Consider the following 57,671-nt stretch of genomic DNA (forward strand, 5'->3'; position numbering starts at 1 on the left):
GCGGATATAACCCTACTGATACAGTCGGGGCTTTGGCTTATCGTTGTGCTGAAGGTATTTTAAAATACCACCAAATAGGCAGACAATTAGTGTAAAAACAAGTGAAGCATTTTTGGCTTCACTTGTTTTCGCTGTTATCTTTTTCTTTTTTCTTCTTCCATAAATGAAGTGCAACTCCACATGCACCACCAACGATAGCAGCAATGATAAGATTTGTAATGAAATCCATTTACTTCCTTTTTTTGTTTTATTAACTAATAATTTTGTATTATAACTTATAAAGACATAATTTGAGTTAACTAAGGAAAATATTTTATGAAAGAAAAATGCAACTTTACAGAATGCGGATTTAATTATACTTTATCTTTGATTTCAGGAAAGTATAAAATGAGTGTTTTGTATTGTTTATTTCGTTATGAAGTAGTAAGATATAATGAGTTAAAAAGATATCTTGGGAGTATTTCTTTTAAGACCTTAACGCATACCCTAAGAGAGCTTGAAAGTGATGATTTGATCATTCGTAAAGAATACCCACAAATTCCACCAAAAGTAGAATACAGACTTTCTAAAAAAGGTCAAAGTTTGATCCCTATCTTACAAGCGATGTGTAGTTGGGGCGAAGTGAATCAAAAGGAAGAAAAATGATAGAATTATTAGATGGTATTGATTTAGAAAAATACATGGGTACATGGCTAGAAATGGCTAGAAAGCCTGCTTTTTTTCAAAAAACTTGTAAAAGCGCTAAAGCAGAATACGAGCTAGAGTATCAAGGTACTACGCCTATAATAAAAGTTAAAAATATATGCACCAAAGAAAATGGTGAAATTTCACAAGCAAATGGCAAAGCAAGGGTAAAATCTCCAAGAGCTTTAGCGGTTAAGTTTAGTATATTTATGAATATCTTCAACAAGCCAAATTATGAGATTGTTTACATTGATACAAATTATCAAGTTTCTATCGTAGGTAGTCCTGATAAAAAATACCTTTGGATTTTATCAAGAAAAATTTTAGAAAAAGAGCAGATAAACTCTTTGCTTGAAATAGCCAAGCAAAGAGGTTTTGACACTAGTGATGTGATTTTTGATAAGCACTAAAGTGCTTCATTCATATCGATTACATAACGGAATTTAGCTTTTCCTGAAGTGAGGTTTTCATAAGCTTTGTCAATCTCACTTGGTTTGATGAGTTCAATCTCAGGGTAAATTCCATGCTCCAAAGAAAAATCAAGCATTTCTTGAGTTTCTTTAATGCCCCCAATCAACGAACCATATACTTTTTTACCTGCTTTGTGTACAAAATGAACAATGTTGATACTAGGGCTTACTTCATGCGGAGGTAGTCCTACAATAGCCATCTCACCGCCAAATTTTAACAAGTCCATATAAGCTAGTGGATCATAAGGAGTTGGTATGGTAGAGATGATGAGGTCAAATCTTTCTTTTACTACGCTTTTATCGGTACTAGTATAAAAATTACTCACTCCCATAGCTAGAGCTTCTGTTTTTTTGTTTTCATTTCTTGCAAAAACACTTACTTTTGCTCCCATTTTCACAGCGTATTTAACTGCCATCATACCAAGTCCACCAAAACCTGCTATGGCTACACTTGAGCCTTCTTTGATATTTGAAAATTTAAGCGGTGAGTAGGTAGTAATACCCGCACAAAGCAAAGGCGCTACTTTTTCAAGTGGTGCATTTTGTGGCACATTGATAGCAAATTTTTCACTTACTACGATGTTGTTTGAGTAGCCTCCATAGGTGTTTTCATTATCATGAAATACATCTTTGCAGTTATAAGTGTAGATGGTTTTACCATTTTCACAAAATTGCTCTTGAGATTTTTTGCATGCTTCACACTCCCCGCATGAGTTGACCATACACCCAACCCCAGCAAAATCGCCTACTTTAAATTTACTTACATTTTCCCCTACTGCGATGACTTCTCCTGCTATTTCATGTCCAGGTACACAAGGGTAGGTTGCCTCGCCCCATTCGCTTCTTGCGGTGTGAATGTCACTATGGCAAATTCCTGCGTATTTGATAGCGATTAAGATGTCGTTTTTACCTACTTTGTGGCGTGTAAATTCAAAAGGCGTGAATTTAGAATCTTTGCTAAGCATAGCATAGCCTTTACTTTTAACACGACCATTTTCTAAAAAGATTTTTGAATCCATTTTTCTTTCTCCTTTGCGTTTTTTTAATTATAATAAAGCTAGGTTTTTATTGCAATAGGGAAAATAAAGTAAGATACTATACTCAAGGTGTGTTTGTGGGTTTTGGTTTGATTTTTATGGTATAATTATTTAAATTTTTTACCCATAAGGAAGCCATGGAACTTAAGCATTTTTCAGAAGATGATACTAGAGTTAAACTCATAGATGTAAAACTTCACGCTAGCTCTTGGAGTGAAGAAAATATCATAAGAAATTATTATTTTACTGATGGGCGTAAGCTTATAGGAAATAAAAGAGGCGAAAGAAAATTTGCAGATTATTTGTTGAAATTTCAAAACAATAATCTTGCTATCATAGAAGCTAAAAAACAAAGCAAAGATCCTTTAGATGGCTTGTCTCAAGGCATAGAATATGCTAGAATTTTAAACGTAGCATTTGTATATAGTACTAATGGCGATAAAATTTATGAATACAACTTAAAAACTTCAAGCGGTGAGTACATAGAAAATTTTCCAACCCCAAGTGAGCTTTTTGCTAGGATTTATGGAAATTTAAAAGAATGGCAACACAAGCTTTTATCGCAGCGAGAATTATACATACCCCAAAAAGAATTAAGATATTATCAAAAGATCGCAGTTGATAAAGTCATAGAAGCTTTGATCAACGGTAAAAATAGAATTTTACTCACTCTTGCTACAGGTACAGGTAAAACCACCATAGCTTTTGCTTTGTGTTATCGTTTACTTGAAGCTAGGTGGAATAAAACAAATCAAGACAAAAAACCTAAGATATTATTTTTATGTGATAGGGTGAGTTTAAGAGATCAAGCTTTAGGAGAGTTTAATCCTATAGAGGGCGATTGCGTGGCAGTGAGTGCGCAAGAGTTGAGAAAAAATAATGGCAGAGTGCCTACAAGTGCAAATGTGTTTTTTGGAATTTATCAAAGTCTAGCTTCAAATTCAAAAGAACAAGAAAATGCTAATGAAGAACAAGAAAGCAAATTCTACTTACAATACCCCAAAGACTTTTTTGATCTTATCATCATCGATGAATGCCACAGAGGTGGAGCGAATGAAGAAGGTAGTTGGGCAGGGGTGCTAGAGTACTTTTCATCGGCTACGCATTTAGGGCTTACTGCTACACCTAAAAAAAGCGATAATGTAGATACTTATAGGTATTTTGGTGAGAGTATATATGAGTATAGTCTTAAAGATGGCATAGAAGATGGCTTTTTAACTCCTTATAAAGTTAAGCGTGTTACGACTACGCTTAGTGAAGGCTATGTGTATAACCCTGATGATATCATAGAAGGTGAGTTAGAAAAAGGCTTTTATAAGATCAATGAATTTGAAAGAAATATTCACTTACCTCAATACAACGACTTTCTAGCTAAAGAAATTTTAAAGCTCATCAACCCTATGGATAAAACCATCATCTTTTGTGCTAACCAAGCCCATGCAAGTGAAGTAAAAAGAGCCATTGATAAATTTAAAAGTGTAAAAAGAGATGACTACTGCGTGAGGGTTACAAGTGATGAGGGTAAAATAGGGCTTGAGTACTTAAAGCAGTTTCAAGATAATGACAAAAGCTATCCTGTGATACTCACTAGTTCTAAAATGCTAACCACAGGAGTAGATGCTAGAAATGTCCGCAACATAGTGCTTTTGGCAAATATAGGTTCTATCATAGAATTTAAGCAAATCATCGGAAGAGGCACTAGGGTGTATGAGGGAAAAGACTTTTTTACTATACTAGATTTTACCGGAGTAACAAGACTTTTTTATGATCCTAAATGGGATGGCGAGCAGATCGAAGATGAGGAAAAAACTGAAGTAAAAACTATACAAAACAAAAGAGAGCAAAGCAACCCTAAAGAAACAACCAAGCAAAAAGAAGTCACTGTGCATTTAAAAGGCACAAAACTAAAAGTGCTTGATATAACGACAAGCTACATAGGAGATAGCGACAAGCCACTTAGCACAAAAGAATTTTTGGAATTTTTAGTAGGAAAGCTAGCAGAATTTTATGATGATGAGACAAGGTTACGCGAGATTTGGAGTAACCAAGCAAGCAGGAAAGAATTTTTACAAAAACTTGAAAAAGACCGCATAAGCGAGCAGGTTTTGGAAGAATTGACAGTGATCTTTGAGCAAAAAGACTGCGATGTGTATGATGTGCTAGCACATTTAAGCTTTAACAGCGAGATAAAAACACGCCATGAACGCGTACTAAATGTAAAAAATAGTACATTTTTAAAACGCTTCCAAAAAGAAAAAGCCTTAAAGCTTGTGGAATTTTTACTAGATAGGTATCAAGAGTATGGTATAAAAGACTTTGATAGTGGGTTAAAAACACTTATAGATCTTAGCTCTTTAGGTAGCGTAAAAGAGCTAGTGAGTGAATTTGAAGGTATGGAGAATTTAAAACAATGCATTGATGATTTACAAAGGGAGATTTATGCAGGATAAAGAAATAGAAAATACAACAGCAATAAACACTTATGTGAAAAATAAAGATAATAATAACTTTACAATAATTTTAAATGAAACACTATGTTGTCAATATCATCATTTTTTACTATCTATTTCAAATCAATTTGAAAGCAAAAAGTGGAAAATGAAAAATTTTAAAAATTTTATTATTACTAATTTAAAAGAATGTGCTCTAACAGAACAAGAAAGGCAAAGTTTAGCAGGCAATGAAGGCGAAATTTTAGATAAAGCTATCTCAAAACTAAGAATAAATAACAAAAGCGGAGAGATAGGAGAAATTTTTCTTCATGGTATCATGAGGGAATATTATAATGCTCTACCTATTGTACCTAAGATTTTTCATAAACAAAATCGCAATATGGAAGCATTCGGATTTGATAGCGTTCATCTAACTATAGAAAACCAAGAATACCATTTGTGGTTAGGCGAATCAAAACTATATAAAAACTTAAATGAAGCTATAAGAAAAGCTATAAAATCTCTAAAAGATAATCTAAATGACGAAACTATTCTTGATGAAGCTAGAATAATTGCAAATTCAAATGAATTAGATAATTTAGCAAAACATCATAACATTCAAACAAGCACATTGACAAATTTCAAGCAAATTATTAATGGGAATATTAATCTTGATAGATTAAAAGGCATTTTACATGTGCCAATATCTATTATTTATGATTGTGATTATACAAAAAGCATTGAAGAAATTACCAACGATTATAAAGCAACGATAAAAAATTTTCATAAGAAAAAGGGGGATAAAATATCACAAGAAATTAAAAAATTTTCGGATAAAATTGCATATATTGATAGAATAAAATTTCATATAATTTTTTTTCCTATCCCAAATAAAAGAGAAATTATTAGCAAAATAAATGAAATTTTTAAGAGTTATAGAAATGCTGACTAACGAACAAATTTTTGACGAATGTGTAAAGATATATGAAAATCTAAATGATAACAACAAAGAAGCAGAAGCTAAAGAAAAGCTTTTTTATTTGCTTGATAAAATTCAAGATAAAGCTTTATATCCGCCTATATTAAATCATCTAATCAGACAATTTGGATTATATCCTTATATGAATCAAGATACTTCAATTTTAGCAGATAGATTTTTGCTAGAATGTTTTAAAGCAAATATCGGAGAAGACGAACCAAAAGTTTTGCATAGAGAACAATCAAGAGTTTTAAAAAGACTTTTAAGTAATGAAAGTCTTATTCTTTCTGCTCCAACAAGTTTTGGCAAAAGCTTTATTATTGATGCTCTAATAGCTATGAAAAAACCAAAAAATATATTAATCATTGTCCCTACAATTTCTTTATTGGATGAAGCTAGAAGAAGACTTATAAAGAAATTTTATAATTATAATATAACCACAACCACTCAACAAACCAATTTAGAAAATAACAATATCTTTATTTTTTCTCCAGAAAGAGCAGTTGAATATTTTTCATTTATTAATAAAGAAAATATCAAGCTTGATTTTTTTATTGTTGATGAGTTTTATAAAATATCGAAGGATTATGAAAATGAAAGATTTGCTCCACTGCAAAATGCTATTTTGAAATACACAAATATTTCTAATCAAAGATATTATATTTGTCCAAATATAGATAAGATAAAAAATGAAAATAGTATTCTTTGCAAAGGAATGGAATTTGAATGCCTTGACTTCAATACTGTTTTTATTCATATTAATAAATGCTATAAGGATGAGGATTTTAAAAAAGAAGAAAAAATTCTAGAAATAGTAAAAAAAGATGAAAAAACTCTAGTTTATACCCAAAGTCAAAGCAATATAAAAAAAGTTTGTGAAATCTTGGTGGAAAATACCATCATAGAAAATTCAAATGCTTTATTGGAAAATTTTGCAAAATGGTTATCAAAATATTACGGAGAACACTACCTTAATGATACATTAAAAATTGGCGTGGGAATACATCATGGAAGACTCCATAGATGTCTATCGCAATTGCAAGTAAGATTATTTGAAGGAAAAGATTTACTAAAAACCATTGTTTCTACATCTTCTTTAATAGAAGGGGTTAATATTCCAGCAAAAAATCTTATTCTATGGGACAAAAAAAATGGAACAAAAAATATAAATCATTTTACTTATAAAAACATTATAGGTAGAAGCGGAAGAATGTTTAAATATTTTATAGGTGAAGTATATTTATTTGAATCTCCAAACGAAGATGATAATCAAGAAAAGATATTAGATGTAGAAATCAAATCAGAATCTTTATCTATTAATGATGAGATAAATAATGAAATTCCCGATAATATACAAGCAGAAGTTAAAAACAATCAACTAGAAATAATAAAATTAATAGGAAGAGATAAATTCAATTTGCTTAAAAAAGAAACATTGTTAAAAAATGATTTAGAAGTTATTATAAAAATAATTCAAATATTGCAAAGTGAAGATTTTAATAGTGAAATTTTTACATATTTATTTAATGATGAACCTGATAAATGGTATATCTTATCTAAAATTGCACTTATAAGAGAATTTCATTGCAATAATATTAATAATACTAGTAATATAAATAATGTTGAATTGGTAAAAAAATTATCACAAAATTGGACTAAACCACTACCAAAACTTATTAAAGATATGGGAATTGATTTGGATGATTTTTTTAAATTTGAGAATCATGTAGCTTTTAAAATTGCATCACTATTTTCCGATATTAACACTTTACAAAAAATACTCTATCCTGAAAAAGAGATAGATATTTCAGGTTTTGTTACAAAACTTTCAAATGCTTTTTTACCATCAGTGGTATATACTCTTGAAGAATTTGGACTACCTAGAATCATTTCTAAAAAACTTCATCAATGTGGATTTATTGATTTTGAAAATAATGATTTAACAATAGAGCAAGCGTTAAGCAAATTTAAAGAACATACAGCTGATGATATAATCAATATATTAAAAGAAAAAAATCTTTACGATAATTTTGAAGATTATATATTAAATTATTTTTATGAAGGTTTGGGATAATAAAATGACAAATTTACCACAAGGTTGGGAGAAATTTAATTTCGATAATATTTTTTACAGCCCAAGTTCTAAAAATTATCAATTAAATACTAAGGATTATTTAGACAAAGGTTGCATACCTATAATAGATCAATCTAAAAAATTTATTATCGGATATTCAAATAATTATGAAAAAATATTTAAAATAAATAATTGCAATAACTCATGTATAATTTTTGGCGATCACACCAGGGTTTTAAAATTTATAGATTTTGATTTTATTGTTGGTGCAGATGGGGTAAAAATATTATTAAATAAAGACATAGAAAGATTTAATACAAAATTTTTATTTTTTCAACTATTATACAAAGATATTCCATTATTAGGATATCGAAGGCATTTTAGCGTGCTTAAACAAAATACTTTCATTATTCCACCACTCAAAGAGCAAGAAAGGATAGTGGGGATTTTAGATGAGAGTTTTGCAAAGATAGATGAGAGTATAAAAATTTTAGAGCAAGATTTGCTCAATTTAGATGAGTTAATGCAAAGTGCCTTGCAAAAAGCTTTTAACCCCTTAAAAGATAATGCTAAGGAAAACTACAAACTCCCACAAGGTTGGGAATGGAAAAGCTTAGGGGAAATATGTTTTATTACAGATGGAACACACAAAACACCTAACTATATAAAAACAGGGATTCCTTTTTTATCTGTTAAAAATATTTCTAAAGGTTTTTTTGATTTAAGTGATATCAAATACATTTCACTAGAAGAGCATAACAAACTTATAAAAAGAGCTAAGCCTGAATTTGGAGATATTTTAATTTGTCGTATTGGAACTTTGGGAAAAGCTATAAAAATTTCTTTAGAATTTGAATTTAGTATTTTCGTTAGCTTAGGGCTTTTAAAACCAAAAGTTAAAATTATAAGTGATTATTTGGTTTATTTTTTGAATTCTTATTTTATTGAAGGGTGGATTGATAATAATAAAGTTGGTGGTGGAACACATGCTGCAAAATTAAATTTAAATATTTTAGAAAAATGTCCTATTGCGCTACCCCCACTCAAAGAGCAAGAGCAAATCGCTTCGCATTTAGATGAGCTTTCTTCTCATGTAAAAAATTTAAAGCAAAACTATCAAATGCAGATAAAAAATCTACAAGAGCTTAAAAAGTCCTTGCTAGATAAAGCTTTTCAGGGAAGATTATAAATGTTAAAATTTTTATCAATTTTTAACATATGGTCTAGATATGTTAAAAATTTTTGATTTTTTTAACATATTTTTTTATAATGTTAAAAATTTTAAAAAATTTTAACATATGGAAAAATTATGAAAGAATTCATACCACCAAAACTTCCTTTAGATATAGAATTAAATGCAAATATTTATGGTCTCATCATTAGGGCTTCGAGAAAATTAGCGGAGTTAAATGGACTTAGCAAAAGCATGCCTAATCCAAATATATTAATCAATGCTTTGATCTTGCAAGAAGCTAAAGATTCTAGCGAGATAGAAAATATTATTACCACTCACGATGAACTTTTTTTATCTCAAATCGATGAAAGTAAACTTACAAGAGCGGCAAAAGAAGTGAAAGACTATGAAAATGCTTTAAAAAAAGGATATGAGCTTTTAAAAAAAGAGCAATTATTAAGAAATGCACATATTTTAGAAATTCAAAAAAGACTAGAAAGAAATAATGCAGGTTTTAGAAAACAAAGCGGAACTACACTGATAAATCCTACCACAGGAGAAATCAAACACACACCCCCGCAAAATCCTAGTGACATACAAGAACTTATGGGAAATTTGGAGCGATACATCAACGATGATACTTTAGATGAACTTGATTTTTTGGTAAAAATGGCAATCATTCATTATCAGTTTGAAAGCATACATCCATTTTACGATGGTAATGGTAGAACAGGTAGGATTATCAATATACTTTATTTAGTTTATAAAGGCTTGCTTGAATTGCCTATCTTGTATTTAAGCGCTTATATAGTAAATAACAAAGAAGAGTATTATAATCTTTTGCAAAAAGTACGTGATGAAGGTGCAATTTTAGAATGGATAGAATACATACTCAAAGGTGTAGAGCAAACTGCTATAAAAACGATAAAAACCATTACTATAATAGAAAAAATGATGTCTGATGTAGGTGAAATTTTGCAAAATAAAACGAATTTTTACAGCAAAGACTTTGTGGAGCTTTTGTTTTCTCATCCTTATACAAAGATAGACTTTTTGATAAATAAATTAGATATTTCTAGGCAAAGTGCCTCAAAATATCTTAAAATTTGTGAAAATTTAGGGGTGCTAGAGTGCATTAAAATGGGTAGAAATAATTATTATATTAATATAGAACTTTTAAAACTTTTTAGAAAGGGAATTTTTTAAATGCAAAGTAAAATCGATAAAATCACAGATATTCTAAGACGCGATGATGGCATAAGCGGTGCTATGCATTATAGTGAGCAGATTAGTTGGGTGCTTTTTTTGAAATTTTTAGATGATTATGAAGAAGAGTTAAAGCTAGAAGCTGAGTTAGATGAAAAGCCTTATAAGGCTATTTTGCAAGAAAAATTCAGTTGGAGAGCTTGGGCAGCACCTAAAACAAGCGAAGGAAAGCTTGATGTAAAAAATGCTTTAAGTGGAAGCGATTTGCTAAGCTTTGTGAATGATGAGCTTTTTCCATATCTAAAAAGTTTTAAAGATAATGAAAATTTCAAAAGCATAGAGTATAAGATAGGCGGAATTTTTGAATTTATAGACAACCGCATAGCTAATGGCCATACTTTAAGAGAAGTTATAAATTTAGTCGATGAGTTAAGTTTTAGCAAAGAAAGTGATGTATTTGCTTTAGGTGAGGTTTATGAGAAGCTTTTAAAAGACATGGGAAGCGATGGGGGAAATAGTGGGGAGTTTTATACCCCAAGACCTTTGGTTAGAGCCATGGTGGAGGTGCTAGACCCTAAAGCAAAAGAGAGAATTTATGATCCTGCGTGTGGGAGTTGTGGGTTTTTAGTAGAGAGTTTTTTGCATATTCTTTATGAAGATAGGGCAAAAAAGAAAAAAGCAAATTTGAGTGTGGAAGAACTTGAATTTTTACAAAATGATGCCTTGTTTGGTAAAGAAAAAACTCCGCTAAGTTATGCAATGGGTGTGATGAATATGATCTTACATGAGGTTAAGTCCCCAAATATCATCAAAACCAATACTCTAAATAAAAAAATCACAGACATAACTGAAAATGAAAAATACGAAGTGATTTTAGCAAATCCTCCTTTTGGTGGTAAAGAAAAAGATCAAATTCAAAATAACTTTCCTGTAAAATCAAATGCTACCGAGCTTTTGTTTTTACAGCATATTTTAAAGTCTTTGAAAAACAACGGAAGATGTGCCATAGTAGTGCCTGAAGGAGTGCTTTTTCAAAATTCAAATGCCTTTGTGAGTGTAAAAAAAGACTTGCTAGAAAATTTTAATCTTGAATGTGTTTTAAGCTTGCCAAGTGGGGTGTTTTTGCCTTATAGTGCGGTAAAAACTAATGTGCTTTTTTTCTCTAAAGGACAAAGAAGCATTTGTGGTGAAAATGATGAAAGTGTATATTACTATGAGCTTGTGCCTCCTTTTAAATTGACCAAAAACAAACCTTTAGAATACACACATTTGCAAGAATTTTTAAAATGTTATAAAGAAAGAAAAATCACGGCTAATTCTTATTTAGTAAGTAAAAAAGAACTTGAAGAAAGAAATTATGATTTAAGTGCTAAAAACCCAAACGTAAAAGAAGAAAAAACTTTGCGTGAAGTAGAGGAAATTTTAAGCGAGTTAGAGCAAAATCAAAAACAAGCAAAAATGCTTTTTGAGAAAATTCAAAAAGCACTTGTTTAAGGCATAAAAATTATATCAACTAAATCATTTTCTTTTATATCATCATGTGCTATCATAAGTGCAGCTTTATGGTTAAGGTTGTTGATGATGGCACTTGAGCCTTGTTTTTTGCCTTTTAAATTGGCATAAATTTTTCCATCTTTAAATTCTACATTACAAGCTACAAATTCTAAATGCGAACTTTTTTTCTTATAGTCAGTATTTGCAAATGCTTTAAATATATAGTCTTTTTCTTGTAAAAGCCAAGCATTTAAAAGTTCTCTTACATATAAGTTAAACATCACCATAGCCGAGTATGGAAAACCCGGTAGAGCAAAGATGAATTTATCTTCAAATTTGGCTATTTTGATGTGTTTGCCAGGTTTTACATCGACTTTGTCTATGATGACTTCATACTCTTTAACAGCTTGTTTTAAAAAGTCAAAATCCCCCATGGAAACCCCACCGGTGGTAACTAAAATATCACATGCATTAAGTGCTTGTTTTAAAACACTTGGGGTTTTTTGCATATCATCTTTTAAAAGTGGAAAAATTCTAGCTTCAGCACCAAGCTTTTTCGCCATATTAGCTATGGCTATATGGTTTGATGAGCGAATTTGTGCAGGGTGTTCTAAGCTTTCGCCTAAGTCTTTGATCTCACTTCCACTGCTTAACACGCCTATGATAGGTTTAGCAAAAACGCAAATATGAAAGTATCCAAGCTCGGCTAAAAGTGCTATCTCGCTATAGCCTAGTTTTGTGCCTTTAGTGAGTAAAATTTCACCCTCGGTGTAACTCTCACCCACCTTTCTCACAGCAAAGCCTTGAGGGACTTTTTCTTTGATGTAAACCACACCGTTGTTAACTTCTACTTTTTCCACGGGTACTAAGGTATCACAACCCTCACTCATTAAAGAACCTGTAAAGGTTTTAACACATTCTTTGCTTTGTATTTTAAAGCTTGGAAAAACTCCCGCAGGTACTTCGCCTATGATAGACAAAGCCTCATCTTGCTCGCTAAATTTGATCGCATAGCCATCCATAGAAGCTGTGGGAAATTGAGGGTTATTGGTAGAAGCTTTGATGTCTATGGCTAAAATTCTATCTAAGCACTGTGTTAAGGCGATGTTTTCTATCTTTTCGTATGCTTTTATATGCGAATGAAGTATATTTAAACTTTGATTATAAGAAGTTAGCATTTTTAGTCCTTAGTGCTTAAAATTCCTGCTCCTTGAAGTTTCAAAGAGCGTTCTTTAGCATAAATTTTTTCACCATTGATGATATCATATTTCCATATAGGTGCACTTGCTTTAAAATCTTCTACAAAATCGTTAATCAGCTTAAGTCCTAGTTTTCTTTGTTTGCTTAAAACCCCAGCAAAATAAGAACTCTCATGTACTTTTACCTCGCCGATAGAGTGAGCAAACATCAAGCTTACGTTTTCATTGGCAAGTTTTTGACACCATTTTTCAAACCAAGTTTTCAATAAAGGCTCATATATATCAAAGCTTAAAGCTTCGATTCCATCTTCAGCTCTCACTATACCGCAAAATGTGATCAAAGCTCCGCAGTTTTTGTCTTTAGCGTATTCATACCATCTAGCGTAAATGCTAGGAATTTCCAAAGATCCTTGATGTAATTCAAACATAACTTATCCTCCACAAACCGGCGGAAGTAAGCAGATTTTATCCCCATCTTTTAGGGTGGTTTCATCATCAAAAACCATTTCATCGTTTAAAGCAACTGCGCAAAGCTCAAGCCATTCTTTTAAGCTTTCATCTTGCCCTAAAATCACTTTTAATTCTTTTAAGCTTTTTACTTCTAGTTCTAAACTTTCTTTGTTGATTGGTCCTAGAAATTCAACTTTTACCATTTTTTTTACCTTTATTCTTTGATTTTTAAAATTCCCATCATTCCAAGATCTTCGTGTTCTAAAATGTGGCAGTGAAACATTCTAATGCCGGTGAAATTTTGGCTCATTCTTAGTCTTAGTTCTTCACCAGGTCTTACATTGATCGTATCTTGCAATGCTCTGAATTTTGCTTTTGTTATTTTACCTTTAAATTGAGAAGAAATGAGTTCAAATTGTGTTCCATGTATATGAAAAGGATGATCCATGTGAGAAGAGTTTTTTACCACCCATTCTTCTACCTCGTTTAATTTTGAAGTCAAATCCGTTCTATTCATATCAAATGTTTTACCATTGATCAAAAACATAGAGGCAAGACTTTGTTTGATTTCTTCTTCGCTTTTGTTGCTAATGCCATGCATTTGCATATGGTCTTCACTCATGATTACTTCTTTAAAGCTTGTAGCTTCTTTTAAAGGTGGAAATTCGCGTAGTTTTTCAGGTATGTTTTCTAAAGTTTTTTCCACTTTAAGATCAGCTAGTGTGAGTGTGTAAGGTTTTTCTTCGACAAGCATTTTGTCGCGGTTATAGTAGGTGCTTTCAAGTTTAAAATCACCCTTGCTTGCTTGGATTAGCACTTCTACTCTTGAAGCAGGACTTAAAAACAACTCATCTAATTCAATACCTTTTTCTATAAGTCCCCCATCAGTTCCCACTAAAATAAATTTAGCACCTTGAATGCGTAAATTTAAATACCTTGCCGCACATAGATTGTATATGCGAATTCTTTGCGCATCATCGATGGTGATTTTTGGTTTTAATTGCCCATTGATTAAGACTAAATTTCCTTCTCTACCATTAAGCCAGTCAAATAAATTATTATCAGGAATTTGTGCGTTTTTATCCAAGCGTAGGTCGCTAATCACCCAGTCTTGCTCTTGTAAATGCGACAATGCATCTTTTCTAGCTTTTACCACGAAAACTCCTGCTAAGCCTTTATAAACTTGCTTTGCTGTGGTGTAGTGTGGATGAGGATGGTACCAGTATGTTCCTGCTGAATTTTCTCCAAGTTTGAAACGGTAAATCTTTTCTCGACCAGGCATGATGGGATCATGTGGGTTGCCATCTTGTTCAGGTGGTATGTCAAGTCCATGCCAGTGAATGGTTGTTGGCTCTTTTAGATTGTTTTTTACTAAAATTTCAACTGTATCACCTTCGTAAACTTCGATTTTAGGTCCTGGTATGGAGCCATTATAGGTAAAACATTGGGTTTTTTTACCTTTGACAAGTTCTATTTGGCTTTCTTTGATTTCTATGCTAGATCTAAAGAAATTTTTCTTTGTGCTTGTGTTTTTTAAAAGTTTTAATTTTGCCAATGCTTCTTCGCTAGGAAAGTCTTTTGCATCGAGTAGTTGAATGTTTGGATCTTCTAGCTTGATAAAAGAAGTATCGACCTTGTGAGTTTTTTTTGCTGTATGATGTGAATGCATATTATGGTGAGAGTGATCACCCATTGCATAGGCACTGCTAATACTTGCTAAACCTAAAGCATTCCATTTTAAAAATAATCTTCTATTCATTAAATTTTGCCTTAAATAATTTTTGGGTTTAGATTTTGATTATAGCTATTGTTTGATTAATGATTGTAAATTGTAAAAACTAGATATAATTTTATATAAAATTGATGTGTAAATTTAATTATATTAAGGAAAAACAATGTTAATCCAAAATCATCTAGATAAAAATTTTCAAACTCCTGCTTATATTTTAGAAGAAGACAAACTTAGAAAAAATTGTGAACTTTTGGCTAAAGTGAGTGAAGAAAGTGGTGCAAAAGTTTTACTTGCTCTCAAAGGATTTGCGTTTTCAGGTGCTATGGATATAGTGGGCGAGTACTTATCAGGCTGTACTTGTAGCGGGCTTTGGGAGGCTAAATTTGCTAAAGAATACATGGATAAAGAAATTCATACTTTCTCTCCTGCTTTTAAAGATGATGAAATAGATGAAATCATCAACCTTTCACACCATATTGTATTTAATTCTTTTAATCAGTTTAAAAAATTTAAAGATAAAGCAAGTAAAAAGTCTCTTGGTTTGCGTTGTAATCCAGAGCTTTCAGTGGCTCCAAAAGAACTTTATAATCCTTGTGGTAGATTTTCAAGGTTAGGAATTCGCGCAGTTGATTTTGAAAATGAAGACTTAAGTGCTTTAAGTGGGCTTCATTTTCATGCTTTGTGTGAAGAAAGTGCGCATTCTTTAGAGCTCGTGTTAAATGCTTTTGAAGCTAAATTTTCACAATTTATTAAAAATATGAAATGGATTAACTTTGGCGGGGGACATCACATCACAAAAGCGGGTTATGATGTGCAAAAGCTGATTGATCTTTGTAAAAAATTTAGCGATAAATACGGAGTGCAAGTGTATCTTGAGCCAGGTGAAGCTATAGGTTGGCAGTGTGGGACTTTAGTTGCAAGTGTTGTTGATATCGTGGAAAATGAGAAAAAAATAGCTATTTTAGATACTTCAAGTGAAGCTCATATGCCAGATACTATCATCATGCCTTATACTAGTGAAGTTTTAAATGCTAGAATTTTATCAAGTCGCGATGGGGAAAAATATAGCGAGTTAAAAGAAAATGAATTTGCTTATTTGCTTGGTGGCAATACTTGCTTAGCAGGAGATATCATGGGCGAATACGCTTTTGATCAAGAGTTAAAAATAGGGCAAAAAATTGTATTTTTGGATCAAATTCATTATTCTATAGTGAAAAATACTACATTTAATGGAGTAAGACTTCCAAATTTAATGCTTTTGGATAAAAATGAAAAATTATCCATGGTGAGAGAATTTGGCTATGAGAATTATTCAAAAAGAAACTAAAAAATGAGTTTTTTTGTAGTTTTTTAGAAATTTATGTTTTTTAAATAAAACTTTTTTTAAAATAAAAACGGAAACTGAAATTTAACAAAACTACAACGATAATGTTTGTAATATTTAGGAGTATTTATGCATAGAGTTATACTAGCTCTTTTGGCCTGTTTTAGCTTTCTATTTGCTCAAGAAAATTTTGAAGTTAAAAACACTCAAATTTGGGATGTGCAAAGAGTGATGAATATAGAAAGTTATCAAAATTTTGGTGCTTTGTGGACTAAGCTACAAGGTGAATACATCGCAAGTGCTGTTTTGATCATACTCATTGCTGTGATCTCGGCTTTTGCATTGCATTATATGGTAATTGGTCCTAAGAAATTCTCTCATGATGGTAAGAAAATTTATGCTTTTTCGGTCTTTGAAAGATTGTTTCACTTTGTAGCAGCGATCTCTTGGATCATTCTTGTGCCAACGGGTCTTATTATGATTTTTGGATCGTACTTTGGCGGAGGATTTTTTGTAAGATTATGTAAAAATTTACATGGTATCGCAACGATTTTATTTATCATTTCTATCATTCCTATGTTTTTATGCTGGATCAAAAGAATGCTTCCTGCAAGTTATGATTTAAAATGGATGATGATAGTTGGAGGGTATTTAAGCAAAGAGAAAAAACCTGTACCTGCGGGTAAATTTAACTTTGGTCAAAAGTCATGGTATTATATCGCTGTATTTGGTGGCTTTTTGATGATCACTACGGGTGCTTTTATGTTTTTCCTTGATTTTAATTCTACTTCGTTGCAGTCTATTTTTGGAATTTCTCATATAGATATTTTAAGAGCTTCTGCTATCATTCATAATATTTTGGGAATTTTATGTGCAGTGTTTTTTGCTATTCATATTTATATGGCTGTATTTGCGATCAAAGGAAGTATTCACTCGATGATTAGCGGATATAAAGAAGAAGAAGAAGTTTATATTTTGCATTCTTATTGGTATAAAGAGTTAAGCGATAAAAAACAAATCAATCCTTCTTTTACTTATGATTCTAAAACAAAAATTTAAAATCTCTTGATTTTTTTAAATTTTCCTTGTTATAATCAGATAAAAATAACAAGGAAAATTATATGATACAAGATATCGATCTTTCTCGTAAGTATTTTTACGAATTTTTCTCCAAAGCATTTAATTTTATCGATGAAGAAGAATTTGAAATTTGGCATAAGCAAGTTTTAGCCTTAGCCCAAAGTCCTTTAGATGAAAGTTTAAAGCCTGATTTTGAAAAGTTGTGTGTGTGTAATTTTGCAAGCTTTAAAGAAGAGCAAAACAGCGTGTTTTTTGATTTTTCTTATGTAAATGTACCTATTAGTGCTTCCTTTTATGATGAAGGTAGAGATGATGGTAAAATGAAGCTTCAAGCCTGTGAGATCATTAGAAAAACAAAATTTAGAAAAAAAGAAGAATGCAGACAAAGCGAAGATGAATTTGGATTTTTATTCGCTTTTATGGCAAGTATTATTGAACATGACTTAAAAGTTGCACAACAATTGTTTCGTTTTGTGATCAACCCTGTGGTAGATGAATTTATAGAAAAACTACAAATTCATAAAAATTCAAATTTTTATATTGCTATTGCCAATATTATGAAAGTATTTTTTGTGAGTGAAAGGGCTTACTTAGAAGTACAAGCACCTGTAAAAAAAGAAGGTAAAAGTATCGCAGATGAAGCACTACAAAGACTTCCTTATGAACCAAGGCTTCCGACTAAATTTAGCAAAACTAATATCGAGGAATTAAGCAAGCTATAATTTTAATATGTATTTTGTTACCAAAATACATATTATCAAAATCATCTTTTTATGAAAACGGAAATTAAATAAAATCTTAAGTGAAAATATGCAAAAGTTATGATGTTTAAGTGTGTAAATACTTTAAAAATAAGTATTTATAGTTATTCTTTACTTTTATTTCAAAGGAGAGAACATGGAAGCTAACCAAAGAAGAGATTTTCTTAAAAAATCTTTGAAAATTGGTGCTTTAGGGGTAGTTGCCGGAGCGAGCGTAAATGCTTTAGCTAAGGATGATTACCAAGAGCAAAATACAGTAGTTTTGGGAAAAAGCACTAAAAAAGAAGTGCTTTATAAAAAAACTATGCATTGGGAAAAATACTACAAAATAGCTTATTAATAAGAAAGGAAGAAGATGGCATTAGCAAGAAGAAATTTTCTTAAGCTTGCTGGTATTGCTGGTCTTGGAAGTGCAGCTTTTGGTAGTGATAACAAAGCTATTAGAAATGCGAGCGAACAAGAAGTAGCAAATCCTTATCCAGATTCAAAGATTGTAAGAACAATCTGTAGTATCTGTAGTGCAGGCTGCGGGATTAAGGCTGAAGTTCAAGATGGGGTTTGGGTGCGTCAAGAAAACGCTATAGAACATCCTATTTCTCAAGGATCACACTGCTGTAAAGGGATAGATCAAATCGATCTTACCAAATCAAAACAGCGTATAAAATATCCTATGAAAAAAGAAAACGGCAAATGGGTACGTTTAACTTGGGAGCAAGCGATCAACGAAATCGGTGATAAAATGCTTGAAATCCGTAAAGAAAATGGACCTGATAGCGTTATGTTCTTAGGTTCGGCAAAGTTTAACAATCAACAAGCTTATTATTTTAGAAAATTTGCAGCATTTTGGGGTACTAATAATATAGACCACGTTGCTAGAATTTGACACAGCGCAACAGTCGCCGGTGTGGCGAATACATGGGGTTATGGCGCTATGACAAATCATTTTGGTGATGTGACTAAACACTCAAAAATGATGATTATTTTTGGTGCAAATACCGCAGTGGCAAATCCTATCGGGTTTAAACACTTATTGCAAGCTAAAGATCGCAATAATGCTAAATTAGTAGTTGTAGATCCTGTATTTACAAAAACAGCAGTGCATGCTGATGAATACGTGAGAATTCGTCCAGGTACAGATATAGCTTTAGTTTATGGTATGCTTCATTTGATCTTTAAAAATGGTTGGGAAGATAAAGAATTAATCAAAACTAGAACTTATGGTGTTGAAGAAATTAAAGCAGAAGCTGCTAAGTGGACACCAGATGTGGTTGAAGATGTAACAGGTGTTCCAGCGGCTCAACTTGAAAAAATCACAAAAATGCTAGCTACAATCAAACCGGCTACATTATTTTGGGCTTTGGGCATTACTCAACACTCAGTAGGTAGTTCTAATACAAGAATTTTGGCTATTTTACAACTTGTTCTTGGTAATATAGGTAAGCCTGGTGCAGGTACTAACATCATTAGAGGGCATGATAATGTTCAAGGTGCTACTGATATGGGGTGTTTGGCAGATACTTTACCAGCTTATTATGGTTTAGGTGATGATGCGTGGAATCACTTTTCAAATTTTTGGAATGTAGATAGAGAATACTTAAATTCAAGATTTTATTCCAAAGAATGGATGCATGAAAAAGGTTTCTCACTTGCAAAATGGTGGCAAGGTGTTTTACACGAAGAAAAAACCTACTCAAATTCTCCAATCCGTGTGCTTTGGGTACAAGGAACAGGTATCACTTCTATGGCGCATACCGTAAAAATTCAAGAAGCGCTTAAAAAGCTTGACATGATCGTAATCGCTGAACCTTTTGTTAATGAGGTTGCAGTTTTAGCAGATCGTCCAGATGGTATTTATATCATTCCTGCTTCAACTCAGTTTGAAACAGAAGGTTATGTAACAGCAACTAACCGTGCTATGCAGTGGCGTTCTCAAGTAGTAAAACCAATCTATGAAAGCAAAGAAGATCAAGAGATCATGTTTGCATTTGCGAAGAAATTTGGCTTCTATAAAGAATACACTCGTGGTATGAAAATGGAATTAAAAGATCATAAGCTTGTACAAACAAGAGATGATAATGATGATAATTTTGTATGGCCTGATGATGCTACAAGAGAGATGAGTAATGGTCTTTTGAGCATAGGTTTAAGAGGTATTTCTGCTGAACGTTTAAGAAAACATCAGCAAAATTGGGAGCATTTTGATCCTGATACGCAAAGAGGTCTTGGCGGTGATGTTAAAGGTGAATACTATGGTTTACCTTGGCCTTGTTGGGATAAACAACACCCAGGAACTTCTATCATGTGGAATACTGACATTCCTTACGAAGAAGGTGGTATGGGCTTTAGAAATCGTTTTGGTTTGGAGCATGATGGGCATTCTCAGCTTGCAGATGATAGCTTTACACCAAAAGGTTGTAAGGTAAAAGGTGGATATCCACAAATTACTAAAGAAAATATCGAAAAAGTATTCAATATCAAATTAAGTGATAGTGAAAAAGAATTAATGGGTGCTAGCTGGAGTACAGACATTTCAGGTATCATCTTAGAAAAATGTAGAGAAAAAAGTGCTTGTTGTTTAGGTAATGCAAGAGCTAGAATGAAGGTTTGGGAATTTGCCGATCCAATCCCACTACATAGAGAACCTTTACATTCACCACGCTGGGATTTGGTTAAAAAATATCCTACTTGGGGTGATCAAGCGAAAAACTTTAGGGTTGAAAGTAAATTTATTAGCGAACAACAAAAGAAAGACTGGAGTAAAGAATTCCCAACCATTATCTCAAGTATGCGTTTGGTGAATTTAAGTGGTGCGGGTATGCTTGAAAGAACAAGTAAATATCTTGCAGCAATTACTCCTGAAATGTTTGCAAATGTACACCCAGAACTTGCTTTAAAATACGGCATAAATGATGGAGATATGATGTGGATCCATTCACCACAAGGTACTAAGATCAAAGTTAAATGTGTGCATAATCACTCTGTAACACCGGATAGAATTTGCTTACCTTATAACTTTGCAGGTATTATGCAAGGTGTGGATTTAAGTTATAACTATCCAGAAGGTACTAAACCTTATACCATAGGTGAAAGTTCTAATACAGTTACAAACTATGGTTTTGATATTAACACGCAAATTTCTGAATTTAACGCAGGACTTTGCAGACTTGAGAAAGCGTAAGGGGTAAGTCATGGCTAGAATGAAATTTTATGTAGATAATAATCGTTGTATTTCTTGCTTTGCTTGCCAAGTAGCTTGCTCAAGTGCGCATGAAGTACCAGTGGGGATCAACAGAAGAAAGGTTATCACTTTAAATGAGGGTATAGAAGGCAAAGAGTTTTCGACAACTCTTGCTTGTCAGCACTGTACTGATGCACCATGTGAACAAGTTTGTCCTGTTAAATGCTTTTATATTAGAGCTGATGGTATTGTTTTACATGATAAAAAAACCTGCATAGGTTGTGGGTATTGTCTTTATGCTTGTCCTTTTGGTGCGCCACAGTTCCCAAGAGATGGTGCATTTGGTATTAAAGGAGAGATGGATAAATGTACGATGTGTGCAGGTGGTCCAGAGCCTACAAACTCTCATGAAGAAAGAGAACTCTATGGACAAAACCGTATAGCAGAAGGTAAAGTACCTATGTGTGCTGCGGTTTGTTCTACCAATGCACTTTTAGTTGGTGATGCAGCTGAAGTAAGTGCAATGTATAGAAAAAGAGTAATGCTTAAAGGACAAAATTTAGGACTTGATGCAAAATAATAAAAAGGGTGTATAATCACCCTTTTTTACTACTTCTTATTCAAGGTTAATTCATGGAAGAACTCACTTTGCAAATTCAAAAAAATCTTGATAACAATAAACTTTCTTGCAAAAAAGCATTAGAGCTTTTAAAGTGCTATCCTAAAGAAGATTTTCAAAATACGATTAAAGATTTAAATGTAAAAATTTCAGATTGTGAGCTAGGGCAGTTTGGAAAGCTTGATAAAAATATCGCTAAGAGTGAAATTTTAGAATGCTTAGAAGCAAAACTAGACCAAAAACGCAAAATATCTTGCAAAGATGCTTTAGAGTGTGCTAGAAATTTCAATATAGCTGATGTTAGAGCCACACTAAAAACATATAAAATTGATGTAAAATACTGCGAACTTGGGTGTTTTGAAGAAAAAAAAGGAAAAAAATTTCATATCAAAAGTAAAATATGGATAGAAAATCCAGATGGAGAATTGCTCTTTGGTAAAGGCAAAACAGATATTTTGGAGCTAGTGGGAGAGTGTGGGAGTATTTCTCAAGCAGCTAAACAATTAGGGATTAACTATAAAAAAGCATGGCTTTATATACAGGATTTAGAAAAAAATATGAAAGAGGAATTACTCATTGCAAAAAAAGGAAGAGGAAGTGAGGCTGGTAGTAGACTTACTCCAAGGGCATATGAGTTGATCCAAAATTTTAAGATTTTACAACAAGATGTAGAAGAATATACCAATAAAAGATTTAAAGAGCTATTTTTTAAGAAAAATCAAGAAAAAGACAAAACTTAATTTGAATACAAGTTATAAAAATATATTATTAGTAAAAAAGGTAAAAAAATGAAAATTGATTGTAGAGATTTAGCGTGCCCACGCCCTGTAATAGAAACAAAAAAAGCCTTAGAAGAGCTAAAAGAAAATGAAAATTTAGAAATTCTTTTAAATTCGCAAGCTTCTAAAGAAAATGTAATGAGATTTTTAAAATCTTTAAATTTGGATTTTGATGTTAAAGATTTAAATGATGAGAGTATTATTTGCGTTGCGAATGGTTTTGAGCTAACACAAGGACAAGATGAGAGTATTCAAGAATATAATGTTTTATTTTTAAAAAGTGATAAAGTAGGCGAGGGAGAGTTGGGTAAAAATTTAATGCAAGGCTTTTTAAAAACGCTAAAAGATTTACCCAATAGACCTCAAAAAATTTTATGTGTAAATGAAAGTGTTTTGATTAATGTAGATAGTTCGCATTTGGCATTTGAAGCGATGAGAGAACTTGAGAATTTAGGGGTTGAAATTTATAGCTGTGGAGCATGTTTAGAATTTTTTGGTAAAAGCAATGCACTAAAAATAGGGAAAATAGGTAATGCCTATGAAATTTTAAATGAACTTTTTGGAAAGGCAAAGATTATATCTTTATGATATATAAAAATCAAAAACTAACACAATATGTAAAAGCTGCAGGTTGAGCTGCTAAAATAGACTCGTTGGGTCTTGACAAAATTCTTAGCATACTAAAACCGCATGAAAATGTTTTAAGTGGTATTGTTAATAACGAAGATGCAAGTATTTATAAACTAAATGATGAGCTTGCATTAGTTCAAACACTTGATTTTATCACGCCTGTGGTAGATAGTGCATATCATTTTGGCGCAATTGCTGCTGCAAATGCTTTAAGCGATGTATTTGCCATGGGTGCAGAAGTGATTAATGCTTTAAATATTGTAGGTTTTGATACTTGTCATTTTAGCAATGATGTATTGTTGGAAGTGTTAGAAGGTGCAAGAGCTAAGGTTGAAGAAGCTGGTGCGGTATTAGTAGGTGGACACACCATAGAAAATCATGAATTCATTTTTGGCTTAAGTGTAACAGGGGTAGTGCATCCGAAAAAATTTATAGCCAATAACGGTGCAAAAGATGGCGATGTGATCTTGTTAACTAAGCCTTTGGGCAGTGGTATCATTAGCACTGCTATAAAGGCTGGTTTATTGGAAGATGAGAAGATTTTAAAAGCAGTAGAGCATATGAGTTTTTTAAATGTATATGCAAGTCGTATTTTAAAAGAATTTAAAAGCCTTAGTGCTTTGAGCGATGTGACAGGTTTTGGGCTTTTAGGGCATTTAAAAGAAATGCTTAATAAAACCATTATGATAAAAATATACAAAAGCGAAATTCCACTTATGGAAGGAGTTTTGCCAATGGCAAATATGGGTATTATCCCAGAAGGTGCTTATAAAAACAAAGAGAGTTTAAAAACCTGGGTAGATAATTCACAAGAAAAAGATGAGGATATCGTTTACTTTGATCCTCAAACTTCAGGAGGACTTTTGGCTGCTATGAGTGAAAAAGACGCCAATGAAGCTTTAAAAATCTTGAAAGACCACGGTATAACAGCAAAAATTATCGCACAGTGTGTAAAAAATACCCATAATTATTTATTATTACGCTAATATTTTATTTTAAAAATCATTTTTTTGTTTATAATTGTTACTTTTTTACACTTATAATTAAATTATTTATAAATAAGCGAAAGATTTTTTGAGTATTTTTGTATCATAGAATTATGTTAACTAACAAATGGAGGAAAGAATGGTACAAAAATCTTTGCAATTAGCTGAAGAATTACAAAGAAAGATAGAAAGTAATATCTCTCAAAGTGAAAAAGAATTTCACGCAAAAATGCAAAAACTTTTAAATAACCCTAAAAACAAAGTAATGTTGATCGAACTTTTAGATCGTTCTTTTAGATGTAAAGACAAAAGTGCTAGTTTTGAGCTGATAGAACACACTTTAAATAAATATGGTATAGCAGATTTTTTCAGTGCTTTTGAAAAATTTTTACTTTTTTCATTTTTAAATTTTGGAAAATTTGCCCCAACACTTAGTGTGCCATTTTTCATCAAGCATTTAAGAGAAGATACTAAAGCGATGGTTTTAGATGCAAATCCTAGCGTTTTAGAACCTCATATGCGTAAAAGAAAAGATGAAGATAAAATTACTTTAAATGTTAATTTAATCGGCGAAGAAGTTTTAGGTGAAGCCGAGAGTGCTTTTAGAATGAAAAAATACGAAGAAGCTTTAAAAACTAGTTATATTACCTATATATCTATTAAGATTACTACTATTTTTTCTCAAATCAATATCATTGACTTTGAATACTCTAAAGATGAGATTGTAAAAAGATTAGACAAATTATACGCATTAGCTTTAGAAGAAGAAAAAAAGCAAGGTGTATCTAAATTTATCAACCTTGATATGGAAGAATTTAGAGATTTAGAGCTAACAGTAGAAGCTTTCATGGAAAGTGTTTCAAAATACGATATTAAAGCTGGGATTGTTTTGCAAGCTTATTTGCCTGATTCTTATGAGTATTTGAAAAAACTTTTTGCTTTTTCAAAAGAGAGGGTTTTAAAGGGTATGAAGCCTATAAAAATCCGCTTTGTAAAAGGAGCAAATATGGAAAGTGAAGAAACCATAGCTTCGCAAAGAGGTTGGGCACTTCCTACTTTTTATAAAAAAATCGACACTGATAGTAACTATAAAAAAATACTTGATTTTGTACTAGATGGCGATAATTATAAATACATTAATATAGGTATAGCAAGTCACAATTTATTTGAAATAGCTTATGCTTATACTCGAATTTCACAAGCTGGAGCTTTATCATCGTTTACTTTTGAAATGCTAGAAGGTATGAGCTTACAATGCTCTTATGAGCTTTCTAAAATGCATGATCTTATACTTTATGCGCCAGTTTGTGATGAAGCGCATTTTAATAATGCTATTGCATATTTGGTAAGAAGACTTGATGAAAATACTAGTGAAGATAACTTCATGCGATATTTTTTCAATCTTAAGATTAATGATACAAATTGGCACAAACAAAAAGAATTATTTATCAAGTCTTTAGAGGGTGTTGCTAGTTTAGATAATTCTACTCATAGAACTCAAGATAGAAACAACGAGGTTAAGGCTATAAGTTCTTATGAGAGCAAAGAATTTAAAAATGAAGCTGACACTGATTTTATCTTAAAAGCTAATAGAGAATGGGCTAAAGCAATACGCACTCGATATGAAAATTTAGAAAATTATGATGTTTATCCAGTTGCTAAAGATGAAATTAAAAATGAAACACTACAAGTGATAGAAGTAAAAGATAAAATCAATAATCGCACCATAGGTAAAGCACATCTTGCAGGCCAAGCAGAGATTAAATACGCTTTAGATGTAGCTAAGAGTTCAAATTTTAGCGAATTAAGTCATGATGAAATTTATAAAATTCTAGCAAAAACTGCCCAACTTGTTAGAGACCGTAGGGGTGATTTGATAGGCATAGCAGCTTTAGAAGTAGGAAAAACTTTCTTAGAAATTGATCCTGAAGTGAGTGAGGCTATAGACTTTTTAGAGTTTTATCCACACTCTTTGGAAAAACTAAAAGAGCAAAACCCTAATACAACTTTTAAAGCAAAAGGCATAGGTGTGGTGATTGCGCCATGGAATTTTCCGGTGGGTATTTCAGTAGGAACTATAGCAGCGCCTTTGGCTGCAGGAAATAGAGTGATTTATAAACCATCATCTTTATCAATGCTAACAGGTTATATGCTTTGTAAGTGTTTTTGGGATGCAGGAATTCCAAAAGATGCTTTGATTTTCTTGCCTGCTAAAGGAAGTGATATATCAAAATACTTGCTTATTGATCAAAGCGTGAAATTTTCAGTATTAACCGGTGGAGAAGAAACCGCTTATGCAATGCTTAAGGCAAATCCAACTTTACTTTTAAGCGCTGAAACAGGTGGTAAAAATGCAACTATTGTTTCTAAATTTGCTGATCGTGATAGCGCGATTAAAAACATCATTCATTCAGCATTTTCAAATTCGGGTCAAAAATGTTCTGCAACTTCACTGCTTGTTTTAGAAGAAGAAGTTTATAATGATGAAGAGTTTAAAAAGACTTTAGTCGATGCTGCTAGATCTATGGCAGTAGGGAATCCTTTTGTATTTAAAAATAAACTCGGTGCTTTAGCAGATAAACCAGATGTGAAACTACAAAAAGCGTTAGATGAGTTAGCTCCATATGAAAGTTGGGCTTTAAAACCTAAATTTATAGATGATAATCCTTGTCTTTTAACTCCGGGGATTAAATATGGAACCAAAAAAGGTGATTTCACACATATGAATGAACTTTTTGCGCCAATTTTAACTGTAATGAAAGCAAAAGATTTAAAAGAAGCTATTGAGATAGTTAATTCAACTGGTTATGGCCTTACGGCGGGATTTGAGAGTTTGGATGAGAGAGAATGGGAGTATTTTCACACTCATATAGAAGCGGGAAATATTTATATTAACAAACCAACAACAGGTGCTATAGTTCTTAGACAACCTTTTGGTGGTATAAAAAAATCAGCTATTGGTTTTGGTAGAAAGGTTGGAATTTACAACTATATTACGCAGTTTATGGATATAGAGCAAAGTCAAGCTGATCAAAATGTGTTAGAAAATGAGTTGGTTTCAAAGATAAACGCATTAAGTCTTGATTTAAATGAAAAAGACAAAGCAGATTTTGAAATCATCAAAGCTATGGCTAAAAGTTATGTTTATCATGCAAAACATGAATTTGCAAGCGTAAAAGACTATGTGAATATAAGAGGAGAGGATAATCTTTTCTCATATACAAAAGTAAAAAATATTGCCTATAGGGTGTATAAAGATGACAGTTTAAAAGATATGCTAGGGGTGATTTTAGCAGCAAGTGTGTTAAATATTGATCTTATTTTTAGTTATGATGAACATGAAAAAATAGATCTTGTGCAAAAGATTAATCAAAAAATCAGCTCAAAAACTTTATTTCTTAAAGAAAGTAGAGAAAATTTCATTAGTAAAATGGCTAATTATGAAAGAATTCGTTATTTTGGGCCTCAAGATGTAAATGATGCAATTTTCATAAAAGCTGCTAGTTGTGCAAAAATCATCGCTAATGCTAAACCTTTGATAAATGGTCGTTTTGAGTTGCTTTTATATCACAATGAAAAAGCTCTAAGTATATCTTTCCACCGCTATGGAAATTTAGGCATTCGTGCTTTAAAATAAAAAGGAGAAAAAATGGAGGTTGTACACATTAATACGCAAATTGCGATTATGTTTGTCGCGTATTCAGCATTAATGCTTTTTATTGGATTTTATTTTTATAAGCAAAATAAAAATTCAGAAGATTATTTCTTAGGTGGTCGTTCCATGGGGCCGGTAGTTTCAGCACTGAGTGCTGGAGCTTCTGATATGAGTGGTTGGCTTTTAATGGGTTTGCCAGGGGCTTTATATGTAAGTGGATTGGCAGATAGTTATGTGGCAATAGGACTTAGCATAGGGGCTTTTTTAAATTGGGCTTTTGTGGCAAAAAGACTTAGAATTTATACAAGTGTGATTGCAAATTCTATTACAATTCCTGATTATTTTGAAACAAGATTTGATGATGATAAGCATATATTAAGGGTGGTTTGTGCGATTGTTATTTTGGTGTTTTTTACCTTTTATGTTTCTTCAGGACTTGTAGGAGGAGCAAAGCTTTTTGAAGCAACCTTTGGAATTCAGTATGATTACGCACTTACTACAGGAACTGTGATTATAGTAGCATATACATTTTTAGGTGGATATAAAGCAGTTTGCTGGACGGATTTGATTCAAGGTTTGTTGATGATGGGTGCTTTGATTGTGGTGCCTATTGTGATGGTTTATCATTTAGGTGGTATTGAAGAAGCTATGAATATAGTAAGACAAATCAAACCAAACACCTTTTCTATGGGTGAGGGGTTAAGCTTTTTAGGAATTATATCAGCACTTTCATGGGGGCTTGGATATTTTGGTCAACCTCATATTTTAGTACGCTTTATGTCGATAAGATCAACTAAAGATATTCCGACTGCAACTTTTGTGGGAATTTCTTGGATGGTTATTTCTTTGCTTGGGGCTTGTTTTATAGGTATTTTAGGCATAGCTTATGTAAGTAAGTTTGAACTTAGTTTGCAAGACCCTGAAAAGATTTTCATAGTGATGTCACAATTGCTTTTTAATCCTTGGATAGCAGGTATTTTACTTAGTGCTATTTTAGCAGCTATTATGAGTACAGCAAGTTCGCAATTACTTGTTTCAAGTTCAACCATAGCAGAGGATTTTTATAAAAGAATTTTCAATAAAGAAGCATCAAATAAAACTGTAATGAATCTAGGTAGATTTGGGGTTTTGGCTGTTGCTGTGATAGCTTTTATCATCTCTACAGATAAAAATTCAAGTGTATTGAGTATAGTAGCTTATGCTTGGGCGGGTTTTGGTGCAAGCTTTGGTTCTGTTATGGTCTTTTCTTTGTTTTGGTCAAGAATGACTAGATATGCTGCGATTGCAGGTATGATTACCGGTGCAGTTGTGGTAGTGGTATATAAAAATTTCTTAGCAGAGTGGCTTGATTTTCCTATTTATGAAATTATCCCAGGATTTTTAGCTGCTTCTATTGTGATTATCTTAGTGAGTTTATTCACAAAGGTACGCCCAGGAACTAAAGCAGCTTATGAAACAATGTTAAAACATCTTTAATGGTATTCTCGCATTTTGCGAGAATACTTTATGAAAAAAGATTAATCAAATAAGTATTTAAAGGTATCGCAACGATGTCAATTAAAACCGCACCACATAATGGAACAATCAAAAAAGCTTGTCTAGAAACTAGATTGTATCTAGAGCAAACAGCATTCATATTTGCTACCGCATTTGGTGTAGCACCTAAACCATGCCCCATCAATCCTGCACACATAATTGCACTGTCGTAATTTTTCCCGCATAATCTAAAAACTACAAAAACCGCAAAAAGCAATAAAGCTAAAACCTGTACAAGTAAAGTGATAAAAAGAGGCATAGCAACGGTACTAAGTTCGTTTATTTTTAAACTCATCATAGCCATAGTTAAAAAGATACCAAGGCTAAGTTCACTTATAGTGTCTATGGTGTATTGATTTAGCTTGAAAAGATTAAAAACATCATTGATATTTCTGATGATAATTGCAATAAGCATAGCACCAACATAACTTGGTAAAGAATAGCCGCTATATTGTGTAAATTTTGAGCTTAAGAAAAACCCAACGCACATAATACATAAGATCAAAAATAATGATTTTAAAAAATCTTTATAACTAGCAATACGAAATTCATGTTTTAAAGGATCAACATCTTTGATATCTTGATTGGTTGTGATGGTTAGTTGGTGTTTACTGATGAGGTATTTTGCCACAGGGCCTCCAAGTAAGGAGCCAGAAATCAAGCCAAAAGTAGCTGCTGCTATTGCTAAAACCTTGGCATTATTAAGATCGCTTATTTCTTCAACCATACTTCCAAAAGCTATGGCATTTCCATGACCTCCTTCTAAAGAAACAGCACCGCATAAAATTCCATATAATTTGTTTAAATCAAACAAACTCATCATAGAAATACCAATAAAATTTTGCATTAAAGCCATAAACCAACAACACCCAAGATAGATCAAGAGAATTTTTCCACCTATTTTTAAAAGCTTAAAACTACCGCTTAGTCCTATCACGGTAAAAAAAGCTACCATTAATGGTATTTGTAAACTTGTATCAAATTTAACTTCTATGTTAGCAAAACTCAAAAACCAAATAAGCAAACTTACTAAAAAGCCACCTATAACCGGCGCAGGAATGCAAAATTTTTCTAAAATTAAAAGATGTTTTTTTAGATACATTCCAAACAATAAAACCCCAATGCTAATAGCCAATACACTTAAACTATCAAAACTCATACAACATCCTTTCTTAGTAGTAAATATGCCAAATACGCAGCAACTTTTGCTGTGTGGTTGTCTATATCAAAGTGAGGGTTAAATTCACAAATATCTGCTAGAAAAACTTTTTTACTTTCAAAAATTACTTTCAGTGGTTGTAAAATTTCTTTTAAACTTATACCAAAAACAGCAGGAGCACTTACTGCAGGTGCTATACTTTGTGAAAATACATCCATGTCTATTGTGAGATAAATCACTTCATTTTGTTTTAAGAACTCTTTTATAGCTTTTATAGAATTTTCAAATTCATGATCTAGTATATAATCTGCTTGCATATTTTTCATGGTTTGAAAAAGTGCTTTTGTATTGGATAGCTGACTTGCACCCAAACAAAGATAGGAAAAATGATAATTATTTTCTTTTGCATATTCATAGGCTTTATAAAAAGAATTTCCTGAAGTGTGTAAATTTTGTTTTCTTACATCAAAATGTGCATCAAAGTTGATAACTCCTACTTGCTTTTTATAATCTAAAAGTGCTTTTATAGGCGCTAAAGAAGTTTCATGTCCACCGCCTAAAATCACGCCATAATGTTGGTTGTGTAAAATTTCTAAACACTTATTATAAAGCATATCATCGCCTAGTTCAAGACAGTCAAAACCTTCAATATCCCCCAAATCATCAAAGTTAAAATCATCATGAACGGCAAAATTTGCCATATTTTTTCTTATGATTTTTGGAGCTAATTCACTTCCAATCCTGCCATGATTTCTTTCTACACCTAGCGAGGAGCAAAAACCTAGCAATTTGTTGTTAGATTGAGAGTTTAAACACTTAAATAATCTTTGATGTATTAACTCATTGCCATCATTTCTACCTTTCCACATATATCCTCCTTTCTTGCTTGTTTATTTTAATATAGGACTAATTTTTAAATATATTTGTTTTTTAAAAAACTTGTATGTATTTTTGTGTATTTTGGTAGCATTGATTTTTTTATTAAATATTCTTTTGGTAACAATAAATGTTTGGTAGGCCTTTAAAATCAGCTTTTGTTTTACATAGAGTCAAAAAAAGTTTTAAGTTTGCTTTTAAGATAAGGAATTACCATATATATAATTTACAACCAAAAGGAGAATCATGCAAAAAAATAATCAAAGAACTTATGATTTATTTTTAATCATCACATCTATTTTGGCCGTGTTTTTAGTGATCGCTATATTGCTTGCAAATCCTAGTAAAGCTTTAGAAGTAGCAAATTTTCTTTTTAGTAAACTAACTCATACTTTTGGATCTTTTGTGCAGCTTTTTGAGTTTATTTGTGTGGTATTTGTAATTTACTTGGCTTTTTCTAAAATAGGTAATATTAAGTTAGGCGATGGGAAAAATCCTTACTCCAATACAGCTTGGATTTTTATGTTTATTTGTGCAGGTCTTGGTTCTGCTACTATGTATTGGGCATTTATGGAGTGGGCGTATTATTATTTAGCACCTGGTTTAAACATTACACCACAATCAGCAGAAGCTTTAAGAAGTGCAACCTCTTTTGTTTATTTGCATTGGGGGATTACTCCTTGGTCTGTGTATGCTTTAAGTTCTATAGCAATGTGTTTTCATTTTTATATTTTAAAAAATAAAAATCTTAAAATTTCAAGCTTGATAGCAAATATTTTACATATTAAGCAAAGTGCAGTACTTGATAAAATCATTGATGTTGTGTTTTTATTTAGCACTTTTGGTGGGCTTGTGCTTACTACTACTTTGTCTATTATAACTATTAGTGCGGGAATTTCTGGAATTTTTGGTGTTAGTGATGATTTTTATTTAAAATTTATACTTCTTGCTAGTATTACAGCTGTGTTTACTTTTTCAAGTTTTGTAGGGCTTTCACGGGGTATGGCAATACTTGCTAAAATTTCTTGTGTATTGTGTTTTGTATTTGCGATATTGGTATTTATTTTAGGCGATAGTGTCTTTATATTGAATAATATCATAAATAGTATAGGAGTGTTTTTTAGTAATTATGTTTCTATGAGTTTATATAATGATATCACAGGTGCAAGTAGTTTTAATGCAGATTGGACAGTTTTTTACTGGCTTTATTGGATCACCTATACTCCTGCTGTGAGTATTTTCGTAACTAAAATTTCTAAAGGAAGAACCATTCGCCAAGTAATTTTTGGATTAATTGTAGGTGGATGCATTGGAACTTGGTTTTTCTTTGGAGTTTTAAGTTCTTATGCAATAGATGTTTTTCAAAGTGGAATTTTAGATGTTCCTGGTTTTATTAGCTCTAATGCAGGTGAAGCAGGGGTGGTGGCGTTGATTAAAACACTGCCTTTTGGAAGTATTTTTGCTCTTTTTTATTTTTTGATTATGATGATTTTTTTAGCCTCGCATATGGATGCAACTGCTTTTACGATTTCTTGTGTAAGCACTAAAATCAATAGTGAAAATCCTAGTAAATATCTAAAAGTTTTTTGGTGTATTATGCTTGGGTTGATTCCTTTGGTAATGCTTTACATCAAGGCAGATTTAAATACTTTAAAAGTAGCAGTGGTTTTAAGCGCTGCGCCGTTTTTGATTATACTAGCGATTAGTTTTTATGGACTTATTCAATGGATAAAAAGGATAAAAAATGAAAATTGTAAAAGTTGAACCTATATGGTTGAGAGTAAAACCTTTTAATGAGCCTTGTGAATGGGGTGAAGATGCATTTATTTTAAAAATTCATACTGATAATAATCTTTATGGAATTGGGGAGAGTGATAGTGCTGCTGCAGTGTTAAAAATGATGTTTGAGCAGCCTAGTACGCATGGATCTTGTAGAAATTTAAGCGAAATTTTATTAGGGCAAGATCCAAGAAATATCAAGAAGATTATGGATGATTTACTTGAAGGAAGTGCATATTATGGATATAGTGGAGCGCTAATTTGTGCATTAAGTGCCATTAATATCGCATTGTATGACTTACTAGGAAAGATTTATGGTGTTAGTGTGGCTGTTTTGCTTGGTGGAAAAAGAAAAGACTACTTAAATGCTTATGCTACTTTTATTCCAAGCCAAGATTTAAAAGCAAATGCGGTTAAGGCTAAGCATCTAAAAAGTGAAGGATTTAAGCTACTGAAATTTGGTGGTGCTGGTTTTGGAAGTAATGCGTTAAGTGATAAAGAGATTATACAAGGTATAAGAGAAACAGTTGGAGATGAGGTTAAGCTTAGTATTGATTTGGTTGGGCTTTGGAAAAATTTTTCTTATGCAAGAGAAAGATTTTTGGATATTAAAGAGTATAATCTAGAGTGGATAGAAGAACCTGTGGGTATGAATAATGTTTGTGATTATGCAAGACTTAGTGAGCATTTACCTTGTAAAATTACAGGCGGAGAAGGTTTTTACACGCAAAATGAATTTGAAAATTTTATAAAAAAATCAAAAGTTTCTATAGTCCAGCCAGATATTACAAGGTGCGGGGGATTTGATACTATGGTTGAGGTTGAAAAATTATCTTTAAAATATGGTTGTGATTTAGTTCCGCATGGTTTTTCTACGGGAATTTTACTTGCTGCTACAGTGCAATTTTTAGCAAGTAGCAAGCATTGCGATTTGATTGAATACTCCCAATCTACAAGTGCACTTTACACGCATTTGGTGAAAAATTTAATTCCTTGTAAAGATGGAATTATAGCAATTGAAGATGTTGTGGGTATAGGAGTAGAGCTAAATGAAGAGTTGATAAAACAATATCGCATTGATATTAAGATTTGAGTTTAACTCAAATCTTTTATGGTTTTTGAATTAAAAATTTTAAACTAGGGCCGTTTTGATCAATTTCTAAAACTTTAAAACCACGATTTGTTGCATCATGAGGTATAGAATTAATACTTTGTGGGCAATCACATAAGATTTCTAAAATCTCTCCTGATTTTAGCTCTTTTAATGCTTCAAGAGTTGCTATGGCAGGATATGGACATGCCTCACCTTCTAAATTTAAACTATAGTGAATGATCATTTTTTCCCTTTGTTGTATTGTAAAAAGAAGAATTTTTTATATTGCAAAATGAGTAAAAATAAAATTGCAAACAAAGCGAGATTGATCAAAAGTCCATTAAAATAACCAAAATCATTTAAAAGATGAACTTTAATGCCTTCTGTAAGCGCTTTAGGAAAATGATCGTAGTTTAAAGCAAGTATCATGGTTCCAATGATATTTGCGATACCAACTATCATAAAATGGCTTTGTCCCTCACATGCTCTATACATCCAACCGCATTCGCATCCACCTGCAAAAACTATCCCAAAGCCAAATAAAAAAGATCCCAACATCAGTGCAGGAGAAATTTCTACAACTTTACTAGTATGACCTTGTAGGATAAAAGCAAAAACAATCAAGCAAGCTACTATCATTGCGATTAAAGCTCCTTTGATGGCATTATCTCTTCCAAATAAAAATAAATCTCTAAAGCAAGAAGTAAAACAAATTTGTGCTCTTGAAATCACAAAACCAAAAACAAAGCCAAAAATAAGTGCTAAAGGAAGAAAGCTTTTTTTGTCATTTAGATGAATATCTTGTATAGGTGTCATGAAGATAACATAATATACAAACAAGATGAATATAAGCATTCCTATATAAAAATAAATCTTTGCGCGGTTATCATATGTTTTTTGTTTATGATATTCTTTACATACGCGTTCTAGTTTGGCTTTTGGCTTAAAGAAAGATAAATTGCATACTTTAACCGCTGTAAAAATTCCTAAAATCATAAAAAAAGTAAAAACCCAAGTATGTAAAGAAAAATAAGGTAAACCCGTAAAAAAATTCGCCAAGTTGCAACCAAATGCAAGTCTTGCGCCAAAACCAGATAAAATTCCACCCACTATAGCTTGAAAAATTCGAATTTTACTTGCTGGAAGACGCCATTTGAATTTGTTTGCTAAAAATGCAGCTACTAAACAGCCTATAAGCATGCCTATTAGCATAATGCCATCAATTCTTGTCAAGGGAGTTCCGTTTAAATTTTGCTTTTGATAGTAAGAATAAGTGCTTAAATCCATACCAAAAAGCTCTAAAAGTTCTCCACCCCAGCGTGTCATCTCTCCTGTAACAGCCCAAACACTACCAAAAATTCCAAAATAAACAGCGCTTATAATTCCAAGTATAATCATACCTTTAGAATTATCCCAAAAATTAATAAGAAAATATTGTTTGAAAGATTGCATAAGATATCCATTGTACTGTAATTGTCAAAACTTGACACTAAATAAAGTATGTATTATAGCTAAGAAATTTGATAAAAAAATAAAACCACCGTTGTAAGAGTGGAATGAGATTTTGAGTGTTTAGTTTTTGTTTTAATTAAAAATATTAAGATATAATACGCTTTTGGAAGGTTAGCATATCTGGTGATGGCCACTGACTTCAAATCAGATGAAAGGGTAGTTGACTACTTTTTGGGGAGTTCGATTCTCTCACCTTCTCGCCAAATTTTAAGTCAAAATGGAGTTGTTATGAGTAAAGCAGATATTGTCGTTGGAATCCAATGGGGTGATGAAGGTAAAGGTAAGATAGTTGATAAACTATGTGAAAATTATGACTATGTTTGCAGAAGTGCAGGTGGACATAATGCAGGTCACACTATATGGGTTGATGGTATAAGATATGCTTTACATTTAATGCCATCAGGTGTTTTAAATAAACAGTGTATTAATGTCATAGGGAATGGCGTTGTAGTTAATCCTGATGTGTTAATTAGCGAAATGGCCCAATTTGAAAATTTAGAAGGAAGATTATTTATAAGCGATAGGGCGCATTTGAATTTAAATCACCATGCTTTGATTGATCAAGCAAGAGAAAGACTTAAAGGCGATAAAGCTATAGGAACAACTGGCAAAGGTATAGGGCCAAGCTATGAAGATAAAATAAGTCGTAATGGACATAGAGTAGGGGAGTTGTTAGAGCCTGAAAAACTTTGCGAAAACTTAATGAAAGATTTTGAGCTTAAAAAAACATATTTTGATGCATTGGGTATTGCAATGCCTAGTTATGATGAAATTTTAAAAGATTTAAAACGTTTTAAAGAAATACTAGCTCCTTATATCACAGATACAACGAGAATGCTTTGGAAGGCTTTGGATGAGGATAAAAAAGTACTTTTAGAAGGTGCACAAGGATCAATGCTTGATATTGATCATGGGACTTATCCTTATGTTACAAGTTCTACGACTATTTCAGCTGGGGCCTTAAGTGGTTTGGGTTTAAATCCAAAAGAAATAGGTAAGGTTATAGGTATAGTAAAAGCTTATACAACAAGAGTAGGAAATGGTGCTTTTCCAAGTGAAGATTTAGGCGAAGATGGTGAAAAAATAGGACTTATTGGTAAAGAAATCGGCGTAAGCACAGGTAGAAAAAGAAGATGTGGTTGGTTTGATGCGGTTGCGGTAAAATACACTGCAAGATTAAATGGTTTAGATTCGTTATCGTTGATGAAGCTAGATGTACTAGATGGTTTTGATAGTGTAAAAATTTGTAGAGCATACGAGTATAAGGGGCAAGAGATAGATTATGTTCCATGTGATTTAGAAAATGTTAAGCCTATTTATGAGGTAATGGAAGGCTGGGATAAAGTTGCAGGAATTAGAGACTATGATTTATTGCCTGAAAATGCTAAAAAATACATCAAACGCTTAGAGGAGCTAAGTGGAGTAAAAGTGGGTTATATTTCTACAAGTCCTGAAAGAGATGATACTATCATTTTATGAAAAGCAAATACTCTTCTGTGATTAAGCTTAGAAAGCAACAGCTTGACAAAGCAGAAGCAAATTTAACTAAAACAAGACAAAAGCTTTTGCGATGCGAAGAAGAACTTAAAGAAGCTTCAAGAACTTGTGAAAGCTTAACTTTAGCCGATAAAGGTTCGGTGGCACTTTTGCGATCTTCTTTGAAAATGCAAGAAATCGCAAGAGAAGGTAAGCAAAGAATAAAACAAAAATTAGATTTAACCAAAAAAGAATTTGCGCATCATCAGCATTTATACAAAAGAGCACATTTGGAATTTGAAAAAATCAAAGTATTAGAAAATGAAGAGTTAAAAAAGATCCAAAAAGCTTTACAAAAAGAAGAAGAAAAATTTATCGATGAACTTGCTATAACAAGACATTTTAATAAGGACAAATTATGAAAAAGATAATATATTTATTTGTTTTTATAGGGGTTTTGCATGCTCAACAAAGTTGTGAGCAGTATTTTGAAGCTAGAAAAGAGCAAATGCAAGAACAAATCAGAGAATACGATGAAGCTAGACAAGGTTTAGAAGCTTATAAGGCTTCTTTTGAAGCTTTACAAAAAGAAAAAATGCAAGCTTTAGTGCAAAAAGAAGCAGATATTAATGCAAGTTTAGAACAAATAAAAACTTTAAAAGAACAAAATGAGCGTATTTTAGAAGCAACAAAGAAAAATCTTCAAGTAATTAATGATAAAACTATGGGTCGTATTACAGAAATTTACGCAAAAATGAAAGATGTAGCAGTTGCTGGGATATTAAGCGAGATGGAGCCAGATGAGGCATCAAGAATTTTACTTTCACTAGATCCTAGAAAAATTTCATCTATTATGGCTAAGATGGATCCTAAAAAAGCTTCAGATTTAACCTTGCTTTTGAAAAATTTAGATCAAAATGCAAGTTCACAATAAGTTTTAAGCAGTTTTTACCTTTTTTTTAGTATTATTTCAATAAAAATAAAAAGGTGGATAAATGCGTATCAAACCAGCTCACATACCTTATATAGCAAATAAAATTATACTTGATTTAATGCATTCTTCTTTTGTAAAAATCAAAGATGATAGCCAAAAACTTTTAAAAGTTGCAAAAGAGATTATAGAAATAGATGTTTTGAATGAGCGTAAGCTAGATGAAAAAGCAAAAGAGCTTCTAGAAAGCCAAGAAGATGAGATTGAGTTTATGCAAATTGACAGAAAAAGTATGTTTTGGATGATCAAGAAAAAATTAGCTAATGAGTTTAAATTTATACTTGATAGCGAAGATCGATACAACAACCTTTCTCATAAAATTTTAGAAAATTTGGTTGATGAGGATTTAATCAACTACAATGTATCAGAAAATCGTGTAAAAAATTTAATTTTTTCAAGTATTATGTCTTATTTAAGAGAGTATGAAAAATTAGAAGATTTAGTATATGAAAAAATTTCAAATTACAAAAGAAAATTAATCCCAGGTTCTGAGGAGTATGAGTTGGTGTTTGAAAAACTTTATCAAGAAGAGCTTAGAAAAAAAGGACTTTTATGAAAGCATATATTTATATAGAAAATGATGTTTTTTTAAGTGCTAAAGCTTTTGGAGAAAGTGGAACTTTTTTTGGAGAACTTGTTTTTAACACTTCTTTAACGGGTTATCAAGAAATACTGTCAGATCCTTCTTATGCAGGACAATTTGTGGTTTTTTCAATGCCAGAGATCGGTGTGGTAGGTGTTAATGATGAAGATAATGAAAGCAAAGAAGTTTTTGCTAGTGGAATGATTATAAGAGAATTAAACGAAGATTATTCAAATTTTAGAGCAAATGATTCTTTGAGTGCTTATCTAAAAAAACATGGAAAAATAGGACTTTGTGAAGTTGATACAAGATTTTTAGTCAAAATGATTAGAGATCATGGAAATTTAAGAGCAGTTGTATCTACAGAAATCAAAGACAAAGAAGAGCTTAAAAAAATGCTTTTATCAAGTGCTAAGATTGATGAGGTTAATTATGTAGCTCAAGTTAGTACTAAAGCTAAATATCAACATACCAAAGGCGCATGGGATCATAACAAAAAAAGTTATGAAGAGGTAAAGTCATGTGGTAAAAAAATAGCTGTACTAGACTATGGAGTAAAGGAAAACATCTTAAATGAGCTTGTTAGTGTTGGTTTAGAAGTAGAAGTCTTTCCATACAATACCAAAGCAAAAGATTTGATTGATTTATATCAAAAAGGTGGTATTCATGGAGTATTTTTGTCAAATGGTCCAGGTGAGCCAAAAATTTTACAAGAGGAAATTGCAGAGATTAGAAAATTAGCCGAAGCGAAAATTCCTATGCTTGGTATTTGTTTGGGGCATCAGCTTCTAAGCAATGCCTTTGGCTATGAAACATATAAAATGAAATTTGGTCAGCATGGGGCAAATCACCCAGTGATTAATCTAACCAATAACACTGTAGAAATTACAGCTCAAAACCACAACTATAATGTTCCTGAGGAAATTGCAGAGGTTGCTATTATTACTCATAGAAATTTGTTTGGTGATAATGTAGAAGGTGTAAAATACAAAAATTATCCTATCATTTCAGTACAACATCACCCTGAAAGCTCTTCGGGTCCACATGAGAGCAAATATATCTTTAAAGAATTTTTAGAGCTTTTGTGAATTTAGATTTTTTTGCTTTGGCGAGTATAGCTTTTCTTTCAAGCTTTGGACATTGTTATGGAATGTGCGGAGGTTTTGTTTTGGCTTATACTCAACTTTCAAAGCAAATTAAACTTCCTTTTTTTCTTTTGATCTTTTCTTATCATATTTCAAGAATTTTAGCTTATGTATGTTTGGGTGTGCTTTTTGCATTGTTTGGAAGTTTAATCGCACCAAGTGAATTTTTAAAAGGGATCATGTATTTTATAATCGGTAATTTTATGATCTTACTTGCTTTGGCTTTGATTTTTAAAGGAAAGCTTTTAGCATTTTTAGAAAAGTCACTTATTTTTGATAGTTTGATTAAAAAAAATATTTCTAAACTTATTCAAAAAAAATCATTCGCAAGCACTCTGTTGCTTGGTTTTTTAAATGGTTTTGTGCCTTGTGGCTTGGTGTATTTTTATATCGCTTTTGGTATGAGTACACAAGATTTGTATTTATCAGCATTGGTCATGTTGATTTTTGGATTATCTACTTTACCAGCACTTATGTTTTTTTCTTATTTTTCTAAAATTGTAAATGAAAGGTTTCAAAAGCTTGCTAGTTTAGCTTCATACGGGTTGATTTTGTGCTATGGCTTGTATTTTTCTTATTTGGGATTTATCTTTACAAGATAATTTATTTACAATTAGTTTATAATAAATTTTTTTAAGCTAAAAAAGATATTAAATGTCGTATAATATAATGATTGCATATTGCAGAAAAAAACTTAAGGAGAGGAAATGCACCCAGGAAATGCATTAAACTATGACTATACGGTTGCAAAATGCTTTATGTTTGCTACCTTATTGTTTGGTGTTATTGGTATGGCTATTGGAACGCTTATTGCCTTTCAAATGGCTTATCCGGATTTAAACTATTTAGCCGGTGAGTACGGTACTTTTTCAAGACTTAGACCTCTACACACTTCAGGTGTGATTTTTGGTTTTATGCTCTCTGGAATTTGGGCAACTTGGTATTATATTGGTCAGCGTGTGCTAAAAGTTAGTATGGCAGAGTCAAGCTTTTTGATGTTTATTGGAAAGTTACACTTTTGGCTTTATATGATCACTATGATTATAGCTATTTTTACTTTGTTTGCGGGTATTAGCACTTCAAAAGAGTATGCTGAACTTGAATGGCCACTTGATATAATGGTAGTTTTGGTTTGGGTTTTATGGGGTGTAAGCATTTTTGGTCTTATTGGAATTCGCCGTGAAAAAACTTTATATGTTTCACTTTGGTATTATATAGCTACATTTTTAGGTATAGCAATGCTTTATTTATTCAATAATATGGCAGTGCCTACTTATTTTGTAAGCGGTATGGGTGATTGGTGGCATAGTGTTTCTATGTATGCAGGAACAAACGATGCTTTAGTACAATGGTGGTATGGACATAATGCAGTTGCATTTGTATTTACTGTTGGTATTATCGCTCAAATTTATTACTTTTTACCAAAAGAAAGCGGTCAGCCTATCTTCTCTTATAAATTATCTTTATTTGCGTTTTGGGGACTAATGTTTGTATATTTATGGGCAGGTGGACACCACTTGATTTACTCAACTGTGCCTGATTGGATGCAAACTATGGGTTCTGTTTTTTCAATTGTTCTTATTTTGCCTTCTTGGGGTTCAGCAATTAATATCTTGCTTACTATGAAAGGTGAATGGAGTCAATTAAGAGAAAGTCCGTTGATTAAATTTATGATTTTAGCATCAACTTTTTATATGTTCTCTACTTTAGAAGGTCCAATTCTTTCTATTAAATCAGTTAACGCTTTAGCGCACTTTACAGATTGGATTCCAGGACACGTTCACGATGGTACTTTAGGTTGGGTTGGATTTATGACCATGGCTGCACTTTATCACATGGTACCTAGAGTATTTAAAAGAGAGCTTTATAGTAAATCATTAATGGAAGCTCAATTTTGGATCCAAACTACAGGTATAGTACTATACTTTAGTTCTATGTGGATAGCAGGTATCACTCAAGGTATGATGTGGAGAGCTACAGATGAATATGGTAACTTACTTTACACATTCATTGATACTGTAGAAGCGATTATTCCTTATTATTGGATTAGAGCTGTAGGTGGATTGTTATACTTGGTAGGATTTTTCATGTTTGTTTATAATATTTACAAATCAATTTCAGTGGGTAGAGTGCTTGATAAAGAGCCAAAAAGTGCTTCGCCTATGGCAGCATAAGGAGGAAAAATATGTTTAGTTGGTTAGAAAAAAATCCATTCTTTTTTGCTGTAGCCGTATTTATCGTGATTGCGTATGCGGGTATTGTAGAAGTTTTACCTGATTTTGCGCAAAATGCAAGACCAATCGAGGGTAAAAAACCTTACACAGTTTTACAGCTTGCAGGACGCCATGCTTATATTAAAGAAAGTTGTAATGCATGTCACTCGCAATTAATTCGCCCTTTTAAATCAGAAACAGACCGTTATGGTATGTATTCAGTAAGTGGTGAGTATGCTTATGATAGACCATTCTTATGGGGTTCTAAAAGAACAGGACCTGATTTATTACGTGTAGGAAATTTTAGAACTACAGATTGGCATGAAAACCACATGTGGGATCCAGTTTCTGTAGTACCTGGTTCTATTATGCCAGCTTATAAACATATGTTTAGCAATAATGCAAACATTGAAACAGCTTATGCAGAAGCATTGACTGTGAAAAAAGTTTTCAATGTGCCTTATGATACCGAAAATGGCACAAAACTTGGAACATGGGAAGAAGCTCAAGCAGAAGTTAAAGCAGAAGCTCAAGCGATAGTAGATCAAATGAAAAATCAAGATGTTAAAGATGCGTTTGCTAGAGGTGAAATTAGAGAAATCGTAGCTTTAATCGCATATCTTAATAGCTTAAAATAGGAACAACTATGGATTTAGAACTAATAAGAGAGCTACAAGCTTATGGTTTTTTTGCTCTTGTAGTATTTTTGGTGGTAGTTTTGTATTCTTATTGGTTTCATTTGTATAAATCTGAAAAAACAGGTAGAAGAAACTATGAAAAATATGCTGATTTGGCATTGCATGATGAAATCAGTGATAGTGTTTTAGAGCAAAATAAAAGGAGTGCTTAATGCAATGGTTGAATTTACAAGATAATGTTAACTTATTATCTTTTATCGGAGCAATTCTTATCATTTTAATTACATTAGTTGTGGTAGGAAGATTGTATAAAAGTATGAAAGAAGACAAGAGCGAAGGTGAATTAAGCGAGCACACTTGGGATGGCATAGGAGAGTATAAAAATCCTGTGCCACTTGGTTGGGCTGTTGTGTTTTTCTTAGCGATAGTATGGTGTATTTGGTATTTTCTTTGGGGATATCCTTTAAACAGCTATTCACAAATAGGTGAATACAATAAAGCAGTTCAAGCCCATAATGAAAAATTTGCACAAAAATTCGCAAATTTAAGTGCACAAGATAAAAAAGAAATGGGTAAAAACATTTTCTTAGTTCAATGTTCTTCTTGTCATGGTATCACAGGTGATGGTATTAACGGTAAAGCACAAAACCTTAATGTGTGGGGTTCTGAAGAAGGACTTATAGAGATTATCACAAAAGGTTCAAAGGGCTTGAATTATCCTATGGGAGAAATGTTGGGTGCGGCTGATAATGGCATAGATGAAGCTGATGTTCCAGCAATTGCTGCGTATGTTGCTTCTGAAATTTCAGCGATTAAAAAGACAGATAACCCTCAACTTGTAGCAAAAGGAAAAGAGCTTTTTGCAACTTGTACAGTATGTCATGGGGAAAATGGTACAGGGACTATTGATGGACAGTTAGTGGCTCCAGATTTAACAAAATACGGTAGTGCTGCTTTTGTTGTAGATGTTTTAAACCGTGGTAAAGCAGGAAGTATAGGTATGATGCCTCATTTTAACAATGGTTTATTAAATGAACTTCAAAAAGAGGCAGTAGGTGAATATGTAATTTCTCTTTCAAGGGGTGAATGATGGAAAATTCAAATAGATGTGTATTTGCACTTTCGGGTGTAAGTGGAATGTTGATCGCGACAGTTTTATTGCTATCAATTTTAACAGGACTTACTATTTGGGGACTTAAAACACAGCAAGAAGTAATGCAAAAACCTTACAAAATAGAAAATCCAGAGCAAATTAAAATGTTTGACTCTAAAAGAGAAGAACATATCATCATAAAGGAATGATTATGACAAAAGTTCTTGAGTATTTAATTATAGCTGGACTAGTGGTTGCAGCTGGGATTACTGCTTGGTCAGTTTTAACTGTAAATCATCTTTATATAGGATGAAAAAGATTTTTAAAGGCGGTTTTATAACCGCCATTATGATTTGTTTTGCTAACTTCTTGCATGCTGAAATTTTACTAAATGATAATATCCTAAATCCCGCAATAGAACAAAATATTACTATAAACTCTAAACAAATTCTTGATCTAACAGGTGTAAATATTGCTTTAGCATTAAGCGATAGTAAAGATTTTGAAAGTTTAAAAAATTATGAAGCTAATTTAAGTAAACCGTATATTTTACTTGTTTTTTCTAAGGCCTCACACAAAGTTGATATACTTGCAAGTGATGATGCTTTAGCTTTTTTTGATAAAGAAGGTGTTTTAAGTCCTTATCCTGAAAAAGGTACGATTTTGCCTATACTTGCTAATCCTAAGCAAAAAGATATTTACAATGCGGCTATTTTAAATGGTTATGCAGATATTGCGGATCAAGTGGCAAGTCATTTTAATATAAAACCTTTTTATGGAAATTCTAATCGCGATACTTTAAATATTATGCGTATTTTGATTTATGGATTTTTATGTGTTGCGATTTTGATGTTGGTGCAAAGAAAAATTAAAAGGAGAAGATAAATGCAGAGTAAAAAAACATTTTGGCCTTATGGTATTTTGATTTCTTTAGGGCTTATTGTAATTGCTTGTATTGTGACTGTCATTATAGCAAGTAAAGCTCCTGTGTATGAAGATAATTTTTATTTTGATTCTTACCAAAATGTAGAATTAAACTATAATGAAATTCAAAATAGGCAAAAAGCTTTTGATGAAAATTTTAAATTAAGTGTTAAAGATAGAGAAAGTTTTACGCGTAAAAAAAGTCAAATTTACTATATCAACGAAGGAGAAAATGAGTTTAGAATCACAGTGGATAATCTAAAAAACTATGATCTTAATCAACTTCAAATTCAAGCATTGCTTTCGCGTCCACATACTAGTGTTGATGATAAAAATTTAGAAGTGAAAATAGAAGCTAATGATTTAGTTTTTAGTTTTGATGCTAAAGAAAAAGGTGCTTGGCAGGTGCTTTTAAAAATTACTCAAAATGAAAATAGTGTAGGATTTTTTAAATTTTTTCTCCAAACTAAATGATGAAGCTTTTTATTTTTAGTTCTTTGAGAGCATTGAGAAAATACTATGAGGAAAAGCTACAAGATGATATCTTAGTGGATCCGGCTATGAGTGTGGCTGAATTCATGCAAAAAGTGGTTTTTTCTCCTTCTTTTCAAGCCTCGCATTATGAATGTTTGCTTTTAATGAAAAAAGCTTGCGAGCAAACTAAAAATTTAGAGCAGAGTTTAAAAATACCAAGTAATTTCTTTGCTTTTTTAAAAAACAATGCATATTTGTTTAGCTTTTTTAAAGAATTAAGTTTAGAAAAAAAAGATATTGCTGCATTGAAATTTCATGATGCTTATGCACAGTATGATGAACATTTGCAAATTTTAGAAGAGCTTTTTAAGAATTATCTTACCTTGTTAAAAGAGCAAAATTTATACGATGATATTTCTTTGCCACTTGATTATGAAATCAATGTTGATTTTTTAAAAAATTATGATGAGATTGTTTTTGATTTTCAAGGCTTTTTGAATGCTTTTGAAGTAGAGATTTTGCTAAAAATTAAAGCAATATTACCTATTAAGATACGATTTAATTGCACTCGATTTAATAAAGATTTTTTAAGTACGCTTAGTTTTTTGCAAGGTATTGATTTAAAGATAGATCATGTTTATTGTTTTGATTTAAATCATGAAGCAATTTTAGAAGAAAAGTGTTTTTTGAAAGAAAGTCAAATTAACTATAAAAGTTTTAATTTAAGATCATTACAAGCAGCTTTTGTTTTTGAAAAAATCAATACATTTTTAAAAGCGGGTATTTGTGCAAAAGATATCGTGGTGATCACTCCTGATGAGAAATTTGTAGATATTTTGAGGTTATATGATAAAAATAATGTTTTAAACTATGCAAGTGGTGAAAGTATTAAGAATACAGCTTTTTATCATCGATTAAAATCCTTGTATGAGGGTGCTAAGGATGAGGAATTTGAATATGAAGAAAATGAGAATTTTTATGAGAAGTGGAATTTAAATAAGCATTGGTGTAATTTTCATTTTTTCCCTTCTAGTATTGATTTTGCAGAGTTTAAAAAACTTTTTGATGAGAATGTTTCTTTTGATTTTTTTGAAAATCTAATCTATTGCTTGCTAGAAGATGGCAACGATGAATTGAAAAATTATATTCAGCAAGAGTTGATTTTCATCAAAGAGCTTATCAGAACTCATGCGTTAAGTTTGGCTCAGATTTTAGAATTATTTTTTATGCAAATTGATAGTATAAAATTAAGTAGTGTTGGGGGTGGTGAAGTCACTGTAATGGGGCTTTTAGAAAGTAGGGGACTTAGATATGATGGAGTAATTATAGTTGATTTTAATGATGAGTTTATCCCAAAAAGAGTTTCAAGTGAGTTGTTTTTAAACAATGAAATTCGCAAAAAAGCAGAGCTTATTACTCATGCACAAAGAGAAAATTTACAAAGGCACTATTACTACACTTTAATAGCTAAAGCAAAATTGGTGGGAATTACTTATGTGGAAAATGAAGAAAAAATCAAATCAAGATTTTTAAGTGAACTCGAATTTCCACTTTATGAAGATAAGACTTATAGTAATAATGCTTATGTGAAATACTTTCAAACTCACCCTTGTATGTTTAATCTTGATCCTATTGTAAGCATTAGAGCAGAGCATGATTATTTTCAAAATGACCTTTCTTTTTCAAGATTTCATCTTCTTGTACATTATGGTTTGGATTATTATTATAAATATGTTTTAGGATTAAAAGAACCAAAGATCTTAGATGATACACTTAGGGCAAATGAATTAGGAAGTTTTATCCATAAGGCACTAGAGCTTTACTATACACAAAAGTCAAAAAATCATTTTGATTATGAAGTTTTTATGCAAGTGATAAAAGACATGCAACAATATCGCATTGATGCGCTTAACTTAGCTCTAATACAAACTATATTTAAAGAATTTCAAATTCTTGAAAATGAACATTTTAAGCAAGGATATGTGGTGGAAAAATGTGAATTTATGCCACCAAAAAAAGAATTTACTGCAGAAAATGGAGTGAAAATTCGTGCTATAGGTTTTTTAGATAGAGTAGATAATAATGGCAATGAAAGATTGATTATAGATTATAAAAGTGGTAAAGCAGATGAAAAGTCTTATCAACTTGCTTTTTATAAGTTTTTATTAGAAAGTCAAAATGCTCCATCAAACACAAAAGCTTGTTTTTACGATCTTAAAAATATCAAAATCATACATGAAAATTCCAAAAGCAAGAGTGTGCAAGAATTAAAAGACTTGCTTAATGAGTTAGCTAAGGAGCCTTTGGAGAAAGAATTTTTTAATCAAAAAAACGACAATACCTATAGCCCTTATGCTATGCTTTATAAAAAGGAGTTTAAGCTTTGAGTTATCATTTTGAACCTTTTTTGGCTTTAGAAGCTAGCGCAGGAAGTGGAAAAACCTTTGCATTAAGCGTGCGTTTTGTAGCTTTGGTTTTAATGGGAGCTAAGATCAATGAAATTTTAGCCCTTACTTTTACTAATAAAGCCACAAGTGAAATGAAAGAAAGGGTTTTTAAAACCTTTTTGGAATTTGATGTGCTTGAAAATGGAGAAAATAAAGCAGAGTGCAATGAGCTTATGAAAATGCTAGGTAAAAGCAAAGATGAGCTTATAGCTTTAAGAGAAAAATACAAAGAGGAATTTTTAAGATCTAAGCTTAATATCTACACTTTTGACAGCTTTTTTTCGCAAATCATTCGTTCTTTTGCTTTAAATTTAGGTCTTATGAGTGATTTTGACATTATAGAAAGTCAAGATAGTTATAAAAATTTCATTGCTAGGTTAAATGAAGAAGAGCTAAGAGCTTTGGCTTATTATATTGTTCAGACAAAAAGCAAGAGTGACTTTTTACAAAATCTTGAAAGCTTATATGAAAGATCTTGTGAGATTAATTCTACAAAAAATGTACATTTTCCAAATAAAACTTCTTTAGAAAAAAGTTTAAATGAATTTATAGCTTATGCAAAAAATTTAAGTACAGATAAAAATTATCAAAAAAATTTTGAATTTGAAAATATAGAAGATTTTTTTGCTAAACCTATCATCTGTGATTTAGAAAAAAAATATTTTGTAAAAATCATCGATAGTGAATTTTTACAAAAAAGAGCAGAATTCTTACAATGTGCAAAAGAGTATTTTACTCAAATGGAAAATTATCGCATTAGTATGCTTGCAAAACTTTTGGAGCATTTTAAAGAAGCAAGAAATGAAAGCAGTGTTAAGCAAAATGCATTAACTTTCTCGGATATAGCTTTAAAAACTTATGAGTTAATTAGTGATGAAGCTAATAAGGATTTAATTTATTTTAGGCTTGATGGTTATATTTCGCATTTATTGATCGATGAATTTCAAGATACGAATGTTTTGCAGTATCAAATTTTAAAGCCTATTATCGCTGAACTTGTTTCAGGCGAGGGTGTGAAAAAAAACAGAAGCTTTTTTTATGTGGGCGATAAAAAGCAAAGCATATATGGTTTTAGAGGGGGTAAAAAAGAGCTTTTCGATAAGCTTTTAAAAGACTTTCCACAAATTAAATTAGAGCACTTAGATACTAATTATCGCAGTAAAAAGATCATTGTTGATTATGTAAATGAAGTTTTTAAAGATAAATTTTTTGATAGTTTTTTAAACCCTAGCTTTACTTTACAAAAAAGCATTAAAGAAGGCGGGTATGTAGAGGTTTTACAAAATCATATCCCGCCAAAAAGTTCTTTACATGAAGCAAGTGGAAAAGAAGTTTTAAAGATCATCCAAAAGCTTTTAGAAAAAGGTATAAGGCTTAGTGAAATTTGCATTTTGGTGTGGATTAACAAAGATGCTACTTTAATGAAAGAATTTCTTGAAGAAAATAACATTAAAGCTTATACACAAAGCAATGTAGCTTTGATGGATTGTATTAGTGTAAGAGTACTTTTTGAGTATGCAAAGGCTTGCGTACTTAAAGATGAGTTTAGCTTGTACTTTGCAAGTAGTATTTTAGAAAAAGAACTCGAGTTTATTACGCTTGATTTAAACCGAAGTGTAGGTGAGATTTTAAAATACCTAGTGCATGTTTTAAAACTTGACTTAAGTGATGTGAATCTCATTGCGTATTTAGAGTATGCAAGTACTTTTGATAATTTCTTTGATTTTTTATTTGCTCCATGTGGATTAAAATCTTTGCAGGCTCAAGATGATGGAGTAAGCATTATGACTGTGCATAAATCTAAAGGGCTTGAATTTGAAAATTTAATCGTACTTGATAGACTTAGTAAAAAAGCTCCGGATAATGAAACTTTGATGTTTGAGTATGATTTAGAGCAAGGTTGGGAAGTAAAATACCGACACAGTGCTAGAAAATATCTTGAAGATGAAAACTATAATACCTTTTTAGCTAAAAGAGAAAAACTTCAAGCAGAAGATGAGATAAATTGTCTATATGTAGCGCTTACTAGAGCTAAAAACTCTCTTTTTATCATAAAAAATGATGAGAGCTTTAAAACCTTTAAGAGTTATTTTCAAGACTATGAAGAAAAGCAAATAGGTGCTATAGAAGAACAGCTTATTCAAACAAATGAGACTTTAGAAAATTTAGAGCAACTAGAAAGCTTTGAAGAATTTCAAAAGGTAAATTTACAAGAAGTCAAAGTAAAAAGTCATCTTTCAAGCACGCAAATACATTTTGGTTTAGCTTTGCATGAGTTTTTGCAATATTTTGACTTTAACACTAAAAGTAATTTTGAATTTTGCAAGCAAATGGTGTATAGAAAATACCGTTTTTACTTAGATGATGAAGCTTTTAATGAGCTTTTTAAAAGACTTACCATGCTTTTAAAAGATGAGAGCTTTAACGCGCTTTTAGTGGGTAAAAAGCTACTAAAAGAGCAAATCATCACTTATAAAGGTGAACAAAAACAGCTTGATATGCTTGCACTTGATGATAATGAAGCTATCATTATAGACTATAAAACAGGCTTAAATTTAAACGAGCATAAAAAGCAAGTTTTGCTTTACAAAGAAGCTATAGAAAAAATCTTGGCCAAGATTTCTACTAAGGCTTTTTTAGTGTATGTTTTAAAAGATAAAGTGGAGATAGTGGAAATTTAGCACATTATGCGAATATGAGCTTTATTGTTTATGGTATATTGGCTTATAAATTTTTGTTTTTAACTTCATCATTGCAATTTCAATGCGATATTATAATATTGTATTGTGTTTTATAGCAGAAAATTAAACTTTAAATATTCTTAAATTAAGTATTAATTAAGCTAAAATAATTATAATCTCATTTTAAAAAAAATTTTTGGCAAAGGTAAGATGATGACAAAGATAACAAAGCCAAACGAAGTAAAACGCGAATGGATCGTTTTAGACGCTGAAGGAAAGCGTTTTGGTCGTCTTTTAACAGAAGTAGCGACTATTTTAAGAGGTAAAAATAAACCTTGCTATACTCCAAATGTTGATTGTGGAGATTATGTAATCATTATCAATGCTTCTAAAGCAGTTTTCACAGGTGCAAATAAAGCAGAAGATAAATTATACCACAGACATTCAGGGTATTTTGGAAGCGTTAAAAGTGAAAAATTTGGTGATTTACTAGAAAAAAATCCAGTTAAATTATATAAATTAGCAGTTCGTGGTATGCTACCTAAAACAAACCTAGGTAGAGCTATGCTTAAAAAACTAAAAATTTATGCAGGTAGCGAACATCCTCATACTGCTCAAATTGCTAATAAAGGAAAATAATCATGGCAACAACATACGCAACAGGTAAAAGAAAAACCGCTGTAGCTAAAGTTTGGGTAAAAGCTGGTAGTGGTAAAATCATCGTTAATGGTATGGATTTAAACACTTGGCTTGGCGGACATGAAGCTATAAAATTAAAAGTAGTTCAGCCTTTATTAGTAACTAAACAAGAAACTTCTATGGATATTAAAGCGACTACCCTAGGTGGTGGTTATAGCGCTCAAGCTGAAGCTTTAAGACATGGTATTTCAAGAGCTTTAGCTGCTATGGATGCAGATTTTAGAGCGTTATTAAAACCAAAAGGACTTCTTACTAGAGATAGTAGAACTGTTGAACGTAAAAAATACGGTCGCAGAAAAGCAAGAAGAAGTCCACAATTCTCTAAACGTTAATTCTCTTTGGATCCTTTTTATGGATCCAAATTTTCTCCATTTTCCATAAATTACAATTTTTTTTCTTATATTTTTATTTTGTTTAAAATCAAAGGATTTTTTGTTTAGAATATACTTTTATAATTTCAAAGTCCGATCAGGGAAACCTCCTTTTTGTAGTAAATTTAAGCCCCTACCCAAAGGGGCTTATTTTATTTTAATCTTCTTTGCTATATAATAATCTGCATTTTATTTATTTTCCAAAGGAAATTCTATGAAGAAAATTATAAGTTTGGTAAGTTTAGCTACTGTATTGTTTGCTTTTGATGCTAGTAAAATAGAAATCACTCCAACTTTTAACTATACAACTCCAGAAGGAAATTTAGATCTTAAAAACTATGGTGGAGTGGGATTGAGATTTGGTTATCATTATGATGATTTATGGATAGATCAAGCAGAGCTTGGTATAGAATATAATGATAATGCAAAATACAACAATCCAGGTGATAATACACATACAAGTACTAGTGTATCAAGATTTTACACCAATGCAATTAAAGGTATTGATTTAGCAAATCATGTTTATTTGTATGGTTTGTTGGGTGCGGGTTATGAGTATTTGAGTCATGGGGCGTATGAAAACAAAAGTGGTATGTTTGCTCAATATGGTGCAGGTTTGAAGTTTGCACTTGGAGAGGATTTAGCTTTAAGAGTGGAAGCAAGAGATCAGATTAAATTTAACAACGGTGAGCATAATTTGATTTCTAGTATTGGTTTAAGTTTTTATTTTGGTAATAACATTCCAAAAGCACCGCAAACCACAAGTCAACCACTTGTGCAAAAAGTTCAAGCAAAAAAAATCGAAAAATCTTGTCCAGAGCCAAGAAAAGGCGCTTTGCTTGATCATATAGGATGTGAGAAAACAATAGCTCTTGAAGGACATTTTGGTTTTGATCAGAGCAATATTAATTTAGAATTTGCTAAACAAATTCAAGAAGTAGGTAAGGTTTTAGAGGAAAATCCACAATATTATACTATCTTAGAAGGACATACGGATAATACAGGCCCTAAAGCTTACAATCAAAAACTTTCCTTAGAGCGTGCAAATGCTGTAGCAAAAGAACTTGAAAAAACAGGCGTAGCTAAAGAAAAAATAATTACCAAAGGTTATGGTTATGATATGCCAAAAGCAAGTAATGATACTAAAGAAGGTCGTGCTCAAAATAGACGCGTTGAAGCAAAATTTTTCATTAAAGAGTAAAATTTGCTAAGAAAAACAATTTTATTTGACCTAGATGGCACTTTGATAGATTCTACAAGTGCCATTTTAGATGGTTTTGATGCTGCTTTTAGAGCATTTGATCAGCCATTGAGAGATCATGAGGTCGTCAAATCATTGATAGGTTTTCCTTTAGATGTAGCTTTTGAAAAACTTGGAGTCAAAAAGGAAAAAACAAGCGAGTATATCAATGCATATAGAAGTGTATATCAGCAAATTTATATAAAACAAACATCTTTACTTACCTTTGCAAAAAAAAGTGTTCAAGAAGCAAGTTTGATTGCTGATTTAGCTGTTGTGACGACTAAAAGTTCTAAATTTTCTAAACCATTGCTAGATCATTTGGGGATAGGTAAGTATTTTAAAGTTATTATAGGTAGAGATGATGTAATTCATCCTAAACCACATGCTGAACCTATTTTATTAGCTTTGGAAAAATTATCTAAAGACAAAGAAAATGCATTTATGATTGGTGATACTCATTTGGATATTATGGCGGCTGTTGAAGCGGGTATTACACCTGTGGCAGTTAGTAGTGGTTATGAGAGTAAAGAAAGTTTGCGCCAATTTAAAACTTTATTATTTGATAATACCTATGAAGCAATAGAGTATATAAAAAATATCCGATAACTTCACACTCCAACTTCTTACATAGAAATAATAAAAAATTTTTATCATTGTTTAAGACAATTCAAGATAAAGTAGCTAATGATTTTAAGTAATTACTTTAATGATAAGGATAATTAGATGAGTAAAATAATGAAAACAATGGATGGTAACGAAGCAGCAGCATATGCTGCTTATGCGTTTACAGAGGTTGCTGGAATTTATCCTATCACTCCAAGTTCTCCTATGGCTGATTATACTGATATATGGGCTTCTCAGGGTAAAAAAAATCTTTTTGGAGTGCCGGTTAAAGTTGTAGAAATGCAAAGTGAAGCGGGTGCAGCAGGAACAGTTCATGGTTCTTTGCAAGCGGGTGCTTTAACAACTACTTACACTGCTTCTCAAGGTCTTTTATTAAAAATACCAAATATGTATAAAATAGCAGGACAGCTTTTACCTGGTGTGATCCATGTAGCAGCTAGAGCTTTGGCTTCTCAAGCGCTTTCTATTTTTGGGGATCATCAAGATATTTATGCTGCAAGACAAACAGGTTTTGCTATGCTTTGCTCACATTCTGTGCAAGAAAGTATGGATTTAGCAGGTGTAGCTCACTTAGCAGCCATTAAAGGTAGAGTGCCTTTTATGCATTTTTTTGATGGTTTTAGAACTTCTCATGAAATTCAAAAAATTGAAGTAATGGATTATGCACATTTTGATCGTTTGCTTGACCGTGAGGCTTTATTGGAGTTTAGAAATTCCTGTTTAAATCCGGAAAATCCAAAAACAAGAGGTACGGCACAAAATGATGATATTTATTTCCAAACAAGAGAATTGGCAAATAAATACTATGAAGCTATTCCTGATATTGTGAATGAATATATGCAAGAAATTTCAAAAATCACAGGAAGAGAATACAAGCCTTTTGTGTATTATGGAGATAAAAATGCAACGCGCATTGTAGTTGCAATGGGTTCGGTGACTGAAGCTTTAAAAGAAGTTGTAGATTACCTCAATAGCAAAGGTGAAAAAGTAGGAGTTTTAAAAGTCCATTTATATAGACCATTTAGTTTGAAATACTTGTTTGATGTAATGCCTCAAAGTGTTGAAAAAATAGCTGTTTTAGACAGAACTAAAGAACCAGGAAGTTTAGGTGAGCCACTTTATTTAGACTTAAAAACTGCATACTATGGTAAAGAAAAGGCACCTTTGATCGTTGGTGGTAGATATGGACTTTCTTCAAAAGATGTTGATCCTGCTCAACTTCTAGCGGTTTTTGAAAACCTAAATCAAGCTAATCCAAAAGATGGTTTTACCATAGGAATTAATGATGATGTAACTTTTACTTCATTGCCTGTGGGAGAAAAAATTTCTTTAGGTGATGAAAGCACTATAGAATGTTTATTCTATGGCCTTGGTGCTGATGGTACTGTAGGTGCAAACAAAAACTCTATTAAAATTATAGGGGATAAAACAGACTTTTATGCGCAAGCTTATTTTGCTTATGATTCTAAAAAATCAGGTGGTTACACAAGAAGTCACTTGAGATTTTCTAAAAAGCCTATTACTTCAACTTATTTAGTTTCTACTCCGCATTTTGTGGCGTGCTCTGTGGCCGCGTATTTAGAAATTTATGATGTTTTAGCTGGCATTAGAAAAGGTGGAACTTTCCTTTTAAATAGTATTTGGAGTGCAGAAGAAACTGTTAAGAAAATTCCAAATGCAGTAAAAAGAGTTTTAGCACAAAAAGAAATCAATTTTTATATCATCAATGCTACAAAATTAGCTAGAGAAATAGGTTTAGGTAGTAGAACAAATACGATCATGCAATCAGCATTTTTTAAACTAGCTAATATCATTCCTTTTGAAGATGCACAAAAATACATGAAAGAATTTGCATATAAATCGTATAGTAAAAAAGGTGATGCGATAGTTGAAATGAACTATAAAGCCATTGATGTAGGTGCAGATGGACTTGTAAAAGTTGACATTGATCCTTCTTGGGCAAATTTAGCAGATGAGACAAAAGAAGAAACCATAGCTTATAAAGGTACTGAATTTGTTGAAAAAATCGCAAAACCTATGAATGCGGCTAAAGGTGATGATTTGCCAGTTTCGGCATTTTTGGGCTATGAAGATGGTAGTTTTGAGCATGGAACTACTGAATATGAAAAAAGAGGCGTTGGGGTTATGGTGCCAAGATGGATTGAGGCTAATTGTATTCAATGTAATCAATGTGCTTCAGTGTGCCCGCATGCAGTTATTAGACCATTCTTGATTAATGAAGAAGAGTTAAATAATGCTCCAGAGGGTGTAAAAGAGCATAGTCTTAATGCTAAAGGTGTAAAAGATCAGAAATTAAACTTTAAAATTCAAGTTTCACCACTTGATTGTACAGGTTGTGAGCTTTGCGTGCATGAGTGTCCAACTAAAGAAAAATCTTTAGTAATGGTGCCGCTAGGTGAAGAGCTTGATCATGGTGAACAAGACAATGCGGATTATTTATTCAAAAAAGTAAGCTATAAAGATAATATCTTAAATAGAGAAAATACTAAAGGTATTCAATTTGCGCAGCCTTTATTTGAATTCCATGGTGCGTGTCCAGGTTGTGGGGAAACTCCTTATATCACTTTAATCACGAGATTATTTGGCGAAAGAATGATTATTGCCAATGCGACAGGTTGTAGTTCTATTTATGGTGGCTCAGCTCCTTCGACTCCATATAGAAAAAGCAATAAAAACGGACATGGACCTGCATGGGGTAATTCTTTGTTTGAAGATAATGCAGAGTTTGGTTTGGGTATGAAAATAGCAACTGAAACCACAAGACATAAAATCGAACATATTATGAATGAAAGCATGCAAGAAGTTCCTAATGCACTTTCTGCATTATATAAAGAGTGGATTGCAAATAAAGAAGACTCTAAAATCTCACTAGAATTAAGAGATAAAATAGTACCATTGCTAGAAGAAAATAAACAAATTAAATCAGTGAATGATATCTTAGAATTAAAAAGCTATTTAAGTAAAAAATCACATTGGATTTTTGGTGGTGATGGTTGGGCTTATGATATTGGTTATGGTGGGCTTGATCATGTTTTAGCAAGTGGTGAAAATGTTAACATTTTAGTACTTGATACGGAAGTATATTCAAATACTGGTGGGCAAAGTTCAAAGTCTTCAAGAACAGGATCAGTGGCGCAATTTGCTGCTGCAGGTAAGCCAGTGCAGAAAAAAGACTTAGGTCAAATTGCTATGACTTATGGCTATATTTTTGTAGCTCAAGTAAATTCTAATGCAAATTATGCACAATTGCTAAAAGCAGTAATGGCCGCTGAAGCATATGATGGGCCTTCTTTGATTATTGCTTATTCTCCTTGTATTGCTCATGGTATCAAAGGTGGGCTTGGAAATTCAGGTAATCAAGCAGAACTTGCTACAAAATGTGGATATTGGCCAACTTATATTTACGATCCACGTTTAGAAGCAGAAGGAAAAAATCCTTTAACAATTTCTTCTAAAGAGCCTGATTGGGGTTTATATGAAAACTTTTTAATGAATGAAGTGCGTTATACTTCATTGAAAAAATCTAATCCTGAACAAGCTAAGGAATTTTTCGAAAGAAATAAAGCAGATGCACAACGCCGTTATAGACAACTAAAGCGTTTAGCAAGTGCTGATTTTAGTAACGAAAATTAAAATTGTTGCGATTTCTTATGATGAGTTTATCGATGGTTGGTGTCTTACACGCTAACCATTTATTTTTAAATCAAGACTGCTACGATGGTCTTGATTTGACTGTAATTCAAGATCCCTTTTTTCAAAAAACTACAAAAATAAAATCTAATTTTTCTTTGCAAGCGATTATTTCAAATAAAGTCAAGATTGACAATAAATGGCATGCTTTAAATGATAATATTGATGGTTTTAAGATTGCTGAGATAAAAAATTCTCAAGTTGTATTGATAAAGGAAGAAAAACGAATGGTTTTAGATTTGTATGAAAAAAATAATATTTTTATTTATTAGCTTTTTAATTTATACAGATGTTTTAGCAAGTGAATGTAAACAGCGATTTTTTGATATTAGCGTTGAAAGTAAAACTTCTTTACTTGAAATTTTAAATGAATTAGGTAGAGAATGTGGTTTTAGTCTTATTATTAAAGATGAGCTTGCTAGGGGAAAATTACTTCATGATCAAAACTATTTACATATTA

Annotated in this window: 54 protein-coding genes and 1 tRNA gene (2 of these 55 only partly in view); 46 read left to right on the forward strand and 9 right to left on the reverse strand. The window is 31.8% G+C overall.

Features of this window, described 5'->3' with window-relative positions:
* From A0083_RS01805 to A0083_RS01815, 3 genes are all read left to right on the forward strand, one after another.
* Positions 1–95: the 3' end of a GMC family oxidoreductase gene (locus A0083_RS01805; protein ID WP_197553781.1), read on the forward strand. 1,627 nt of this gene lie to the left of the window's left edge; only the last 95 of its 1,722 coding nucleotides appear in the window; its start codon lies beyond the left edge, outside the window; it ends in the stop codon at positions 93–95.
* Positions 96–315: 220 nt separating this feature from the next.
* The gene (gene rrpA / locus A0083_RS01810; RefSeq protein ID WP_120759716.1) at positions 316–645 is read left to right on the forward strand and encodes a MarR family transcription factor RrpA; all 330 of its coding nucleotides are present in this window, start codon (positions 316–318) and stop codon (positions 643–645) included.
* Positions 642–1,094, forward strand: coding sequence for a lipocalin family protein (locus A0083_RS01815; RefSeq protein ID WP_039627978.1), 453 nt, complete (start codon positions 642–644; stop codon positions 1,092–1,094). The genes rrpA and A0083_RS01815 overlap by 4 nt, the downstream gene beginning before the upstream one ends.
* On the opposite strand, the gene A0083_RS01820 is transcribed toward A0083_RS01815, so the two are convergent.
* Positions 1,091–2,173: an NAD(P)-dependent alcohol dehydrogenase gene (locus A0083_RS01820; RefSeq protein WP_197553784.1), complete on the reverse strand. Its 1,083-nt coding sequence runs from the start codon at positions 2,171–2,173 to the stop codon at positions 1,091–1,093. The two genes, A0083_RS01815 and A0083_RS01820, sit on opposite strands and share 4 nt — an antisense overlap.
* Positions 2,174–2,328: 155 nt before the next feature.
* Between A0083_RS01820 and hsdR the strand changes: the two genes are divergently transcribed.
* The 6 genes from hsdR (at position 2,329) to A0083_RS01850 (ending at position 11,550) form a co-directional block, all read left to right on the forward strand.
* A complete protein-coding gene (hsdR, locus tag A0083_RS01825) occupies positions 2,329–4,641 on the forward strand; it encodes an EcoAI/FtnUII family type I restriction enzme subunit R (RefSeq protein WP_197553787.1) in 2,313 nt (770 codons plus the stop codon).
* Positions 4,631–5,575 carry a HamA C-terminal domain-containing protein gene (locus A0083_RS01830; protein ID WP_197553790.1) on the forward strand — a complete coding sequence of 315 codons (945 nt, stop codon included), beginning with the start codon at positions 4,631–4,633 and terminating at the stop codon, positions 5,573–5,575. Before hsdR ends, A0083_RS01830 begins: the two co-directional genes overlap by 11 nt.
* Positions 5,565–7,676: a DEAD/DEAH box helicase gene (locus A0083_RS01835; RefSeq protein ID WP_197554509.1), complete on the forward strand. Its 2,112-nt coding sequence runs from the start codon at positions 5,565–5,567 to the stop codon at positions 7,674–7,676. The genes A0083_RS01830 and A0083_RS01835 overlap by 11 nt, the downstream gene beginning before the upstream one ends.
* A gap of 4 nt (positions 7,677–7,680) precedes the next feature.
* Entirely contained in the window at positions 7,681–8,865 is a 1,185-nt protein-coding gene (locus A0083_RS01840) for a restriction endonuclease subunit S (RefSeq protein WP_197553793.1), read from the forward strand.
* A 120-nt stretch (positions 8,866–8,985) separates the two neighbouring features.
* Positions 8,986–10,056 (forward strand): Fic family protein, encoded by a 1,071-nt coding sequence (locus A0083_RS01845; RefSeq protein ID WP_197553796.1) that lies wholly within the window; start codon positions 8,986–8,988, stop codon positions 10,054–10,056.
* Positions 10,057–11,550 carry a class I SAM-dependent DNA methyltransferase gene (locus A0083_RS01850; protein WP_197553799.1) on the forward strand — a complete coding sequence of 498 codons (1,494 nt, stop codon included), beginning with the start codon at positions 10,057–10,059 and terminating at the stop codon, positions 11,548–11,550.
* Here A0083_RS01850 and A0083_RS01855 read toward each other — a convergent pair.
* The 4 genes from A0083_RS01855 to A0083_RS01870 are packed head-to-tail and all read right to left on the reverse strand — an operon-like array spanning position 11,547 to position 14,958.
* The gene (locus A0083_RS01855; RefSeq protein ID WP_197553802.1) at positions 11,547–12,728 is read right to left on the reverse strand and encodes a molybdopterin molybdotransferase MoeA; all 1,182 of its coding nucleotides are present in this window, start codon (positions 12,726–12,728) and stop codon (positions 11,547–11,549) included. The two genes, A0083_RS01850 and A0083_RS01855, sit on opposite strands and share 4 nt — an antisense overlap.
* Positions 12,729–12,730: 2 nt before the next feature.
* A complete protein-coding gene (locus A0083_RS01860; protein WP_039662899.1) occupies positions 12,731–13,177 on the reverse strand; it encodes a molybdopterin synthase catalytic subunit in 447 nt (148 codons plus the stop codon).
* Between the two features lie 3 nt (positions 13,178–13,180).
* The gene (locus A0083_RS01865; protein WP_039662900.1) at positions 13,181–13,402 is read right to left on the reverse strand and encodes a molybdopterin synthase, small subunit; all 222 of its coding nucleotides are present in this window, start codon (positions 13,400–13,402) and stop codon (positions 13,181–13,183) included.
* An 11-nt stretch (positions 13,403–13,413) separates the two neighbouring features.
* Positions 13,414–14,958, reverse strand: coding sequence for a multicopper oxidase family protein (locus A0083_RS01870; protein ID WP_197553805.1), 1,545 nt, complete (start codon positions 14,956–14,958; stop codon positions 13,414–13,416).
* Between the two features lie 136 nt (positions 14,959–15,094).
* Here A0083_RS01870 and nspC point away from each other — a divergent pair, with 136 nt between their 5' ends.
* From nspC to putP, 11 genes are all read left to right on the forward strand, one after another.
* On the forward strand, positions 15,095–16,258 hold the full coding sequence (gene nspC, locus A0083_RS01875; RefSeq protein WP_120759701.1) for a carboxynorspermidine decarboxylase: 1,164 nt from the start codon (positions 15,095–15,097) through the stop codon (positions 16,256–16,258).
* A gap of 126 nt (positions 16,259–16,384) precedes the next feature.
* Entirely contained in the window at positions 16,385–17,314 is a 930-nt protein-coding gene (locus tag A0083_RS01880) for a formate dehydrogenase subunit gamma (RefSeq protein WP_120759699.1), read from the forward strand.
* Positions 17,315–17,376: 62 nt separating this feature from the next.
* Positions 17,377–18,057, forward strand: coding sequence for a TorD/DmsD family molecular chaperone (locus A0083_RS01885; protein WP_197553808.1), 681 nt, complete (start codon positions 17,377–17,379; stop codon positions 18,055–18,057).
* Between the two features lie 175 nt (positions 18,058–18,232).
* Positions 18,233–18,436, forward strand: a complete 204-nt coding sequence (locus A0083_RS01890; RefSeq protein ID WP_012661099.1) for a twin-arginine translocation signal domain-containing protein — start codon at positions 18,233–18,235, stop codon at positions 18,434–18,436.
* A 15-nt stretch (positions 18,437–18,451) separates the two neighbouring features.
* Positions 18,452–21,274 carry a formate dehydrogenase subunit alpha gene (locus A0083_RS01900; protein ID WP_120759695.1) on the forward strand — a complete coding sequence of 941 codons (2,823 nt, stop codon included), beginning with the start codon at positions 18,452–18,454 and terminating at the stop codon, positions 21,272–21,274.
* Between the two features lie 10 nt (positions 21,275–21,284).
* The gene (gene fdh3B / locus A0083_RS01905; protein ID WP_012661101.1) at positions 21,285–21,854 is read left to right on the forward strand and encodes a formate dehydrogenase FDH3 subunit beta; all 570 of its coding nucleotides are present in this window, start codon (positions 21,285–21,287) and stop codon (positions 21,852–21,854) included.
* A gap of 53 nt (positions 21,855–21,907) precedes the next feature.
* Entirely contained in the window at positions 21,908–22,633 is a 726-nt protein-coding gene (locus A0083_RS01910; RefSeq protein WP_120759693.1) for a winged helix-turn-helix domain-containing protein, read from the forward strand.
* A 48-nt stretch (positions 22,634–22,681) separates the two neighbouring features.
* Positions 22,682–23,260, forward strand: a complete 579-nt coding sequence (gene yedF / locus A0083_RS01915) for a sulfurtransferase-like selenium metabolism protein YedF (RefSeq protein ID WP_197553811.1) — start codon at positions 22,682–22,684, stop codon at positions 23,258–23,260.
* A complete protein-coding gene (gene selD / locus A0083_RS01920) occupies positions 23,257–24,288 on the forward strand; it encodes a selenide, water dikinase SelD (RefSeq protein ID WP_120759689.1) in 1,032 nt (343 codons plus the stop codon). Before yedF (A0083_RS01915) ends, selD begins: the two co-directional genes overlap by 4 nt.
* 139 nt (positions 24,289–24,427) lie before the next feature.
* Entirely contained in the window at positions 24,428–27,925 is a 3,498-nt protein-coding gene (locus tag A0083_RS01925; RefSeq protein WP_197553814.1) for a bifunctional proline dehydrogenase/L-glutamate gamma-semialdehyde dehydrogenase, read from the forward strand.
* A 12-nt stretch (positions 27,926–27,937) separates the two neighbouring features.
* The gene (gene putP, locus A0083_RS01930) at positions 27,938–29,419 is read left to right on the forward strand and encodes a sodium/proline symporter PutP (protein ID WP_120759685.1); all 1,482 of its coding nucleotides are present in this window, start codon (positions 27,938–27,940) and stop codon (positions 29,417–29,419) included.
* Between the two features lie 28 nt (positions 29,420–29,447).
* Here putP and gltS read toward each other — a convergent pair whose 3' ends face one another.
* Both gltS and A0083_RS01940 read right to left on the reverse strand, forming a co-directional pair.
* Positions 29,448–30,638 (reverse strand): sodium/glutamate symporter, encoded by a 1,191-nt coding sequence (gene gltS, locus A0083_RS01935; protein WP_197553817.1) that lies wholly within the window; start codon positions 30,636–30,638, stop codon positions 29,448–29,450.
* The gene (locus A0083_RS01940) at positions 30,635–31,507 is read right to left on the reverse strand and encodes a formimidoylglutamase (RefSeq protein ID WP_197553820.1); all 873 of its coding nucleotides are present in this window, start codon (positions 31,505–31,507) and stop codon (positions 30,635–30,637) included. The genes gltS and A0083_RS01940 overlap by 4 nt, the downstream gene beginning before the upstream one ends.
* A 253-nt stretch (positions 31,508–31,760) precedes the next feature.
* Between A0083_RS01940 and A0083_RS01945 the strand changes: the two genes are divergently transcribed.
* Together A0083_RS01945 and A0083_RS01950 are read left to right on the forward strand one after the other, a co-directional pair.
* Entirely contained in the window at positions 31,761–33,278 is a 1,518-nt protein-coding gene (locus tag A0083_RS01945; protein WP_197553823.1) for a BCCT family transporter, read from the forward strand.
* Positions 33,259–34,386, forward strand: coding sequence for a mandelate racemase/muconate lactonizing enzyme family protein (locus A0083_RS01950; protein WP_197553826.1), 1,128 nt, complete (start codon positions 33,259–33,261; stop codon positions 34,384–34,386). The genes A0083_RS01945 and A0083_RS01950 overlap by 20 nt, the downstream gene beginning before the upstream one ends.
* A gap of 16 nt (positions 34,387–34,402) precedes the next feature.
* Here A0083_RS01950 and yedF (A0083_RS01955) read toward each other — a convergent pair whose 3' ends face one another.
* The gene (gene yedF / locus A0083_RS01955) at positions 34,403–34,630 is read right to left on the reverse strand and encodes a sulfurtransferase-like selenium metabolism protein YedF (protein ID WP_120759676.1); all 228 of its coding nucleotides are present in this window, start codon (positions 34,628–34,630) and stop codon (positions 34,403–34,405) included.
* Entirely contained in the window at positions 34,627–35,838 is a 1,212-nt protein-coding gene (gene yedE, locus A0083_RS01960) for a selenium metabolism membrane protein YedE/FdhT (protein WP_120759674.1), read from the reverse strand. The genes yedF (A0083_RS01955) and yedE overlap by 4 nt, the downstream gene beginning before the upstream one ends.
* Positions 35,839–36,003: 165 nt before the next feature.
* Here yedE and A0083_RS01965 point away from each other — a divergent pair.
* The 24 genes from A0083_RS01965 to mshL form a co-directional block, all read left to right on the forward strand.
* Positions 36,004–36,101, forward strand: a tRNA-Sec gene (locus A0083_RS01965).
* A gap of 25 nt (positions 36,102–36,126) precedes the next feature.
* The gene (locus A0083_RS01970; RefSeq protein ID WP_197553829.1) at positions 36,127–37,377 is read left to right on the forward strand and encodes an adenylosuccinate synthase; all 1,251 of its coding nucleotides are present in this window, start codon (positions 36,127–36,129) and stop codon (positions 37,375–37,377) included.
* Positions 37,374–37,796, forward strand: a complete 423-nt coding sequence (locus tag A0083_RS01975; RefSeq protein ID WP_197553832.1) for a flagellar FliJ family protein — start codon at positions 37,374–37,376, stop codon at positions 37,794–37,796. Before A0083_RS01970 ends, A0083_RS01975 begins: the two co-directional genes overlap by 4 nt.
* Positions 37,793–38,308, forward strand: coding sequence for a MotE family protein (locus tag A0083_RS01980; protein WP_120759668.1), 516 nt, complete (start codon positions 37,793–37,795; stop codon positions 38,306–38,308). The genes A0083_RS01975 and A0083_RS01980 overlap by 4 nt, the downstream gene beginning before the upstream one ends.
* A 61-nt stretch (positions 38,309–38,369) precedes the next feature.
* Positions 38,370–38,921, forward strand: a complete 552-nt coding sequence (locus tag A0083_RS01985) for a DUF507 family protein (RefSeq protein ID WP_120759667.1) — start codon at positions 38,370–38,372, stop codon at positions 38,919–38,921.
* On the forward strand, positions 38,918–40,036 hold the full coding sequence (carA, locus tag A0083_RS01990) for a glutamine-hydrolyzing carbamoyl-phosphate synthase small subunit (protein ID WP_120759665.1): 1,119 nt from the start codon (positions 38,918–38,920) through the stop codon (positions 40,034–40,036). Before A0083_RS01985 ends, carA begins: the two co-directional genes overlap by 4 nt.
* Positions 40,033–40,695, forward strand: coding sequence for a sulfite exporter TauE/SafE family protein (locus A0083_RS01995; protein WP_197553835.1), 663 nt, complete (start codon positions 40,033–40,035; stop codon positions 40,693–40,695). Before carA ends, A0083_RS01995 begins: the two co-directional genes overlap by 4 nt.
* Before the next feature lie 105 nt (positions 40,696–40,800).
* Complete coding sequence (gene ccoN / locus A0083_RS02000) at positions 40,801–42,267, forward strand: cytochrome-c oxidase, cbb3-type subunit I (RefSeq protein ID WP_197553838.1); 1,467 nt, start codon at positions 40,801–40,803, stop codon at positions 42,265–42,267.
* A gap of 11 nt (positions 42,268–42,278) precedes the next feature.
* A complete protein-coding gene (gene ccoO / locus A0083_RS02005) occupies positions 42,279–42,944 on the forward strand; it encodes a cytochrome-c oxidase, cbb3-type subunit II (protein ID WP_120759659.1) in 666 nt (221 codons plus the stop codon).
* Positions 42,945–42,952: 8 nt separating this feature from the next.
* Positions 42,953–43,156 (forward strand): cytochrome c oxidase, cbb3-type, CcoQ subunit, encoded by a 204-nt coding sequence (locus A0083_RS02010; protein ID WP_120759657.1) that lies wholly within the window; start codon positions 42,953–42,955, stop codon positions 43,154–43,156.
* On the forward strand, positions 43,156–44,034 hold the full coding sequence (locus A0083_RS02015; protein WP_120759655.1) for a cbb3-type cytochrome c oxidase N-terminal domain-containing protein: 879 nt from the start codon (positions 43,156–43,158) through the stop codon (positions 44,032–44,034). Before A0083_RS02010 ends, A0083_RS02015 begins: the two co-directional genes overlap by 1 nt.
* On the forward strand, positions 44,034–44,246 hold the full coding sequence (locus tag A0083_RS02020) for a DUF4006 family protein (protein ID WP_120759653.1): 213 nt from the start codon (positions 44,034–44,036) through the stop codon (positions 44,244–44,246). The genes A0083_RS02015 and A0083_RS02020 overlap by 1 nt, the downstream gene beginning before the upstream one ends.
* A 2-nt stretch (positions 44,247–44,248) precedes the next feature.
* Positions 44,249–44,350, forward strand: a complete 102-nt coding sequence (locus tag A0083_RS02025) for a hypothetical protein (RefSeq protein WP_120759651.1) — start codon at positions 44,249–44,251, stop codon at positions 44,348–44,350.
* 35 nt (positions 44,351–44,385) lie between these two features.
* On the forward strand, positions 44,386–44,922 hold the full coding sequence (locus A0083_RS02030; RefSeq protein WP_232087568.1) for a hypothetical protein: 537 nt from the start codon (positions 44,386–44,388) through the stop codon (positions 44,920–44,922).
* Entirely contained in the window at positions 44,923–45,435 is a 513-nt protein-coding gene (locus A0083_RS02035) for a FixH family protein (protein ID WP_120759647.1), read from the forward strand. It begins immediately after the preceding gene.
* Complete coding sequence (locus tag A0083_RS02040; RefSeq protein ID WP_197553841.1) at positions 45,435–47,822, forward strand: PD-(D/E)XK nuclease family protein; 2,388 nt, start codon at positions 45,435–45,437, stop codon at positions 47,820–47,822. The genes A0083_RS02035 and A0083_RS02040 overlap by 1 nt, the downstream gene beginning before the upstream one ends.
* Positions 47,819–50,563, forward strand: a complete 2,745-nt coding sequence (locus A0083_RS02045) for a RecB-like helicase (protein ID WP_197553844.1) — start codon at positions 47,819–47,821, stop codon at positions 50,561–50,563. The genes A0083_RS02040 and A0083_RS02045 overlap by 4 nt, the downstream gene beginning before the upstream one ends.
* Before the next feature lie 213 nt (positions 50,564–50,776).
* The gene (rplM, locus tag A0083_RS02050; protein WP_039617653.1) at positions 50,777–51,202 is read left to right on the forward strand and encodes a 50S ribosomal protein L13; all 426 of its coding nucleotides are present in this window, start codon (positions 50,777–50,779) and stop codon (positions 51,200–51,202) included.
* A 2-nt stretch (positions 51,203–51,204) separates the two neighbouring features.
* Positions 51,205–51,594, forward strand: coding sequence for a 30S ribosomal protein S9 (gene rpsI, locus A0083_RS02055; RefSeq protein WP_039617655.1), 390 nt, complete (start codon positions 51,205–51,207; stop codon positions 51,592–51,594).
* Between the two features lie 253 nt (positions 51,595–51,847).
* Positions 51,848–52,834, forward strand: coding sequence for an OmpA family protein (locus A0083_RS02060; RefSeq protein WP_197553847.1), 987 nt, complete (start codon positions 51,848–51,850; stop codon positions 52,832–52,834).
* A gap of 3 nt (positions 52,835–52,837) precedes the next feature.
* A complete protein-coding gene (locus tag A0083_RS02065; RefSeq protein ID WP_039662966.1) occupies positions 52,838–53,482 on the forward strand; it encodes an HAD family hydrolase in 645 nt (214 codons plus the stop codon).
* Between the two features lie 117 nt (positions 53,483–53,599).
* Positions 53,600–57,154 carry a pyruvate:ferredoxin (flavodoxin) oxidoreductase gene (nifJ, locus tag A0083_RS02070; RefSeq protein WP_197553850.1) on the forward strand — a complete coding sequence of 1,185 codons (3,555 nt, stop codon included), beginning with the start codon at positions 53,600–53,602 and terminating at the stop codon, positions 57,152–57,154.
* Positions 57,155–57,171: 17 nt separating this feature from the next.
* Positions 57,172–57,483: a hypothetical protein gene (locus A0083_RS02075; protein WP_197553853.1), complete on the forward strand. Its 312-nt coding sequence runs from the start codon at positions 57,172–57,174 to the stop codon at positions 57,481–57,483.
* Positions 57,455–57,671: the start of a pilus (MSHA type) biogenesis protein MshL gene (gene mshL / locus A0083_RS02080; RefSeq protein WP_120759634.1), read on the forward strand. It continues 1,175 nt past the right edge of the window; the window shows 217 of its 1,392 coding nt (coding positions 1–217); its start codon is at positions 57,455–57,457; the stop codon falls past the right edge of the window. The genes A0083_RS02075 and mshL overlap by 29 nt, the downstream gene beginning before the upstream one ends.

Source organism: Campylobacter sp. 2014D-0216, from assembly GCF_014931215.1.
In the GTDB taxonomy this organism is placed as follows: domain Bacteria; phylum Campylobacterota; class Campylobacteria; order Campylobacterales; family Campylobacteraceae; genus Campylobacter_D.

Coding starts and splice junctions, on each gene's coding strand:
- yedE (WP_120759674.1), bottom strand. CDS start 35,838: ATGCAATCTTTCAAACAATATTTTCTTATTAATTTTTGGGATAATTCT.
- fdh3B (WP_012661101.1), top strand. CDS start 21,285: ATGGCTAGAATGAAATTTTATGTAGATAATAATCGTTGTATTTCTTGC.
- ccoN (WP_197553838.1), top strand. CDS start 40,801: ATGCACCCAGGAAATGCATTAAACTATGACTATACGGTTGCAAAATGC.
- gltS (WP_197553817.1), bottom strand. CDS start 30,638: ATGAGTTTTGATAGTTTAAGTGTATTGGCTATTAGCATTGGGGTTTTA.
- A0083_RS01925 (WP_197553814.1), top strand. CDS start 24,428: ATGGTACAAAAATCTTTGCAATTAGCTGAAGAATTACAAAGAAAGATA.
- A0083_RS01980 (WP_120759668.1), top strand. CDS start 37,793: ATGAAAAAGATAATATATTTATTTGTTTTTATAGGGGTTTTGCATGCT.
- A0083_RS01970 (WP_197553829.1), top strand. CDS start 36,127: ATGAGTAAAGCAGATATTGTCGTTGGAATCCAATGGGGTGATGAAGGT.
- A0083_RS02020 (WP_120759653.1), top strand. CDS start 44,034: ATGGAAAATTCAAATAGATGTGTATTTGCACTTTCGGGTGTAAGTGGA.
- A0083_RS01840 (WP_197553793.1), top strand. CDS start 7,681: ATGACAAATTTACCACAAGGTTGGGAGAAATTTAATTTCGATAATATT.
- A0083_RS01865 (WP_039662900.1), bottom strand. CDS start 13,402: ATGGTAAAAGTTGAATTTCTAGGACCAATCAACAAAGAAAGTTTAGAA.
- A0083_RS02035 (WP_120759647.1), top strand. CDS start 44,923: ATGCAGAGTAAAAAAACATTTTGGCCTTATGGTATTTTGATTTCTTTA.
- putP (WP_120759685.1), top strand. CDS start 27,938: ATGGAGGTTGTACACATTAATACGCAAATTGCGATTATGTTTGTCGCG.
- rplM (WP_039617653.1), top strand. CDS start 50,777: ATGACAAAGATAACAAAGCCAAACGAAGTAAAACGCGAATGGATCGTT.
- A0083_RS02075 (WP_197553853.1), top strand. CDS start 57,172: ATGATGAGTTTATCGATGGTTGGTGTCTTACACGCTAACCATTTATTT.
- carA (WP_120759665.1), top strand. CDS start 38,918: ATGAAAGCATATATTTATATAGAAAATGATGTTTTTTTAAGTGCTAAA.
- ccoO (WP_120759659.1), top strand. CDS start 42,279: ATGTTTAGTTGGTTAGAAAAAAATCCATTCTTTTTTGCTGTAGCCGTA.
- A0083_RS01830 (WP_197553790.1), top strand. CDS start 4,631: ATGCAGGATAAAGAAATAGAAAATACAACAGCAATAAACACTTATGTG.
- A0083_RS01885 (WP_197553808.1), top strand. CDS start 17,377: ATGATACAAGATATCGATCTTTCTCGTAAGTATTTTTACGAATTTTTC.
- A0083_RS01945 (WP_197553823.1), top strand. CDS start 31,761: ATGCAAAAAAATAATCAAAGAACTTATGATTTATTTTTAATCATCACA.
- rpsI (WP_039617655.1), top strand. CDS start 51,205: ATGGCAACAACATACGCAACAGGTAAAAGAAAAACCGCTGTAGCTAAA.
- A0083_RS01820 (WP_197553784.1), bottom strand. CDS start 2,173: ATGGATTCAAAAATCTTTTTAGAAAATGGTCGTGTTAAAAGTAAAGGC.
- A0083_RS01940 (WP_197553820.1), bottom strand. CDS start 31,507: ATGTGGAAAGGTAGAAATGATGGCAATGAGTTAATACATCAAAGATTA.
- A0083_RS02010 (WP_120759657.1), top strand. CDS start 42,953: ATGGATTTAGAACTAATAAGAGAGCTACAAGCTTATGGTTTTTTTGCT.
- A0083_RS01975 (WP_197553832.1), top strand. CDS start 37,374: ATGAAAAGCAAATACTCTTCTGTGATTAAGCTTAGAAAGCAACAGCTT.
- A0083_RS01855 (WP_197553802.1), bottom strand. CDS start 12,728: ATGCTAACTTCTTATAATCAAAGTTTAAATATACTTCATTCGCATATA.
- A0083_RS01845 (WP_197553796.1), top strand. CDS start 8,986: ATGAAAGAATTCATACCACCAAAACTTCCTTTAGATATAGAATTAAAT.
- A0083_RS02015 (WP_120759655.1), top strand. CDS start 43,156: ATGCAATGGTTGAATTTACAAGATAATGTTAACTTATTATCTTTTATC.
- A0083_RS01835 (WP_197554509.1), top strand. CDS start 5,565: ATGCTGACTAACGAACAAATTTTTGACGAATGTGTAAAGATATATGAA.
- A0083_RS01910 (WP_120759693.1), top strand. CDS start 21,908: ATGGAAGAACTCACTTTGCAAATTCAAAAAAATCTTGATAACAATAAA.
- A0083_RS01985 (WP_120759667.1), top strand. CDS start 38,370: ATGCGTATCAAACCAGCTCACATACCTTATATAGCAAATAAAATTATA.
- A0083_RS01860 (WP_039662899.1), bottom strand. CDS start 13,177: ATGTTTGAATTACATCAAGGATCTTTGGAAATTCCTAGCATTTACGCT.
- nspC (WP_120759701.1), top strand. CDS start 15,095: ATGTTAATCCAAAATCATCTAGATAAAAATTTTCAAACTCCTGCTTAT.
- yedF (WP_120759676.1), bottom strand. CDS start 34,630: ATGATCATTCACTATAGTTTAAATTTAGAAGGTGAGGCATGTCCATAT.
- A0083_RS01870 (WP_197553805.1), bottom strand. CDS start 14,958: ATGAATAGAAGATTATTTTTAAAATGGAATGCTTTAGGTTTAGCAAGT.
- nifJ (WP_197553850.1), top strand. CDS start 53,600: ATGAGTAAAATAATGAAAACAATGGATGGTAACGAAGCAGCAGCATAT.
- A0083_RS02060 (WP_197553847.1), top strand. CDS start 51,848: ATGAAGAAAATTATAAGTTTGGTAAGTTTAGCTACTGTATTGTTTGCT.
- A0083_RS02025 (WP_120759651.1), top strand. CDS start 44,249: ATGACAAAAGTTCTTGAGTATTTAATTATAGCTGGACTAGTGGTTGCA.
- A0083_RS02040 (WP_197553841.1), top strand. CDS start 45,435: ATGAAGCTTTTTATTTTTAGTTCTTTGAGAGCATTGAGAAAATACTAT.
- A0083_RS01950 (WP_197553826.1), top strand. CDS start 33,259: ATGAAAATTGTAAAAGTTGAACCTATATGGTTGAGAGTAAAACCTTTT.
- A0083_RS01815 (WP_039627978.1), top strand. CDS start 642: ATGATAGAATTATTAGATGGTATTGATTTAGAAAAATACATGGGTACA.
- yedF (WP_197553811.1), top strand. CDS start 22,682: ATGAAAATTGATTGTAGAGATTTAGCGTGCCCACGCCCTGTAATAGAA.
- hsdR (WP_197553787.1), top strand. CDS start 2,329: ATGGAACTTAAGCATTTTTCAGAAGATGATACTAGAGTTAAACTCATA.
- A0083_RS02030 (WP_232087568.1), top strand. CDS start 44,386: ATGATTTGTTTTGCTAACTTCTTGCATGCTGAAATTTTACTAAATGAT.
- rrpA (WP_120759716.1), top strand. CDS start 316: ATGAAAGAAAAATGCAACTTTACAGAATGCGGATTTAATTATACTTTA.
- A0083_RS01880 (WP_120759699.1), top strand. CDS start 16,385: ATGCATAGAGTTATACTAGCTCTTTTGGCCTGTTTTAGCTTTCTATTT.
- A0083_RS01890 (WP_012661099.1), top strand. CDS start 18,233: ATGGAAGCTAACCAAAGAAGAGATTTTCTTAAAAAATCTTTGAAAATT.
- A0083_RS01850 (WP_197553799.1), top strand. CDS start 10,057: ATGCAAAGTAAAATCGATAAAATCACAGATATTCTAAGACGCGATGAT.